The sequence below is a fragment of the Streptosporangium canum genome (assembly GCF_900113865.1).
GTDB lineage: Bacteria > Actinomycetota > Actinomycetes > Streptosporangiales > Streptosporangiaceae > Streptosporangium > Streptosporangium canum.
In genome coordinates, this window is record NZ_FOQY01000053.1 from 1 (window position 1) to 42,635 (window position 42,635).

A 42,635-nucleotide genomic window follows, 5' to 3' on the forward strand; every position below is an offset into this window, starting at 1 on the left:
CTAAGTGGTCCCGCCCGTAAGTTCTTCGGGGGTCAGCGTCCAAGGTAGAGGCCGCAGGCACAGTCGAGGGCTTCTTGAGGGCTGCCGGCGATGAGGCCGGTGGGCAGGATCTGGTTGTCGTATTTGCCGCTGCTGGCGAGGTAGAGCCCGAATCCCCAAATGGAAGCCGAGCCGCTGTAGCGCAACCGAAGGAGAGGCAGCCGGTCGCCGTCGGTCAGTTCGCCTTCGACATAGGCAAACTGACCGTGGTAGCGGATATGCAGGCTGGACAGCTCAGGCCAGTGGTCGCGGGCGTGCTGGCGCAGCCGCTGAGCAAGCGAGGTCTTGGTCGAGTCCGGGATCGCGGGCATGAGAGATATCTTGCCGTCCCCGGCGTGTCGATCACGGCGGGGCGGGCGGATCGGGCAGGGTCGCAGGGGTCCCCAAGATCTCCCCGAGAGTCCCCCAGTGCCTCTTCCCCGTGCCCGCCAGATCGTTCTGGCCGCGTCCGAGCGGCGTCGGCTCAAGAAGCTGGCCTACTCCCGCACCGCCCCCTACCAGCAGGTCGTCCGTATCCGGATCGTGCTGGACGCCGCGCACGGCTACGCCAACGCGCGTATCGCCCTCCGGCGGCAGGTCCATATCGACACCGTCCGGACCTGGCGGGGCCGCTATGCCGACCAGGGGATGGACGGACTGAAGGACCGGCCCCGATCGGGTCGGCCACCCCGCTTCAGCCCTGCTCAGCGGGCCGAGGTCAAAGCGCTGGCCTGCCAGCTACCGGCCGAGACCGGGGTGCCGCTGTCGCGGTGGAGCAGCGGCGACCTGGCGGCCGAGGTGACCGGCCGGGGCATCATCACGGCGATCTCGGCGTCGACCGTTCGCCGGATCCTGGCCGCCGCCGCGCTCAAACCCTGGCAGTACCAGTCGTGGGTGTTCATCCGCGACCCAGATTTCGCGATCAAGGCCGGCCGGGTGCTGGACCTCTACCAACGGGTCTGGGACGGCCGGCCGCTCGGCGGCGACGAGTACGTGATCTCCTGCGACGAGAAGACCTCGATCCAGGCGCGCTGCCGCTGCCACCCGACCCTGCCACCGGGATCGGCCCGCATGATGCGGGTCAACCACGAGTACGACCGCGGCGGATCGTTGGCCTACCTGGCCGCCTACGACGTCCACCGCTCCCGCGTGTTCGGGCACTGCGCGCCCACGACCGGCATCCTGCCGTTCATGACCCTGGTCGAACAGGTCATGACCCAAGAGCCCTACGCCTCGGCCAGCAGGGTGTTCTGGGTGGTCGACAACGGCTCCAGCCACCGCGGCAAGGCCGCCTGCGACCGGCTGGCCGCGCGCTTCCCCAACGCCGTGATGGTGCACACCCCGGTGCACGCCTCGTGGCTGAACCAGATAGAGATCTTCTTCTCCATCGTGCAGCGCAAGGTCGTCACACCCAACGACTTCACCAGCCTTGACCAGGTCAAAGACCGGCTCACCGCCTTCGAGCGTCGTTACAACGAGACCGCCCGGCCCTTCGAATGGGAGTTCACCCCGGCCGATCTCGAGGACCTGGTGGCCCGGATCGAGCGGCACGAACAGAAAGAGTGCTCCCAGCAGCCTCCCGGCCACAGCCACCAGCCTGCCGCACTGCCAACAGCCGCGTGAACCCCCGAAGAACTTACGGGCGGGACCACTAAGTGGCCCAGCGGCGACCTATTCGGATGGTCACGTGCCGCTCGTCCTACTTGGAGGGACCATGGCGCTAAGCCGCCGCGCCCGTGAAATGGCTGCGGAGATCAGGGGACACGACTGGAAAGACGCTCCATACCGGATGGATCGTGCCGGTCATCAGCGTCGCCACGACACCAGTAAACGCAGCGAGAAGGAACTCACCGCGAACGAGACCGAAAGCGTCCGTACAAACGTGGCGTGGGTGGCCGCACAGTGCCTCGGCTACGAGGACCCGAACTTCGACGTGGTCGAGTTCATGCGAGCTTGCGGCGTCGAAAGACTTTCGACCTCCTCTCTGCAGTACGGCGTACGCCGACTGGCCGATGGATCCTTCGACGAACCAGGAAGCGTCAACTGGTAGCAGGCCACAGGAACCTCGCACTGGCCGAATTACCTTCCGGCAGAGCAAACGATCATCGCTTGATCGGAGGGGTAGGGCACCTAATCCGTCTCTATCTCGCGCACCGGTAGTGGGTCAGAGCCAAGGTAGAGCCACTCTTCTACATTGCTGAAGGGGTATTCATCGCAGAAGGCCAGCCACTGGAAACCGCGTGCCCTCGCTATGGGCGCTACCTCACGAAACAGGTCGTGGTAGTAGCCAAGATCGATAGGTAAGTCGTTGAGATCGAAGCCAACCAAATCGATCACCACACTTCTGAGCTTTTCGTACTCCTCACACGGCCTCAGATCGACGATCAAAGAGGCTTTCACCTCTGTGACGTACAGATGAGGGCCGCCATAGCCTTCGAACTCGCCCGTGACATACCTCATCGCATGGCTCCGAGATGTGGTCCAAGAGCGGATTCCATCGAGGCTGTCGACACCCGGCTCGGGATGGGCGCGATACAAGGTGATCAAGAAGTCTCCGAGAGATCGAGAGCGTTCATGTCGACTGCTAGAGCATAGACGTGAGATCTCCGGCGCTACTTCGCCCGACAGGACGTCGGACTTCGGGCAATGTGCCTGATCATCACGACTTGCATGCCGGCGCGCTCAAGAGGCGACATCCCTCGCCCGGGCCGCCGGGCGAGGGGCAGTCTGATCTTGGACGGTGCCCAGGTAAGGCTGGCCGATACAAATCGGCTGTGGGTAGTTGGTCGATGGCGTCGTCCGTAATGCCTGCGGCGCTAGTCACATCGAGTGATTGGTGCCGGCGTCGCTGACCGCACGTCCGCCGATCTCTCCCGTAACGTGCTGGGGATTCAGTGACGAGCCGCCGTTGAGGTCTTACCCGCTCGCCGTCCTCGGTTGGTTGCGCGTTGGGCCGCCAGGCTTCACCATGCCGGGTCGTGACCATCAGCTCCGGCGCGTGCGCTCCCGCGAGGCCGTGGGGTGGGCTCTCCAGTAGCGTCGTCCCACGGCCGCGCCGCCCGGTTCGGGCCTGCGCCGGGCGGTTGCCGTGATTGGAGTGCGGGGTTCGCAACCACGGCCGGAGGAGCGATCATAGGTCGGCTCAGGCCGCTCCGTGTAGCTCGGCAAGCAGGGCACGCAGGCTGTCCTCGCCGTGACGGACTGCGGCAGTGAGGGCATCCAGGTGGGCTGCTGGGAGGTAGCCGGCGCCGAACCCCGAGGCGGTGAGCACGCCGGCGACTTCCTGTTCCTGCTGCGAGGTCATGCGGGAGCGCATCCCGTGGTGCCCCATGACCTCTCGGGCAGCGTAGGCGTCCGTGCAGGCCACGCCGACGACAGTGGACCGCAGGTCGGAGTCATATGCCGTGGGTCGGTCGGCGGTCAGGTCGAGCATGGTCAGGGTGAGCCGAGTCCGGAACGCTGTGGTCATCGGGTCGGGGTCGGTGATCAGCGCGAGAGTTTCCCGTCCCGCATGGTCCAGTTCGTCCTGTGGTGTCGGCGTGGTCGGAGGACGGCAGTAGACGCGCAGGATGGCGGCGACGGCGTTCTCCCATGGCTCTGTGGGAACGCTGGAGTCGATCATGGTGGCGGCCTGCTGCGGGAGGCCCTGTTCCATCAGCGACATGATCGTGAGCTGGCGGCCGTCGAGAAGCCGCTGACCGACGCCGCGGTGCGCGGCCATGGATTCGGCTGCCTCGGTCCAACGGCCGACGCTCGCGAGGGCTCTGGCACCGTCGATCAGCAGGGCGACCCACAGCTCCGTACAGATCTTGCGGTGGTCTGCGACGGTCCGGATCAACGGAGACAGGTCGACGTCGTGATCGCGGATGACGGTGGCGCCGCGCTGCTCGGCGGCCCGGTACAACTGCTGCAGCACCGCGAAGGCAGTGCCACCTTCACCTTCACGGATCAGGAGCCGGGCGATGTTCACCAGCGGCATCAGCGACATCACGGCGATGTCCTGGTCGAGGCTCCCGGCTTCGGCGAAGACCTTGTGCTGCCGCCAGCACAGTTCGGTTGCCAGGTCGGGCATGCCGCTGTCGGAGGCGATGAGCGCGGAGAAGTTGAGGACACCGCAGGCGCGGGCCACCCGCTTGGAGTGGTCCGCCGCGCCGGGTGTTTCGGCGGTCAGCGCGGTGAGCTCTGCAATGCGCTTGTCCAGTGGAAGCCCGGGGGGTTTGGGTCGGCAGACCAGCGGGATACGGGCGGCGATCGCAGGGTTCATCACGCTGCTCCCCTTCCTACGGCCAGTCGATGACGAGTCGGCTGTTGGTCTTGTCGATGACGAAGCGTGAGTCAGCGGCCTTCAGCAGGTCGCGGTTGGCGGCCGTGGCCATGCGGAAGCCGGGGGCCGGGGCGTCGTTGCCGTAGTAGCGGTCCCATTCCTGGATCGCGGCGGCGACCTGCTCGGCTAGGTCGGCGGCGCGCGGGCCGTGACCGATGACGCCGATCTCCCAGAACCGGCCCACGGTGTCTTCACCCTCGCGGACGGTCAGATAGGCCAGGCTGTCGCCGTCGAGCGCCGCCATCGAACCCCACCCGAAATGCGGGGTGAACCCGGGCCGCCGGCCAGGTACCCGAGATAGGCCGTTGGGCAGGACGCACGCCAACCACAGATAGACCCACTCCCAGGGTGAACCCTGCCGGAGCTTCACGCCCGTGTAGACCTGGTAGGAGGGCTCGTCCAGGACGGTCCGCATCGCCTCCCGGTCCACGAGCTGCTCACTGTAGGTTTCCAGCCGGACATTGCCCTCCCCGGCCATGGGGACCACCGTACGGACGTCGTCACACACGCCTTTACGCAGCGGGACGAACGTGGCCATCTCGCAGGAGACGGTCTTCCAGGTCTCGCCGTCGCCGTCGCGCTCGAAGGCGAAGGAGCGGGAGATACTGCCGCGGATCCGCATCGGGATGACGAGACGGCCGTCCGGGGCCAGTTGATTCAGGACGGGGAGGGGGATGTCACCGGCGCCCACGGTGAACTGGATCCGATCGAACGGGGCATGCTCGGGCAGACCGGCCGCGCCATCGGCCAGCAGCGCGGTCACGTTCGACGCGCCAGCAGCGGCCAGATGCTTCGCGGCGGTGCTGACGAGGTCAGTGTCGACGTCCACCGTCCACACGCGGCCGACGGGGGCGACGAGCCGCCCGAGGAGAGCGGCGTTATAGCCGGTAGCCGCCCCGGCCTCCAGGACCTTGTGGCCGGGCTCTGCGCCCAGTTGCTCCAGTTGGGTGGCGACGATCGACGGCGCGGAGATGCAGGAGATCATCTCGCCGTCTCGGTCGTTCTTCACCGACACGGCGTCATCGACGTAGGCGGCGACGACCTCGACGTCGGGGATGAACCGGTGGCGCTCGACGTCCCGGAAGGCGTCGATGATCGCGGGAGTGCGCAGGTGGCTGGAGCCGATGAACTTGTCCACCATGGCGTTGCGCAGCTCGGCGGGGTCGGTCGTGGTGATGGTGCTCTCCATCCTCTTGAAAATAAGGGTTACGGGTGCGGACTGACTGCTGGACACGGTGGCTGGGTCGCCGTCTCCGAAGGCGACGTTCCAGCCCAACCAGGCCGCGGCAGCCTGCTCGGCCACGGGTGTGGCCGCGCGGTTAAAAGCGAAGATCGCGTGGTGGGCGAGGACCGCGCGCAGCCCTCGCCGGAGTTGCCCACTGGTCGCGAGCCGGGCCAGGCGGCGGCCGGCGTCCTCGAACGCGGCGACGCGGTCAGGCCAGCCGGGTTCGGTGGTGTCCCGCTTGGCGGCGTCGGCGTGCACGAGGCGCCGCATGGCAGTGATCGCAGACGCCTGGTAGGCCGCCTGCGGTGGGTCGATTGCCGGGCGGAGGTTGCCGAATGTCGCCCACACGTCGCTGATCTCGAACGGGTCGAGGCCCGCCGCGCGGTTCATGGTGGAGAGCAGCAGGATGCACCGCTCACGGGCGTACGGGCTGCCGGTCTCGGCCAAGGCCGCAGGGCTGTCGGCGCACCACACCTCGTGGGCGATGGCCATACCCTGCTCGCCGCCGAAGGTTTCGATCTCCGGTTCGTAGATGCCGCCAACCCAACCGGCCACGACCTCGTCGGCGACGAGCTGATCGAGCAGGTCGGCAGCGGGCCTCTCGGTGCGAAGCCGGAGATTGCCTTCCTTGCGCAGGAAGTGGAAACGCCAGCCGGACAGCGCGGCCGCGAGTGCGGTCGCAGCCTTCGGGGTCGCTCCGGCATCGCCGGGAAAGCGGATGGTGGCGTGCCACCACTTCGGTTCGTCGGGCAGCGGTAGGTTCTCGTCGTTCCAGTCCATGTCCTCGGTTCGCTCCTGCTCGGTTGTGGTGACGGGTTAGTTGATCAACAGGGCGCGGGTCCAGCCAGTCACGTTGGAGCCCTTCAGCGCCATGACCGCCCCGGCTCGGCCTTCCATGAACCCGGGCTTGGACAGTGTGGGGATCCCCGCTTCTAACCTCTGGCGGGTCTGCCGGATGGGCTCGGCGAACCGGTCGGGGGTACGGCTGTCGGCGGCGAGGGCGGTCGTGACGGTCAGCAGCCCGGCCCAGCCGTGGCAGAGGGACGCATCGGTGACCCGGCTCAGGCGGGCCGGGTCGGTGAGGGCGGCGATGGCGAGTTCTTCGGCCTTCTGCCTACGGGTGTCGTCGCCGAGCGCGCAGGCTGCCAGTTGCAGCGTGCGGGCGATACCAAGGTCCCCGTAGCACCAGGAGGGGCGCAGGGGCGGCGCCTGCAACGCCTCAGCGGCGAGCGGGTCCAGGGTGATCCAGTAGAAGGAGCCGAACTTCTCCAGCCAGGCCGTGAACGTCTTGATGGCGCCTATCTGGCCTTCCACCAGGACGCCGCGGCAGGTGGCGAGAGATAGCAGCGCCAACGGGCCGGCGATGCCGTGGGCTACCCCGTTGTTCGCGTGGCCACCGGTGATCTCCTCATGCGTGGGGCTGTCCGGCGACCACCACCCGGGCAGGACCTGGGCATCGGCTTCGGCCGGGACCGCCAGCGTCACCAGGTAGGCCAGCACCTCCTGCAGCAGCGGCGGCGGCGAGCCTGCTCGGGCAAGCAGCACCACCCCCAGCCCGGTGAGCCCTCGGATGAGATCGAATTCTGCCAGTGCCGGGAGCCGGGTCGCCTTTCGCCGACAGCGGGCCGCGGCGAGCCGAGCGGTCACGACCCGGTCGACGGCCGCCTGAACGGTCTGGTCGGTGCGCCCGGCACGGCCAAGCACGAACTCCAGGGCCGGGGCGCCGTGGAACAGAGAAGCGTTGGAGCCGGTGCTGACGCCACCGGTGACCGCCTCGGCCAGCAGGGGCCGCGCTGCGGCAAGGTTGCCGCGCTCGATGTGCAGCAACGCTATCCCCAGCGCGCCCTCGGCCAGGGCCTGCGTCGTGGGCGGGCTCATCGGCCCGCCCTTACCGCGACGACGATGCTGTGGGCCCGCCCGCCGATCCATCCATCCATGTCCGGCGGTGGCGCCTCGTAGAGCACCGCGATAGGAGAGCCGCACAGGTGCGTACGGAGCACGTCCAGGTCCATCTCCCCGGTGAGGTCCAGCAGCAGGCGCTGATCGTCCATGGCCAGGAGCACACGGTCAGGCACACCCGCCCGGCCGCGCCAGGCGTGCAGCTGCGCGGCCCACTCCTCCAGGGATGCCGCACGGCCGGGCAGGGCGCGGGCCCGAAGCTGCCAGCGGGCGGCAACGACGATGCTGCGCCGATAGTGCAGCCCCGGCGTGAACGGCAGCGTCCACGCCGCACCCCAGTCGAACCAGGTCACCTGCGGAGTCGCGGCACGGCTGATCTCGGCCAGGAACCGGGCCAGCGGCGGGGTGAAGTTGTTCCACATGAAGTTGAGCGCGGTCGGCGCGAGCAGCTCCAGGCGCTCCCCGGTGGCGGCCACCGCGAGGTAGAGGTGGCTACCGCGCAGACCTACGACCAGATCAGAGGGGACGAAAACCGTGGCGTCGCTGCCCCGGTGCTCTCCGACGCTGACCAGCTTCGGCAGGACTTGCGGGGTGCGCGTGAGCAGGTCGGCCTCGACGCGGGAGGGATGGAACGACAACTGAGCCAGTTCCGCCACAGGGTCAACCGTGGGAAGGGCCACTTGCCCGGCGGCCTGCGGGAATAGGTGCCCGAATCGTCCCGTCATCGTGCCTGCCGCCCTGGAGACGGTGTGAACGCGGACGCGGAAGTCGCCTCGGTCGAGCGCTGGGAGGGAATGGGCTTGGACCTGTGCGCACACCTCGAAGTGCGGTGCCAGGGCGGTGGGTTCGCCTGCGGCCGCCTCCAACTCCTCGATGAGCGGCTCGGACAGGATCACCGTCCGGTGGCGTTCGACGGCGGCGGTCCCTGCGAGATCCAACAGCAGCCGGTCGCGTCGCGACATCGGTCGTGGCGGCTCGGACACCGAGCCGAACCCGTCAGGCAGGCCCAACCCGTTGTCCGGGTCAACGAGCTGCTCCAGGCCGACCTCGGCGTCTTCACCCCATCGGGCGGCGAACTGCTCGGTGTAGCGCCGCCACGCCCGAGTGCCGGTTGGGTTGGCCGCGAGCCTGGCCAGCACGGTTGCTACGGTTTCCATCTCGACCGCGACGGCCTCCGGTAGTCGAACCTTGGCGTTCAGCCGTAGGTCCACGTACGCCTCCCGATCGCGGGCGTCCAAGGCGACGGCAGGCAGGACGGCTGCCGGGTCAACGATCGTGGCGGGGGCACGCAGTGCCGACAGCAGCAGCCGAAGCCGCAGCAGCTCCGCGAGGAACGCCGCCTGGTGGTGTTCCTCCACCTGCGGGAACTCTGCGGCGAGTTTGCCCGTGAGCGCCGCATACCGGATGGGTGACTTGGCCGCTTGGAGAACGAGCGTCAGCGCAGGCGTCAGTGCGAGGGAGAACTCCGACGCGCCCTCGGACGGCACGAAGACGCGGCCGCCGCGCACGTACACCAGGTTGTTGACGCACACCTCGACGGCTGCCATCGACGTGCCGTCGGCCTCCTGGGTGTTGATCACCTTGTCCAGCGCCCGGGGGTCGGCTCGGGTGACGATCTCGTGCTCATCCCCGACAAGCACGGCGGATGTCTCGCCGAAGTCGACCAGGCAGACGCCGGCGAACAGGCCGAACGGCGTGGACCGGTGCTCATACCTGATGGCGTACCGGGCGACCGCGAGTGCGGCGCGACGCGCCCGGCGAGCGTTCGACAACCGCCCATCCAGAACTGCCTCCACCTGGCGGGCCAGGTCCAGGCTGGCACTGGAGACCGCGCGCCGGAACGTGTCATCGGCCCAGATCGGGCCGAGCCAGGAACGCCACTGCTCGGGGGACGCGGCGGGCCCCGGCCACTGCGGCAGGGCAGGGGCGGAAAGGTTCACCGCCGCGCGCAGCATCCCGGCGCCCGTGCACCGGTACAGGGTCCGCCGCGACCGCGTCATCACTCACGCTCCGTTCTGGGGAAGAAGGGGGCGCGGGCCCGTACGGACCCGCGCCCCGCGGACTACGAGGTCGTGCAGGCGCTCGGGCAGGAGGTTCCGCAGTTGTCGCCGGTGCTGCACATCAGCACCGTGTCGGCCGCCGGGGTGTTCTCGATGAATTCGATGTTGAGGGCGAACGGGTCGAACGTCTCTCCCGTGTCGACCGTGGCGGTCTCCTCCGGGGTCAGAGTGCTCATGTCTCTACTCCTTGTCCTGTTTCGGGTTCCTGACGTGGGGTGTCCACGCCAGCCGGGCAGGGGCATAGTCAGCCCGCTTCCGCCTGGTTCACGTACGGGTCGGCCTCGTACCATTCGCCGCGGCTGGTGTGGTCAAGGTGGTGCTTGCGCACCAGGGCGGCGTACATCTGGATGACGTCGCGGTAGGCCCGGCCTCGGCTGGTTTGCTCGTGCCCGCGCCTGTCGGCGGGACGGAGCACGAAGAACTCGCCGCCCTCCGACGCCAGTTCGTACCGGCCGCAGCACGAGGTGTGTCTGACCCGGAGGATGGCGCCATGTGACGTGTACGGCTCCCACTCGGGGGTGGGGCCCTCCTGCTTGACCGCCTGCGGCTGGCGGGTTCTCGTCATCCTCGTCTGCTCTCTCCACGGGGCGTGCGGCCCGCTGGGGGAGGAAGGCGGACAACCTGCACTCCTCGACAGGGTGCCCGCCTTCCCCCGCCTGGCCGGCCCGCTGGCGAGCCTGCGCGCTCGCCACGTGGGAAGGGTCCGGCCAGGATCTGGAGCCCGCCGCCCACGACGGCCTCCCGGGGTACATCGTGGGCGGCGGGTCGTAGGCGGCGCGGGGCAGCATGGGCGCTAGGTAGGGGCATGGGCCCGCGCCGGAGTACGTGGACGGCCGCACGTTGTGAGCCTGCTCGGCTGTCTACGCCAAGACGAGGAGGAGCAACACGGCCACCCGGCGACCGCCAGGAACGCGTCACTGTACGTGAACACGATGCGCTCCCGCCTGGTGTGGTCTGGGGCCCCGAGGTCTTCCGGGCCGGCGGGGTGCTGCCAGGTCCGGTGATCGTCTTGGGGCCGCCTCTGGCAGATCCTCACGGCCACCCGGAACGGGTGTAGTGGGTGGCCGGTCCGCGGTCATGGCGCGCGGGGAGGTCCGCCAGAGATCAAGTTCAGCTTCCTGCATGCGCTGCCACAGCTCGGTGGCGCTGCGCCCCATGACGGTGCGACATAGCCGCGGGTCGGAGCACTCCCACGCCTGCAGGACCCGCCAGTACGGGCGCCACAGGACAAGCCAGCGGGGCGCCCGCGCCTGTATCAGTTTGGCGACCTCGATGGCGCCGGGGTCATACCGGGGCTGCATCGAGCACTTCACGAAGGTGGACGGGGAGGCGACAGCCCGCGCGATAGCCGCTGCGTTCTCTTGGACGACCTCGGTTACCCCAGGAATCGCCCCCTTCAGCTTGCCGGCGGCTGCACGGTCGGCCTCGAAGCCGTCCTTTTCGGAGCCTGCGAGCGCGGCGTACGTGCGCTCTACCGCTGGCACGTCCGGGTTGAATTCGCTGCCGGGCGGTGGTGCGACGAAGGTGTCAATCATCATGGGGTCCTTGGCGAGTTGGTTCGAGCTGGCCATGGGGAACGGCGCGGGCCAGAGTCACGACTGGTCGGCCGGCGGAAGAGCCAGTGGTACGGAGGGCTCCCCGCACGACCAGCAGCCGCGCCCCAATCGCGTTCAGCTGTTCCCGCCGCCGAGTCGCGACGGGCTTCTCGCCCAGGTGGTGCGTAGTGGGCAGAACCACCCCGTAGGCGCCGGACATGAGAAGGACGTCCAGCAGGCCGGCGAAGGCCGGGTCGTCCGACGATGCGGCCCCTCGATCGGTGAAGATGCCGCAAAGCTGCAGTTCGTGCTGCTCGCAGTATTGGGCGAGGGCTACCGTCAGGGCGGCGTGCCGCTCGGGCGTCGAACGATGCAGCCGCAGGTACCCGTAGACGATCGGGCCGTCCACATCGTGTTGTTCGGTGAGTGTCCACAAGGTAGCCGTCCTTACCGTGGCCGGGGCTTACGGCCCGCTCTTTGAGCATGGCCAGCCCCGACCCCGCTGGATACGACCCGCTGTCGCACTTGCGTTGCACTTCCGTAGGCCCTCGGTACCTCTACGTGCTTCCATGGCCGTGGAAGGGAGCAGCGACGTGACGACCGTGCATGAGTGGACCGGTCTCGAAGCGCGTGCACTTCGCCGAGCCCTGCGGATGAGCGTGCGGGTGTTCGCGCAGCACCTCGGCGTGGCTCCCCGCACCGTGGCGAAGTGGGACCAGCTCGGTACCACTACTCGGCCACGTCCGGACACCCAAGCCATCCTGGACACCGCACTCGCCCGCGCGAATTCGGCGACTCACCTGCGGTTCGAGACGCTGCTCTTGGAACTCGGCCAGGACGTGGACCAAGGGCTGAGAGTCACCCGGATGGGACCACGGGCCTGGGACTACGAGACCTGGACAGACGACCTTGACCGGGCTGTGGTCGCTCTTAGCCGCCAGAGCTTCAGCTACGCCACCGACCTACTGAAGCGATGGCTCACCCGCTACGACCCGCACGCGTTGGACGACAAGGGTCTTTACCTGTTCGCACGATCGACGACGCTGTTCGGCGACCTCCAGCGCGACCAAGGAGCAGTCGCCGGCCCATTGTCCGCTCGCCGCTCCTACCTCAACGCCCGATCGATCTATGGACAGCTCGACATCCCCCGTCGTATCGCGCAGCTCGACCTTTCGTTGGCGGTGGTCGCCGAGATGGGGGGCCGGTTGGACGAGGCCGCCAAGGAATATGAGGCGCTGGCGGTGGACGACCGGCTCTCACCACGCGACAGGGCGCGAGCCCGGCTGTGGGTGGGGACCGCCCTGAGCAAGAACGACAAGAATGACTACGCCGCCCGCCTGATGACGACCGCCATCCGCGAGTTCGAGAACCTCGGCGAACCCGAGGACTGGTCCGTCGCGCACCAGAAACTCGCTCTGGCCCACCGTGGCGCAGGGAACCTCTCGGAGGCGCTACGCCTGATCGACCTCGCCCGCGCCACCGCAGTCACCGATGCGCCCATGCAGCGGGTCCGGCTGGAGACGGCTTACGGGCACGTCCTGCTTTCGGATCGGGCCACCGTGGATGATGGGGTGGTGATCCTCGACCGTGCCGCACGCGAGGCCGCGCAGCACGGGCTCGCGCACCAACTGCGCAGCATCGAGGGCATCCAGCGGACCATCCAGGGGGAGATCCGCCTCCCTCTGCCACGGCGACCAGGGAGCAACCGAGTGAGCGTCAAGCAGCAGGTCATCACCGACGAGCAGTGGCAGCACGCCCACACCATCTGGGACTACCACCAGATGCACCACGACCTGAGCCGGTGTGACGTGGCCATTGGCCTGGGCAGCCACGATCTGGGGGTGGCACGCGCGGCGGTCGACCTGCACCGCGCCGGCTGGTTCCCGCTGCTCGTCTTCTCCGGTGCCACCAGCCCCACCACCGCGGCGCGCTTCCCCCGAGGCGAGGCCGTCCACTACCGCGAGCACGCGCTTGACCTCGGCATGTCCGACGAGGCGATTCTGCTGGAGCCGAATGCCATCAACACCGGCCAGAACATCGCACTGTCCCGCCAGGTGCTGGCCGATGCAGGTATTCGGCCTGGTTCGGTGCTCCTGATCTCCAAGCCGTACATGGAGCGCCGGGCCTACGCCACGGCACGAAAGGTATGGCCCGAGGTCGAGGTGGTGTGCGCCTCCGAGCCGCTTGAGCTGGACGACTACGTTAGCTCGATCGGCGATCCGAAGTTGGTCATCGACATGCTCGTCGGCGACCTCCAGCGCGTGATCGAGTACCCCAAGCTCGGCTACGCCATCGAGCAGCCCGTCCCAGGAGAGGTCCATGACGCCTACCAGGCTCTTCTCCGCGCCGGATTCGACAGCAGGCTCCTTACGCCCTGACCTGCCGTACGGCGAGGTGTGCGCCATCCACCAGCCCAACCTCTTCCCCCGGCTGGTGACGCTGGCCAAGCTGTTCGCCGCCGACTACTGGATCGTCCTGGACGATGTGCAGTTCGCACGCAGGGACTACCAGCACCGTGCGCGCCTCGCCTCGCTCGACGGCTCGTGGCAGCCGCAGTGGCTCTCCATTTCCACCTATCTGCCATACGGCCGCTTCACTTCCATCCGCGGAGCGCGTCTGGCCGATCCCTCCCGCTGCCGGCGCCGTGTCGTTCAGCTCCTCGCCGACCACTACCGGCGCAGTGCCTACTGGCCGTCGTTCAAGAGGGGGCTCGAACCCGTACTCGCCGCGTTCGAGAGTACGGATCGACTGGCGGACGTGACGGAGCTGTCCACGCGCCTGCTGCTGGAGGAGGTCGGGTGGCAGGGGCAGATCCTGCACAGCAGCGATCTGCTCGCACCTGGTGAACGTTCGCAGCGCCTGGCCGACCTGGCATGGCTGACAGGCGCCACGACCTACCTGTGCGGGACCGGGGGCATGCGATACCTGGACCCGGCCGCTTTCCGGGTCCACTCGATCGAGGTTCTCCCGTTCCAGGCCCGCGGATCGGGCATATGGGCATCCGCCCGGGAGGTGAGCGCGGTACACGCCCTGATGCTCGTCGGGTCGGGTGCTCTGGGGCAGGAACTGGAGGCTTTGCGCGGACGGGTTCTTGAGGACGATTCCCGATCTAGTGTCTAGCCCTGCTGGGCTTTGGAGATCGGTTCGCCCTCCTCACCATGCCGGCTCATGGCACTCCGGTTCCTCGGCAAGGATCCCGACAGCCCCCAGGTTGCCATCCACTCCGCGAACAACCCGCCGCACAAGTTGTGCTGACAGGGGCGAAAAATCCCGAACGCGGTGATCCTTCCCGAAATTTCGGGATCAGCTTGTCAGAGGCGACTTGCGCACGGCTTGGAACCTGCCGGTTCACTCCTCCGGCGACAGGCCGTGGCACTTCCCCCTGGTTGGTGGACACGCTGATGCTGGATCTTGCTCGATCCGGAGGAAGCGAGAAGACCGTCGATGGCGTTGAAGGACTACTTGGAGGAGTTCAAGGCCGATGCCGTGGCCTTGTACGAGTCCACCCCCGGCGCGACCTGCAAAGGCATCGCCGCCGATCTCGGCGTGAGCCGGGGCGGCCTGCGTGCGTGGGTACTGCTCGCACGTGCCCGCCGAGGTGAGGAGCCGGTCAGGCCGCCGACCAGTTCGGACAGCGGGCGCGCCCGGCAACCCTCCAGGGCGAGCGATGAGATCGCGGAGCGGATCGCTCAGCTGGAAGAGCGCGTGCGTGAGCTGGAGGCCAGCGAGAAGAAGCTCACTACAGAACGCGACATTCTCCGTAAAGCGGCCAAATATTTCGCCGGGGAGACGCACTGGTGAGGACCCGTTAATTAACTACTGCCCGAGTTGATGTTGGTTTCGTAGGCGGTGATCTCGTTTTGGAGGGCCTCGATCGAGCGGGGCGGGTAGGTCCGGCGGCGGGGCTGGGCGAGGATTGCGGCCAGGTCGGGGGAGGCGAAGCCCAGCAGGGGCCTGGTCCGGTGGGCGTGGTAGCTGAGGGTGTTGCGGTCTCGGCCGAGTAGCCGGGCGGCCAGGGTGAGCGTGACGGTGTTGCGGTGGCTTAGCACCGCGGCCAGGACGCGGTGCTGGTGGTCGAGGAACCCGAACCCGGGGTTGTATCCGCGCCGGTTGATGCCCTTGCGTTTCTCACGTTCGGCCTCGGCCAGGGTCTGACGCCAGGGTTCGAGTTCGGTCACGAGTCGGTCGAACTGGTCGCGGGACATGCCGGTCAGGGCGGGATGGGTGAGCAGGTAAGTGCCCTCAGCCGGGATCGGGGGCGCCTTCGCCTGTTGCGGCTCGGCTGGTGGCGCCGTGCTGGGATCGTAGGGCGCGATCGTGTAGTTCCACTCGCCGTGGAAGTCGTCACGCTGGACGCGCTGCAGGAGTACCTGGCGCTGCTCCTTGGTGAGGGTGCGGCCGGTGGGGTAGTCGCCCTCGTCCAGGACGGCGCTGACGGTCAGGCCGGGAACCGACGCAGGCCCGCTCCGAATCTGGCGCCGACCCTCCCATCGCTAAGGAGGGTAGGCATTGGCCCGTTCACGGGTGGCCAACATGTTGTCACACACGATCTTGGTCAGCGGGTGGTCGACTCCTAGGACACGTTCACATACGGCGAAAGTCTCCTCGTACAGTGCGATGGCCCGGCCCACATCCCCGGCGGCCCGGTAGGCGTTGGCGAGGTTGTTACAGGAGTTCAAGGTAGAGGGGTGGTCCCCGCCCAGCACTCGCTCGCGACCCGTCCGGGCTTGGTCGAACAGCGGGATAGCCCGAGCCTGATCTCCAGCAGTCTGGTAGGCGCCAGCGAGGTTGTTGCGGCAGGTCAAGGTCTGGGGATGGTCGACGCCCAGTGTCCGCTCGAAGTCGGCCAGAACCTGCTCATACAGAGGGATGGCCCGGGCCGGATCCCCCACCTCCAGATACATGTAGGCGAGATTGTTACGGGTGGTCAGAAGGTCGGGATGGTTTCCGTCCAGCATCCGACCCTCAGCGGCCAAGGCTTGCTCCATCAGCGGGATAGCCTTACTCACATCCCCCGCCGCACGATAGGCGGTGGCGAGGTTGACCCGGGAGGACGAGGTGTGGGGGTGCTCGTCGCCTAACACACGTTCCCGATCGGCCAACGTCCGCTCCAGCAGCGGGATGGCCCGGCCAAAGTCCTCCTCCATATCCCGGTAGGCGCCAGCCAGGTTGCCGCGCGATTGCAGGGTGTCCGGGTGATCGTCGCCCAGCACTCGTTCTCGATCGGCCAGTGTCCGCTCCAGCAGCGGGATGACCTGATCCATGTCCCCGGCCGCGTGGTATGTGAGAGCGAGATTGTTTCGGCAGTTCAAGGTGTCGGGGTGGTCCTCGCCCAACGCCCGTTGATAGATAGGGAGGGCCTGCTCGAACAATGTGATCGCCTGATCCAGGTCTCCCGCATCCTTGTGGGCGAGGGCGAGGTTGCTGCGGGAAGTCAACGTGTCAGGGTGGTCGCCGCCCAGCACCCGCTCCTGATCGGCCAAGGCCCGCTGATACAGCGGGATCGCCCGATCCAGATCTCCCGCGTCGGCGTAGGCGAGGGCGAGGTTGTTGCGAGAGGTCAGGATGTCAGGATGGTCGGCGCGCAACACCCGCTGCCTATCGGCCAGGTTCTGCTCGAACAGATGGATCGCCCTGCCCAGATCCCCCGCATCTTGATATGCGTAGGCGAGGTTGTTACGACAGCCCAAAGTGCGGGGATGGTCGCCGCCCAGCACCCGCTGAAAGGCGCCCAGATTCCGCTCGTGCAGCGATACGGCCCGCGTCACATCCCCCGCGGCCCGGCAGACGTTGGCGAGACTGTCACGGGAGGCCAGAGTGTGAAGATGATCGCCGCCCAGCAACCGCTCCCGGTCGGTGAGGGTCTGCTCATGCAGCGGGATCGCGCGTCCCGGATCGGCGAGGTTCTCAAGATAGGTCCCACACCAAGCGCGTAAAGAGAGCAGCTCCTCCGAAGGTTCACCCCAGCCACACGTCACTGTGTAGAGGGCGGAGGTCTGCTCGACCAGCATGTCGACGGCGGCACGCGCCGCCCAGGTCGCGGCGCCATCTGGGATCTGGCCGTTGAAGCGGTGCAGCAGACCTACGGCGCCCTCCAGCACCTCCCCCAGATGACTCCCGGCCTCCCCCCTGGAGACGTCGACGTGATGCTGGGCGCGTTCGCGCAGCACCCGGTTGGTCAGACGGTGCATGAGTACCGTGGCGCCGTCCTCGCTGAAGCTGATCAGCGAGGTGTCGGCCAGATCGGCCAGCAACTGGTCGATGCCCTCGGCGGCGGGGCCGGGGTCGGGGTCGGTGGTGCCATACAGGACCGTCCGCGGAACACCGGCCTCCGACAGCACCGCCAGCAGTTCCAGCATGTCCCGCGCGGTGGGGACGGCCTGTTCGATCTGGTCGACGGACAACAGGATCGCCGCAGCGGTTCCGTGCGGATACTCATCATGAGCCTGCGACGGCAGGTACCGGTCCAGGGGATAGCCGCGCAGTAGCCGCACGTAGGCGGGATAGTTCATGCGCCGCCGGTCGATGTAGGCGCCGGCCTGCCCGACCGCCAGCGGAAGACACCCCAGCTCGTCGACTACCTCTTCGGCGCCGGGGCCGGTGAGGCGGGTGCGCTGGTGCAGGAAGGACACCGCTTGATCGGGGGTGAAAACGCCAACGCCGATCTCGTCATACAGGGTGTGGAAAGCGCGGTTGCGGGTGGTGATCAGGACGCGGGCGGCACCGGTTGCCGGACACCAGCGCCGCACCTGATCCACCGCCGTGGCGTTGTCGAACACCAGCAAGGCCGGATGATCGGCGGCCGCCAGCCAATCCCGTGCCCTGACTGCGGAAGCGAAGGCGTCCTCTTCGGGGACGGCGACCTCCAGCCGGCGGGCCAGAGCGGCCAGGCCCGTGACGATGTGATCCTCGCTCTCGGCGGTGATCCAGGCGATGACCGGCCACCTGGCCCGCTGGCAGGCCCAGGTATAAGAGGCGGCCAGCAGGCTCTTTCCCACCCCCGGGGTGCCAGTGACCGCGTCGATCACGGCCGCGCCGTGCCCGTCCACCCGCTCATGCAACCGTGCCAGCAGGCCGGCGCGTTCTTGGAAGGCGCGCGGCCGCTGCGGGACGTCACCCTCGACGATCTGCCTGATCGGCGAGGCAGGAAGCGGGGGCAGGTTGAAGATGAACTGATCACGACCGGCCTGATACACCCGGCTGTCCCCGGAGGCCTCAGCCTCCATCCGGATCGACTCGCCGCGACCTTGGCCCGCCTCGTTGTTCCCTGCCGATGCTGACGCGCTCATCACTCGTTGATGGTCTGGTTGCCGCCGGCCTGATACACCCGCCCCGACCCGGACGCTTCCGCGCTCATCCGCACGTTCCGCGCGTTGTCCCCGGTGGAGACGATCCCGCTGTTATCCCCGCTGATGACCACCGACCGCTCACCCGGGCCTTGGCCTTGATCTTCACTCTCGCCGACGGCCGAGGCGGCCGAGGCGGCTGAGGTGGCAGCCGGGGCAGAGCGGGTGAGCAGGTGTGTCACCCACGTCAGGACGGCTGAGAACGCCACCGCGACCAGGATCCACCACCACGCCCACTGGCCGTCGCTCAGGATCTGGTTGACAGCCACGCCGACCGCAACCGGCAATACCGCCGCACCCGCTGGCAACAACACCCGGAACGCACCGGAACCCATTCGCGCCATAGCGCCATCATCGCCACAAACCTGCGCCTCGTTCACTGGAACCGCCCACAGCCCGATCTCAATCCCGCAACCGTTCACCTGTACCACGCCGAGACCTGAAGCCGACCTCCAGAAAGGACAGGGCGCCGGGCCATCTCCGGTAGCCACGCCGGAAGGAATGCTCATCAGATCGGCATCTTCCGAACGCCAGGCCTTGGCGAATGTCACAACCACGACACCCATCTCCACCAGCGATAACGCATGGACCGCAGAGACAAAAGGGGAGACGGCAAGGGCGGGACGCGTACACCAGCCAAGGAGACCAGATCGTGGTGGACACACCTGGCAAGCGGCGTGGCGGGCACGAGCGGCGTCACCAGCCGTCGGACCCAGAAGCCTGATGCCACACCGTCGGTGTCCGGGCTACGGGGGAAACTCACAGAGGATTTCGACGCCGTGCAGATGACGCTGACGGGGCGAGGCGATCGCCACACCGACAAGACCCGCAAGCGCACCCCCAAGCCGTACCAGCTCCGGGGGCTGCTGTACTGCGGTGTCTGCGACCGCAGAATGCAGGGCCAATGGGTCAACGACGCGGCCTACTACCGTTGCCGCTTCCCCGAGGAGTACGCCCTGGCCAACCACCTCATGCATCCCCGCAACGTCTACCTACGAGAGGACCGCGTCGTTCCGCGACTGGACCGCTGGCTCGGCCGGCTGTTCGCGCCCCACAACGTTGATCAGACTCTCGACGTCTTGGCGGCCGCACAGGACGTGACACCGCCCGAGGCCCAAGCACTCGCTGTGGCACGCCGCCAGATCACCGAGTGCGACCGCAAGCTCGCCCAGCATCGGGCTGCCCTTGAGGCGGGCGCCGACCCGGCGCTCGTCGCCGGATGGATCCAGGAAGAGCTTGTCGGCAAGACCGCGGCCGAGCAACGCCTCGGCCGCGCGCACGTACTGCCTCAGAGGCGGATGGGGCGTGATGAGCTGGCGGAGATCACGCACAGGCTTGGAGACATGGTGCGAGTTCTCTCGAATGCCGACTCGATCCGGAAGGCCAAGATCTACGCGAACATCGGACTGCGGCTGGTCTACCACCCGTCAAAACAGAAAGTCCTGGTCACTTCGTTAAGTGACCAGGACCCTATGGGATACCAGTTTGTGTCCGAGGGGGGACTTGAACCCCCATGCCCCGCAAAGGGCACTAGCACCTCAAGCTAGCGCGTCTGCCTATTCCGCCACCCGGACTTGGTGCCTGCACGCGGGACCGTCATCCCGCGTCGGCGGACTCAGGTTAGCAAACTCTTGGGCTCGCGTCATATCGGTAAGCGGCCCGCCCTTGGGGGGATGTCCGCAGGCGTCCGGCGGCGGCAGGATGGAGGCGCAAGCCGTACCAAACCGAAGGAGTCGACATGACCGCGCTCAATGGCGAGGACGAGGTCGCCGGGCTGTGCCGTGACCTGATCCGGATCGACTCGACCAACGCGGGCGACAACTCCGGCCCCGGCGAGCGGGCCGCCGCCGAGTACGTGGCCGGCAAGCTGGCGGAGGTCGGGTTGGAGCCGCAGATCCTGGAATCGGACAGCCGCCGGGCGAACGTGATCGCCCGCATCGAGGGGGAGGACTCCTCCCGCGACGCGCTGCTGCTCCACGGCCACCTCGACGTCGTCCCGTTCGACGCCGGCGACTGGACCCACCACCCGCTCGGCGGGGAGATCGCCGACGGGTGCGTCTGGGGGCGCGGCGCGGTCGACATGAAGAACATGGACGCGATGATCCTCGCGGTCGTCCGGCAGCGGCTCAGCGAGGGGCGCCGCCCGCCGCGGGACGTGGTGCTGGCGTTCACCGCCGACGAGGAGGCCGGCGGCACCTACGGCGCGCAGTGGCTGGCCGACAAGCACAAGGACCTGTTCGACGGGTGCACCGAGGCGATCGGGGAGGTCGGCGGGTTCAGCGTCTCCATCGACGAGGCCCGCAGGCTCTATCTCATCGAGGCGGCCGAGAAGGGCATCGCCTGGATGCGGCTGACCGCCGGCGGCCGGGCCGGGCACGGCTCCATGCTCAACGGTGAGAACGCGATCACCGAGCTGGCCGAGGCGGTCGGCCGCATCGGGCGCTACGACTGGCCGGTACGGCTCACGCAGACGGTCAGGACCTTCCTCACCGAGACCTCCAAGGCGCTGGAGCTCGAACTCGACCTGGACGACGCCGAGGCGACCGTGGCCAAGCTCGGGCCGCTGGCCCGGATGATCGGCGCCACGCTGCGCAACACCGCCAACCCCACCATGCTGCAGGGCGGCTACAAGGCCAACGTGATCCCGCAGACCGCTACCGCGCACGTGGACGGCCGCTTCCTGCCCGGATACGAGGACGAGTTCTTCCAGACGATCGACGAGCTGCTCGGACCCAACGTGACCAGGGAGTTCGTCTACCACGACATCGCCCTCGAGACCGGTTTCGACGGGCCGCTGGTGCGGGCGATGGCCGACGCGCTGCTCGCCGAGGACCCGGGCGCGCTCGCCGTGCCGTACACCCTGTCGGGCGGCACGGACCTGAAGGCATTCAGCCGGCTGGGCATGCGCGGTTTCGGGTTCGCGCCGCTGAAGCTCCCGGCGGACTTGGACTTCTCTGGAATGTTCCATGGGGTGGACGAGCGGGTGCCGGTGGATTCGCTCCGGTTCGGGGTCCGGGTGCTTGACCGCTTCCTGGACGGTTGCTGAGACATTCCATGGAAACCCATTGCTCTGACTCGCCGTAGTGTTAACGTAACTCTCCGTTGAGGGGTTGGGCCATGCGACAAGCGGCCCACCCGGGAGCTTTGGGGAGGTCACGTGGCACGGATGCCGCAGGGGCAGTGGAGGGCGTCCTCGCCCGCTGTCCAGCGCGTGCCCGTGGCCGTTCCCGCCGACGACGCGATCTTCGCCTGGGCTGACCGGATGGCGCGGTTCGCGGCCGGCACCCGGCAGATCGTCAGGCGGGTCTTCGCGATCGGCGGCCTGCTGGCCGCCGGTTGGTTGCTCGCAGTCGTCTTCGGGCTCCTTGGCGCCGCTCCGGCGGCCGCGGACACCACCGCGGCGACGGGAGTGGCGCATTCCGACGCCCCCGACTCAGCCGCTTCCGGATCGGCCCTTCAGGCCGGTGTCTTCCCCACGGACAGCGGTGGGCTGTCGGCGACAGGAAACGCCGAAGCCATGGCCGGGCGAGGTGTGGACGGGCTCACCAGCCAGTCGAAGCCGACCTCCCCGGCACCCGCCACCGTCGACCACAGCTCTGGCGCCGACGGGTTCGTGCCTCAGAGCAGCGGTGGCCCCGGCCTCTCCGGGCCGGGTGTGGGGGACGTCTCGCGGTTCGTCTACGACCCGCGGTTGACGGCGCGGCGCGCCCCGCTGGCGTGCGTGCTCCCCCCCGTTGTCCGCACAGCGGCGGACGACCCTTCCTTCTCCCCTGACTGACTCCGCCCCCTGGACCGGCCTCGTTCCCCAAGTGGGACCCGCCGGTCGCGGAGCGTCTCCCAGTCCCGTCTTCAGGGCCTTGGTCCCCATCTCCAGGGGAGCCGCCCGTCCATGACGGTGAGCAATCTCCCATCCCTCGTGACGGCCGTCGGGGCTTCCGCTGTGCGGGCTCTCGTCAGGACCTCGCATGGCCTCGCACGCCGGCCACGAGATGTCAGGTATCCCCCCAAGAACCGCAAGGAGCATCAATCATGCGTACGTGGGTTAAGAGCACAACCCCCGCGGCACTGCTCACGCTGGGTGTCATGACCCTCGGCAGCGGTACGGCGTTCGCGGACACCTCCGGCGACAACTCCATCGGCGGCGGCAACCAGGTCAACATCCCGATCTCCCTGCCGATCGACATCAGCGGCAACGCCGTCGGCGTCGTCGGCGACGCGTCCGCGGCCTCCAAGGGCGGCGCCTCCGTCGAGAACACCGGCGGCAACGGCATCCCCGGCCAGACCTCCGGCCGGGGCAGCGTCCTGGGCGGCAACCAGGTCAACGCCCCGATCACCGCGCCGATCAACGCCTGCGGCAACGCGCTGTCCCTGTTCGGCAGCTCCGAGGCGGGCTGCAAGGGCGGCGCGTCGGTCGGGCACGGCGGCGGCCGGGGCGGGGCGGGCGGCAACCGCACCAGCGGTGACCACAGCGTCCTGGGCGGCAACCAGGTCGTGGCGCCGATCACCGCGCCGATCAACGCCTGCGGCAACTCGGTCGCGGTCTTCGGTGCCGCCGACGCGGGCTGCAAGGGCGGCGCGTCGGTCAGGAACGGCGGCGGCCGGGGCGGGGCGGGCGGCAACCGCACCAGCGGTGACCACAGCGTCCTGGGCGGCAACCAGGTGGTGGCGCCGATCACCGCGCCGATCAACATCTGCGGCAACTCGGTCGCGATCCTCGGCAAGGCGTTCTCCGGCTGCAGGGGCGGCGCCGAGGTGACCGACGGCGGCCGGCCCGGTAAGCCGGGCAAGCCCGGCTACCTGGGAGGGCACGGCGGGCACGGCGGCTGGCGTCCCGGCTCGACCGGCAACGACACCGACGGCCGCTTCGGCGCCGGCAGCGGCAACCAGGTGATCGCCCCGATCGCCGCGCCGATCAACGTCTGCGGCAACGCGGTCGGCAACGGCGCGGCGGGCTGCGAGGGCGGCGCGTCGGTCAAGAACGGCGGCGGTGGCGGGGCGGGTGGCAACCGTACGTCGGGCAGGTCCGGTGTGCTGGCCGGCAACCAGGTGGTGGCGCCGATCACCGCGCCGATCAACGTCTGCGGCAACGCCGTGGCCGTCCTCGGCAAGGCCTTCGCCGGGTGCAAGGGCGGCGCGTCGGTCGGGCACGGCGGCGGCCGGGGCGGGGCGGGCGGCAACCGCACCAGCGGCGACCACAGCGTCCTGGGCGGCAACCAGGTGGTGGCGCCGATCACCGCGCCGATCAACATCTGCGGCAACGCCGTCGCCGTCCTGGGCGACGCCGCGGCGGGCTGCCTGGGCGGCTCCCACGTCGGCACGCCGGCCGGCGGGCACCGCGGCCACGACTACGGCCACTGGGCCCAGCGGGTCGGCGCCCACAAGAGCAGCGGCCTGGTGCCCGCGCTCCCCGTCGCCCCCGCCAAGCCGGGGCAGCGCGCGCACGGCTCCGACCTCCCGCAGTTCCCCCTCGTCGGTGAGGCGCGGGACGCGGCCGGCCTGCCCGGCACTCCGGCGACCGCCCGGAGCACGGGGCGGAAGGCCGACTCGCCGCTGGCCCCCGCGACCGACCTGGTCTCCTCGACCCCGCTCGGCGGCGCCCTCCCCGTGGGCGACCTCGGCCTGATGAGCGCCGCCCAGCCCGCCGGGGTGACCGGGATGAACCCCGGCTCGCTGGCGGCCCTGCTGGCCGGTGTCATGGCCGCCGCCTCCGCGACGCTTTTCGCGACCACCCGCCGCGTCCGCTTCGGCAGGAAGTAAGCGAGAAGTAAGACAGCAGTAACTCTTCAGCCATGTCCCCTCAGATCCACTGGGGGAGGCGCATAGACGCTTCGCCTGTGGCGAGGGATGGTGTCGCGGCCCAGGGCCGTGTTCTCCCTCGTCCTGCGAGGCAGAGAAGCTTTGCCCGTTCCGGGGGCGCGGCCCGGGACGGGCAAAGCCATGTCCGGGCACAGCGGCTGTGACCGGTGTCACGGAGCCCTGCACAGAGTCACATCGTCCTGGTCACACGTATGATCTTGCGACGCAGCCGGACGTCCCGGCGGCCGTCGGGATACAGTCGCAGGCGGTCGAGTTCCCAGTCGCCGTATTCTGCGTGTTCGGTCAGAATCTGCCGGGCGGCGTCCCTGGAGGTGCCACGCGGAAGATGGAGAACCAAGTAGGAGTAGTCGAGCACAGCGATTAGTCTCCGAGGGTGGGCTGGGGGACGTCGGCACTCATAGGGCTTTATTGTGCGTCCTTGCGGCTTTCCTTGGGAGTGTGCCCGATCCAGATCGGGTAACCCGAGGGGAAGAAAACGGGGAAACCAATGCGAACAGCGAGGTAGGAAGCAGCGTGCCAGCCAAGAACGGCAACGCCGGCGGAACCCGCCTGGTGATCGTCGAGTCGCCTTCCAAGGCGAAGACCATCGCTGGGTACCTCGGCCGCGGCTACGTCGTGGAGTCCAGCATCGGGCATATTCGCGATCTCCCCGAGAAGGCCGACGACATCCCCGAGAAGTTCAAGGGTGAGTCGTGGGCCCGCCTGGGCGTCAACGTGGATAGCGAGTTCGAGCCGCTCTATGTCGTCAACCACGACAAGAAGGCGCAGGTGAGCAAGCTCAAGCAGCTGCTCAAGGACGCCGACGAGCTCTACCTCGCCACTGACGAGGACCGGGAGGGCGAGGCGATCGCCTGGCACCTGCGCGAGGTGCTCAACCCCAAGGTGCCGGTTCACCGCATGGTGTTCCACGAGATCACCCCGCGGGCGATCCAGGAGGCGGTGGCCAACCCGCGTGCCCTGAACCTGCGGCTGGTCGACGCCCAGGAGACCCGGCGCATCCTCGACCGCCTCTACGGCTACGAGGTCAGCCCGGTCCTGTGGAAGAAGGTCAAGCCCCGCCTGTCCGCCGGTCGCGTGCAGTCCGTGGCGACCCGGCTGGTCGTGGAGCGCGAGCGCGAGCGCCTGGCGTTCACCAGCGCGAGTTACTGGGACCTGCAGGCGCTGTTCGACACCGGTCGCGACGAGGCGCCGCGCGAGTTCACCGCCACGCTGACCGGCGTGGGCGGCAAGCGCGTCGCCCAGGGGCGTGACTTCGCGAGCAACGGCAGGCTCAAGAGCGCCGACGTGGTCCACTTGGACGAGCAGGCCGCGCGGGCCCTGGCCGGGCGGCTGAGCGGCACGGCCTACAAGGTCAACTCGGTCGAGCGCAAGCCGTACACCCGCAAGCCGTACGCGCCGTTCCGGACGACCACGCTGCAGCAGGAGGCCAGCCGGAAGCTGGGCTTCTCCGCGAAGTCGACCATGCAGGTCGCCCAGCGCCTGTACGAGAACGGCTTCATCACCTACATGCGTACCGACAGCATCACGCTGTCGGAGACCGCCGTCGCCGCCGCGCGCAGCCAGGCCATCAAGCTGTACGGCGCGGCGTACGTGCCCGACAAGCCGCGCGCCTACGCCAGCAAGGTGAAGAACGCGCAGGAGGCGCACGAGGCGATCCGCCCCTCGGGTGAGGAGTTCCGCACGCCGGGCGAGACCGGGCTGAGCGGCGACATGTTCCGGCTGTACGAGCTGATCTGGCAGCGGACCGTCGCCTCGCAGATGAAGGACGCGGTCGGGGAGTCGGTCACCGTCAAGGTGGGCGGCGTCTCCAGCTCCGGCGAGCAGGTCGAGTTCGGCGCGACCGGCCGGACCATCACCTTCCACGGCTTCCTCAAGGCTTACGTCGAGGGTGCGGACGACCCGGCCACCGACCGTGACGACTCCGAGAAGCGCCTGCCGAACCTGGACGAGGGCGACCGTCTCACCGCGGCCGAGCTCAATGTGCTGTCGCACGCCACCAAGCCGCCCGCGCGCTATACCGAGGCCTCGCTCATCAAGGAGCTGGAGGACCGGGAGATCGGCCGTCCCTCGACCTACGCGTCGATCATCGGAACGATCCTGGACCGCGGTTACGTGTTCAAGAAGGGCACGGCCCTGGTGCCGTCCTTCCTGGCGTTCGCGGTGGTCAACCTGCTGGAGCAGCACTTCGGCCACCTCGTCGACTACGACTTCACGGCCGACATGGAGAAGGTCCTCGACGACATCGCCAACGACCGGGCGGAGCGGGTGCCCGAGCTGCGCCGCTTCTACTTCGGCGAGGAGGGCGACGAGGGCCTGAAGGAGATGGTGACCGATCTCGGTGAGATCGACGCCAAGGAGATCAGCTCCTTCTCGATCCGGGGCACCGACATCATGATCCGGGTGGGCCGTTACGGCCCCTACCTGGACCGTGAGGGCGCCCGGGTGAACGTGCCCGAGGACCTGGCGCCCGACGAGCTCACGGCCGAGCGGGCCGAGGAGCTGTTCTCGCGCCCCACGGGCGACCGGGAGCTGGGCAGGGACCCGGTCACCGGTCACATGATCGTGGCCAAGGACGGCCGTTACGGCCCCTACGTGACCGAGATCCTCCCCGAGGAGCCGCCGCCGGCCGAGGGGAAGAAGAAGACGAAGAAGGCCGACGCGCCCAAGCCGCGCACGGGGTCGCTGCTGAAGTCGATGTCCCTGGACACCGTCACCGTCGAGGACGCGCTGAAGCTGCTGTCACTGCCCAGGAAGCTCGGCGAGATCGACGGCCAGGAGGTCACGGCGCAGAACGGCAAGTTCGGTCCCTACATCAAGAAGGGCACCGACTCGCGCTCGCTGGCGTCGGAGGAGGAGATGTTCACCGTCACGCTGGAGCAGGCCAAGGAGCTGTTCGCGCAGCCCAAGGCCCGGGGCAGGCGTGCCGCCGCCGCGCCTCCGCTGCGTGAGCTCGGCGAGGATCCCGTCTCCAAGAAGCCGATCGTGGTCAAGGAGGGCCGCTTCGGCCCGTACGTGACCGACGGCGAGACCAACGCCTCCCTGCGCAAGGGCGACGAGGTCGAGCAGATCACCACCGAGCGCGCCGCCGAGCTCCTCGCCGACCGCCGCGCCCGCGGCCCGGCGCCCAAGCGGCCCACCCGCCCGAAGGCGAAGGCGAAGGCCTGAGGGCGCTGAGGGCCTCCTGAGTCGCTGAGAGCCTCCTCAGGGACCGGCAGGTCCGGGGGAACGCATCCGCCGTCCCGGGCGTTCTTCGGAACGCGCCGGGTACGGCGGGCGGGCCGGCGTGGGAGAGGTGGCGGTGACGGTCGTGGGTTTCGTGTCGCTGATCGTGGGGGTCGTGGCGCTGGTCCACTACTACCTCTGGCGCCGCCTGATCCGTGCCACCACGGCCAGGGGCCGGACCCGCCGGGTGCTGACCTGGATCCTGGCCGGTCTCGCCGTGCTCGTCCCGGTGACGCTCGTCGGCTCCCGGAGCGAGTGGGGGCACTTCCTGGCCTGGCCGGGGTTCTTCTGGATCGCGGTGATGTTCTACCTGACGGTCTTCCTGGTGCTGCTGGAGATCCCGCGCGCGCTGGCCCTGCTGGTGCTGAGCCGTTCCGGCCGTCGTCGCGCCGACGCCCGCCTGTCCCGGAGGACGGCCGGCCGCCGCCGGGCACACGCCGTCCCGGGCGCCGGGCCGGTGCCTCCGCTCCCCGCACCCGGCCGGGCCGCCCTGCCGTCCGAATCCGGAGCGGCCCCGCTCTCCGAGCCACCCTTGATCGCCTCGCCGTTCGAGCCCGCGCCGGTGCCCGGCGACGCCGCTTCCGGGGACGCCCCCTCCCGGGGCGCCACCCGGCTGTCCGTCGAGGATCCGCCCGCCGCCCTCACCCCTCCGGCGCCGGCGGCGACCGGTCCCGGGGATGGAGCCGGCAGCCCGGCCGGAGCCGGACCGGAGACGATCGGCCGCAGGCTCTTCATCGCCCGCACGGCCGCCGCCGTCGCCGGGGTGGGGGCGCTGGCCACGGTCGGCAACGGCGTCAGGACCGCCCTCGGCGACCCGGTGATCGAGTCGGTCCGGGTCGCGCTGCCCAAGCTGGATCCGCGTCTCAGCGGCCTGCGGCTCGCCGTCGTCAGCGACATCCACCTCGGCCCGCTCACCGGTACGGCGCACGCCGAGCGCATCGTCCGCATGGTCAACTCGCTGGAGGCCGACGTGGTCGCCATCGTCGGCGACCTGGTCGACGGCACGGTGGCCCAGCTCGGCACGGTGGCCAGGCCGTTGAGGAGTCTCGAATCCCGCTACGGCACCTACTTCGTCACCGGCAACCACGAGTACTACACCGCCAACGGTCCCGGGGAGTGGATCGAGGAGCTCCGCCACCTCGGTGTCCGCCCGCTCCAGAACGAGCGCGTCGAGATCGCCCACGGGGGCGCCGTGCTGGACCTCGCGGGGGTCAACGACGTCGCGGGCGACCCCGCGGGCGACGGCCCCGACTTCGAGCGGGCACTTGGCGGCCGCGACCGCTCCCGGTCCACGGTCCTCCTCGCCCACCAGCCGGTCCAGGCGTACCAGGCCGCCGCGCACGGCGTCGACCTGCAGCTCTCCGGCCACACCCACGGCGGCCAGATGGTCCCCTTCAACCTGGTCGTCCCGCTGCAGCAGCCGGTCGTCTCCGGTCTCGGCGAGGTGGACGGCACCCGGGTCTACGTCACCCGGGGCGCCGGTTTCTGGGGGCCGCCCGTCCGGGTCGGGGCTCCCCCCGAGATCACCCTTCTGGAGCTTCGCGGCGAGAGGCCGTAGAAGACGCGGGCGACGGGGACCTCTTCTCGCGGGTGCCGCCCGCCGGGGATTTTCGCGGGTGCCGCCTGCGCAGGACAGGCCGCACGTATTACCCTCATGCGATGAGCGCCGGGCATATCCGTCGGGCTCATGTTTTCCCCAGCCCAGCGAGCACCTGGATACGCTGACACCATGACCACCCCTGGCCGGAACACCGCGCGCCGCAAGCCTCCCAACGTGCTGGCCAACGCTCCGTTCCGCAAGCTGTGGACGGCCATGTCGCTGTGCAGCCTCGGAGACTGGCTGAACATCATCGCGTTGACCGCGCTTGCCGGAAACCTCACCAGCGGAGCCGGATACAAGGCTCAGAGCCTGGCCATCGGCGGCGTCTTCGTCGCGAAGATGCTCCCGGCCATCCTGCTGGGCCCTCTCGCGGGCGCGTTCGCCGACCGGTTCGACCGCCGGCTGACCATGTTCTTCTCCGACCTGCTGCGCTTCGCGCTGGTCCTGTCGATCCCGCTGATCGGCAGCTACCAGTGGGTGATCATCGCCACATTCCTGGTCGAGTGCGTCAACCTCTTCTGGGTCCCCGCCAAGGACGCCACAGTGCCGAACCTGGTGCCCAAGGAGCGGCTGGAGGAGGCCAACCAGCTCAACCTCCTGGTCACGTACGGCACCGCCCCGGTCGCCGCGCTCCTGTTCGCCGTGCTGTCGATGGCCGACGACGCCCTGGGCAGGTTCGTCCCGTACTTCGCCGACCGTGACACCTACCTGGCGCTGTTCATCAACGCCATCGCGTACCTGGTGTCGGCCTTCATCATCTTCACGCTCAAGGACATCTCGAAGCCCGGCGCGACGGCCACCGCGATCTCCACGCCGTCGGTGCTGCGGCAGATCGTCGACGGCTGGCGCTTCGTCGGCGGCAACCGGCTGATCCGGGGCCTGGTCATCGGCATGCTCGGCGCGTTCGCCGCCGGCGGCACGGTGGTCGGGGTGGCCAAGATCTACGTGGTGGCGTTGCAGGGCGGCGACGCGGCCTACGGCGTGGTGTTCGGCGCGGTCTTCGTCGGCATGGCCTCCGGCATGTTCTTCGGGCCCAGGCTGCTGCGGGAGCTGTCCCGGCGGCGGTTGTTCGGGCTGTCGATCGTCGTGGCCGGGGTGGTGCTCGCCGCGATCGCGCTCATCCACAACCTGGTGATCGTCGCCCTGCTCACCGTGGCGCTGGGGGCGTGCGCCGGGATCGCCTGGATCATCGGCTACACCATGATCGGGCTGGAGGTGGAGGACAGCCTGCGCGGCCGTACGTTCTCCTTCCTGCAGTCGCTCGCCCGGGTCACCCTGCTGCTGGTGGTCGCGGTCGCGCCGGCGCTGGCGGGCCTGTTCGGCAGGCACGAGGTCAGGCTCGGCGGGGAGACGGTCTACCGGTTCGACGGCTCCAACCTGGTGCTGCTGATCGGCGCGCTGCTCGCGGTGATCGTCGGTCTCCTCGCGCTGCGGCACATGGACGACCGCAAAGGCGTGTCGATCGTCTCCGACCTGGTCGCGGCGGTGCGCGGCGAGCGGTTCGCGCCCGAGGAGGCCGAGCAGCCGCGCGGGATGTTCATCGCGTTCGAGGGCGGTGAGGGCTCGGGCAAGACCACGCAGTCCAGGTTGCTCGCGATCTGGCTCCGGGACCAGGGCTTCGACGTCGTGCAGACCCGGGAGCCGGGCTCGACCAAGGTGGGCATGCGGCTGCGCGCCATCCTGCTGGACGCCGTCCACCAGGGGCTGTCGGCGCGGTCGGAGGCGCTGCTGTACGCGGCCGACCGGGCCGAGCATGTGGAGAAGGTCATCCGCCCGGCGCTCTACCGGGGGTCGATGGTGATCTCCGACCGTTACGTGGACTCCTCGCTCGCCTACCAGGGGGCCGGCCGGGCCCTGGAGCCCGGCGACGTGGCCAGGATCAACACCTGGGCCACCGGCGGGCTGGTCCCGGACCTGACCGTGCTCATCGACACCCCGCCGTCGGTCGGCCTGACCCGGCTGGGCGGGGCCGCCGACCGGATCGAGTCCGAGCCGCTGGAGTTCCACGAGCGGGTGCGCCGCGAGTTCCGCTCGCTGGCCGCCGCGGCCCCGGAACGCTACCTGGTCGTCGACGGGACCCTCGCCCAGGACCAGATCTCCCTGCTCATCCATGACCGGGTCCGCGAGGTGCTGCCCGACCCGGTGCCGCAGGAGTCGGAGGACGCCACCGGGACCATCCCCGTCATCCGCGACTGACACCGGCGGTAGGTTGAGGGCGTGGGAGTCTTCGATGACCTTGTGGGGCAGGAGCGGGCGGCGGTGGCGCTCCGCCGGGCCGCCGACGGGGCCGCCGAGATGCTGGCCGGAGGCTCCGGCACGGGGATGACCCACGCCTGGCTGTTCACCGGGCCGCCCGGGTCCGGCCGGGAGGCGGCGGCACGGGCGTTCGCCGCCGCGCTGTTCTGCCCCGACCAGGGGTGCGGCCACTGCGACATGTGCCATCAGGTGGCGATCGGCTCCCACCCGGACCTGGAGGTCGTCCGCACCGAGGGTCTCTCCTACGGCATCAAGGAGACCCGTCAGCTCATCCTCCGGGCGGCCGGGGCACCGACGCTGGGACGCTGGAGGGTCGTCCTGTTCGAGGGCGCCGACCGGATGCCGGAGCGCGCCTCCAACGCGCTGCTGAAGGCGATCGAGGAGCCGCCGCCCAAGACGGTCTGGCTGCTCTGCACGCCGTCGCCCGCGGACCTGGTCATCACCATCCGGTCGCGCTGCCGGGTGGTCACCCTGGTCACTCCGCCCACGGCGGCGGTCGCCCACGCGCTGGTGACCCGCGACAACATCCCGCCGGACATGGCGGAGTTCGTCGCGCGGGCCACCCAGGGCCATCTGGAGCGGGCCCGGCGGCTGGCCCTGGACCCGGAGATGCGCGCACGCCGCGAGGCGGTGCTCTCCATCCCCCGGTCGCTCACCGGGGTCGGGGAGTGCGTCATCGCCGCGGAGCGGCTGGTGGACACCGCCAAGAAGGAGGCCGACGCGGTCTCCTCGGCGCTGGACGAGGGGGAGACCAACGAGCTCCGCAAGATCTACGGCGAGGGCTCCTCGGGGAAGGGGCTGAACAAGGGCCTGATCCGGGGCGGGGCAGGGGCGATCAAGGATCTGGAGAAACTCCAGAAGTCCCGGGCCACCCGGACCCAGCGTGACGTCATCGACGCGGCGCTGCTCGACCTGGTGGCGTTCTACCGCGACGTGCTGGCCATGCAGTTCGGCGCGCCCGTGGAGCTGGCCAACGAGGACCGCCGGGCCGACCTGGAGAGCCTGACCCGTTCCTCCACTCCGGAGGACACGCTGCGCAGGATCGACGCGATCATGCGCTGCCGCGAGCGGCTGGCCGCCAACGTCAATCCGCAGATGGCCGTCGAGGCGATGACCATCTCGCTGCACCGGCCCCAGCTCTGACCTGACCGGCGGTCCGGTCGGCGTTCCCGGGCAGCCTGGATGTGGTTTCCGCGTCTCCTGGTCATGCGGGCCGAGACCATCTGGTCATGCGGGCCTGGAACATCGCATCCGGGGAGACCGGAGCCCGCTGAGACGGCCGGTCCGTCGACGGGGACGCCCCGGGTGGGGCAGCTCATCGTCCGGCGGAGGCGGAGTCCGGGGTGATCGGCTCGGGCTGTCACCGGGCGCTCACCGGTTCCCCGGAGGCCGGTGACGCGCGGGAATCTGCTGGCGAGGTGATGAGGGCTGTCATGTCCCAGCGGCCCTCATCCGCCTTTTTCTCCGTGAATGGAACCAATCGCGGCTAATGCCACTCAAAGGATGAGTGTGGATCGTTAGAATTCCCAGCGAATTTCCATGCATTCGTTATAAATCTATCGGACAGTGTCCTGCTTTACGGGGATGAGCAGGAAGACCGGGGGACTTTTGAGGAGCATCGAAGCACGTCAAGAGGTGACGGCGCCGGGGGTCAGGCGAGCTGTCACCAGCCGGGTGGACAACCACGACGTGCTGAGGATCGAGTGGCCGGAGCCGGTGGACGGGGAGATCGTCCTACGGCACGTGGAGACAGGAGAGGAACGCGGGGGCACCGACCTCGCCGGGCTGCGGCCGGGCGTCTGGACGGTGTCGCACCGGGACGAGCCCCTCGCCACCGACGATCCGGGATTCTCGCTGGACGGGCTGCTCGCCTACGCCGAGACGCCCCGCGACCGGGAGATCCGGGCGTTCCGGACCTCCCTCGGCACTCTCGCCCTGACCGTCCGCGACGTCGAACCGTACGTCGAGGTGACCGCCCTCGTCTCCGACGACGGCGTGATCGAGATCAACGGCGTGATCGCGTACGGCGAGCCGATCGAGGGCTCGGCCAGTCTCGTGGCCGTGGCCAGGAAGGGCCCGGAGCCGGTGAGCGGTCCGGCGCTCTTCCGGGGGCGCCGGTTCGAAGGTGTTCTCCAGATCGAGCCGATGGCCCGGACGCAGACGCGGCGGCGGGCCTTCTGGGACCTCCACGCCGAGGTCGCCGGGGTACGGCTGCCGCTGGCGGCCCGCCTAGACGACATCACCGACAAGAAGACCAAAGTACGTTTCCCCGCCCAGCGCGTGGGACAGGTGAGGGTCCGGCCGTACTACACCGACACCGACAGCCTCGCCGTCGCGCTCACCGTCGAGGAGGAGACCTCATGAAGATCTCCTTCCTGATCCTCAACGCCTACGGCATGGGGGGGACGATCCGGGCCACCTTCGACCTCGCCACCGAGATGTCCGAGCGGCACGACGTCGAGGTGATCAGCGTCTTCCAGCACACCGACCTGCCCTTCCTGCCGCTGGGATCCAAGGTCAGGCTGCGGTCGCTGGTGGACCTGCGGGAGGGGGCCAGGGTCCGCTGGCCGTACACGAAGAAGGCCGAGCGGCTGGGCGAGCAGCCGAGCGCGCTGATCCACCCCGAGGAGCGCGCCTACGCCTCCTTCAGCGCGTGGAGCGACGACGTGCTCAGGCGCGAGCTGCGGCGGCTCCGCACCGACGTGCTGATCACCACCCGCGCCGGGCTGAACATCATGGCCGCCCGGTTCGCCCGCAGGCGGATCGTCACGATCGCCCAGGAGCACCTGCACTTCGAGGCCCACCAGCCCGGCATCTTCGAGGAGATCCGGCAGTGGTACCCGAAGCTGGACGCGATCGTCACCCTCACCGAGGCCGACGAGCAGGATTACCGGACCATGCTCGACGGGGCGCGGACGCGGGTCTACACCATCGGCAACGGGCTGGCCGGAGGGCCGCGTCCCCGCTCCAGGCAGGAGAACCGGATCGTGCTGGCCGCCGGGCGGCTGGTGCCGGTCAAGGGGTACGACCGGCTGCTGAAGGCGTTCGCCCAGGTGGTCCGGGAGCGCCCGGACTGGAAGCTGCGGATCTACGGCGAGGGCCGGATCAGCGACAAGCTGGTCAAACTGGCCGTGAAGCTGCGCCTGCACAACAACGTCACGTTCATGGGCCCGACCGGCGACATCGAGGGCGAGCTGGCCAAGGCCTCCATCCACGCGGTCAGCTCCCGGTTCGAGGGCTTCGGCATGACCATCATCGAGGCGTTCGCGTGCGGGGTGCCGGTGGTCAGCTTCGACTGTCCCCGAGGGCCTCGCGAGATCATCACCTCCGGCCATGACGGGGTGCTGGTCCCGCCCGACGACGTGGACGCCCTGGCCGGGGGGCTGCTCAAGATGATCGACGACGAGGAGGGCCGTCATCGGATGGCGGCCAACGCCCTGGAGACGGCCGGGCGCTACGACATCTCCATGATCGTGGAACGGTGGGAGAAGTCCTTCGCCGAGCTCGTGCGCTGAGCGGGCCCCATCCGCCGGGCCGGACCGTACGCGCCTGGCCGTACGCCTGGCCGTAGGCCGGACCGTACGCCTGGCCGTCCGCCTCGTCGTAGGCCGGACCGTCCGCCTCGTCGTACGCCGTGCTGTACGGCGAGGCGGACCGCTGCGGTGTCCGGCCGGACGTGGATGAAACTCGTGGGCCGGGTGGAGCAGCGGGCGGCCCGGCCCGGCGTCTCTGTTACGTGACCATGTCATTGTCGGGGACCACCCCAGATCCCGAAATCGAGATGCTCTCCCATGGAGAGCCCCTGGCCAGGGACCGCGTCGACGTCGCGGCGCTGTTCGCCGACCACCACCTCGGGCTGGTGCGGCTGGCGCTGCTCATGGTGGGGGACCAGGCCACGGCCGAGGATGTGGTGCAGGAGGCGTTCACCCGCACGCACGCGGGACGACGCCGCCTGCGCGACCCCGAGCGCGCGCTGGCCTACATCCGCTCGGCCGTGCTCAACGGCTCCCGTTCCGTGCTGCGGCGCCGGGCGGTGGCGTTCCGGCGGGCCGTGCCGTACGAGCCGCCCGTCTGGTCCGCCGAGCACGCCGCACTGCTCGGCGAGGAGCGCCGCGAGGTGCTGGTGGCGCTGCGCGCGCTGCCGAGGCGGCAGCGCGAGGCGCTGACGCTCCGCTACTACCTCGACCTGTCCGACCTGGAGATCGCCGAGACCATGGGGATCGGTGCCGGCACGGCGCGGTCCACCATCGCGCGCGGGCTGGCCGCCCTCGCCCGCAAGCTTGGGGAGGAATCATGAACGCCACCGAGAACCGCCTGCGCGAGGCCCTGGCGGCCGCCGCCGTGACCGCCGTCGACGTCCGCCCGCTGACCGTCCCGTCCCGCCGCCGGTCGCGGGTCCCGATGCTGCTCGTCGCCGCCGCCGTCACGGCCGTCGCCGTCGGAGCCGGGTCCGTGTGGGCGGAGCGGGCGGATCCCCGGACGACCACCGCCGTCCAGGCATCGCCGACGCCAGAGCCCCAGTTGGAGATCTCGGTCTTCCTGTGCAAGAAGAATGACCCGTTCCCGCAGTGCAAGGGCCAGAAAGTCGACAGGACGAAGATCGCCGAGGCGCTGTGGAGCCGGCCGGACGTGGAGTGGATCGGCTTCCAGAACGCGGAGGAGGCGTACAAGCGCTTCAAGGAGCAGAACAAGTCCGACACAACGCTGCTCTCCAAGATCAGGGTCGAGGACATGCCCGAGTCGTTCCGGATCCTTCCGGAGCAGGGGGCCGACTGGAAAAAGATCACTGCGGCCGCCAAGGGGCTGCCCGGCGTCTCCAACGTGGTCGATCAGAGTTGCCTGTTGCGCAAGCAGACATGCTGAAGCAGCGGACCGGCGGGGATGCGCGTTCATAGGGGACGACGGTGAAATCCCGCGGCCGGTGGAGCGGATTTCCCAGCTGCCCGCTCCACCGGCCATCCCCCGATGCCCGGCTCGTCCCGCGCCCCGGGCCGGCCCTGGCCGTAGCCCACAAGGACGGTCTCGGCGCGTAAGGTGGCGTGGTGGGCGCTTAGCCGTACCCCCAGCAGCTTTGGAGCCACATGAGCATGATCATGGCCGTGAGCTTCACCCGTTACGGCCGGCTGTACTACCTCGATCCGGGCGAGCACACCCCCAAGGTCGGCGACAAGGTGCTCGTGCCCACCGACGCGGGGCCGGAGGTGGCCGAGTGCGTGTGGGCGCCGCAGTGGACGAGCGAGGAGGTCGGCGGCCTGCCGCTGTGCGCGGGAATCGCGGATGAGGAGCACCTGGCCCGCGACGAGGGCAACAAGCGGCGGCGCGCGGAGGCGCGCAGCGTCTCCAAACGCCTGATCAAGCGGCACGAGCTGCCCATGAAGGTCGTCGGAGTCGACTATCTCGACTCCGACAACGTCTACACCGTCTACTTCTCGGCGCCCCACCGCGTCGACTTCCGCGCCCTCGTCCGCGACCTGGCCCGCAACCTGCGCGCCCGGGTGGAGCTGCGCCAGATCGGCCCCCGCGACGAGGCCCGCCTGCAGGGCAGCATCGGCCCCTGCGGCCGCGACCTGTGCTGCGCCACCTTCCTCAAGGACTTCGAGCCGGTCTCCGTGCGCATGGCCAAGGACCAGGACCTGCCGGTCAACCCGCTGCGCATCGCGGGGGCGTGCGGGCGGTTGATGTGCTGCCTCAAATACGAGCACCCGCTCTACGTCAACGCGAACAACAAGATGCCCCGCGTCGGCCTCAAGGTCGACACCCCCGAGGGCCCGGGGACCGTCGTGGGGCGCAACGTCCCCTCGGACTCGGTGACGGTCCGGCTGGACGAGGGCGGGCGGCGCTGCGCCTGCCCCTCCGCCTCGGTCTGCTCCCCGCGCAAGCAGCACGACACGATGTACGGCGAGGCGGCGACGGCCGCCGACGCCCCCGGGGAGGAGTAGACGGCGCAGCCGGCGGGCGCGATCCCGATCCTGGTCCTAGTCCTGGTCGTGTGCCGCACGCGGCTCAGTCTGCGGGCACGATCCCGGTCGTGTCTCGCAGCGCGGGGCTCAGCCTGTGGCCGCGGTCCCGGTCGGGTGCCGCAGGTCGCTCAGCGGGCGGATGCCGTTCCGGCCGGGTGCCGCAGCAGCGTACGCAGGATCTCCTCCGCATGGGTCCACAGCAGCGCGCCGCCGGCGTCGGGCACGAGATGGCGGCGCGCGGACGGGATGCGGCCGGCCAGGGTGGCGCCGTGATCGGGGGAGTGGACCGTGCTGGTGTCCTGCCCGCCGTACCAGAGGTCGACCGGCACGGTGATGCCCGCGGGATCGAACGGCCAGCGCCCCATGGCCAGAACGGTGTCCCGGGCGTATCCGGCCGGGCCCTGGGAGAACGCCTCATCCATGGCACGGCGGAAGGCCCGCTCGAACGAGGGCTGCAGGTAGACCTCGCGGTCGAGGCCGGGGCTCCCGGCGATGATCATTTCCCACAGCGCATCGGGGCTGCCGAATCCGGCGAAGGACGCCTCGGCGCGGGCCGGGTCGGCCGCCACGGAGTCGACCAGGAAGCGCACCTCCGGCTCCAGGGCGTCGGCGAACTCCGGCGCGGCCAGCTCGTCCCCGCCGGAGACGATCGCCACCCCCACCGCGACACCCGCCGCCGCGCAGGCGAGGGCGTAGGGCGCCCCCTGGGAGAACCCGACGACCGTCAGGCCCTTCAGGCCGCGCGCCGCGGCGAGGTGGCGGATGTCATCCGCCCAGCCGTCCAGCGTCCGGCCGGGCGCGGGGTCGGAGGCCCCCAGCCCCGGGCGGTCCACCGAGACGAGACGGACCCCGAGAGCGTCGACGACGTCCGTGCCGAACCCCAGCCACCGGCTCGTGGCCGCCCCTGGGCACAGCAGCACCGGGCTGCCGTCCTGCGGCCCCCACTCCGCCCAGCCCAGCAGCCGGCCGTCGGGAAGCCCGCTCGCTCCGAGCCGGACCGGATCTTCAACGTTCACCTGCATGACCGGAATTGTCGCTGGCGGGCGCTGAGAACGCACGCCGTTTTCCGCCGGTGGCGGACCGTCCTGGTGGTTCGCGAGGCTGATCGTGAAATATCTCCGCGTCAGGAACGGAATGCGGCAACGGGCAGGCGAACATGGGAGTACGGGCATGGCGATGATCCGGATCGGTGACACGGAGTTCGGCTGTGACGAGGCCGGCAGCGGGCCGGTGGTCGTCCTGGTGCACGCGGGCTGCGCGGACAGGCGGATGTGGGATCAGAGGTTCCCCGAGTTGTTCCCCGGGTTAGGGGTCCCCGGCCGGGAGGTGTCCCGGGGTCTGTTCGGAGGTGTCCCGGGGGCGGGAGGTCGCGTGGGTTCGGAGGGCCGCCGGCACTTCTCGGAAAGCTCCCGCCACATCCCCGGCGACCTCTCCGGCTCCCCCTCTGCGATCTCTCCGCCCAGGGCGGCGGGGTGGGTGGGATGGCGGGTCGATCGATCAGTCCGCCGTGGATCAGCGGACTCGTCCTCGGTGAGGAATTCGGGGAGGCGGGCGTAGGATTCCCACGAAATGCGACCTGCCGCCGTCCCCCCGAAAGGCACAGCGTGAGATTCCGCCGTACGGTCGCCGCCCTCGCGGCGCTGGTCCTCTCCGCGACGGCCTGCACCGGTGTCGACCGGGCGGAGAGCGCGCTCGACTGGTCGAGCTGCGGTGACGGGTTCGAATGCGCCAAGCTGGGCGTGCCGCTCGACCACGACATGCCCGGCGGCGAGCGGATCCAGATCAGCGTGATCCGGCTCCCCGCCTCGGGAGACCGGATCGGTTCGATCCTCGTCAACCCGGGTGGCCCCGGCGGCTCCGGGATCGAATACGCGCGCAGCGCGCGCTCGGTGCTGAGCGAGGCCGTGCGGGCCCGTTTCGACGTGGTGGGGTTCGACCCGCGCGGGGTCGGCGAGTCCTCGCCCGTCCGCTGCCTGTCGTCGAGCGATCTGGACGCCTATCTCACCCTCGACGGCTCTCCCGACTCGCCCGCCGAGGTCGCCGCGCTGGAGGAGGGCTCGCGGCGGTTCGCCGCCGGATGCCAGTCCCGCTCGGGCAAGCTGCTGCCGCACGTCGGCACGGCCGACGCGGCACGGGACATGGACCTGCTCCGCGCGGCCCTCGGGGACAAGGGGCTCACCTACCTCGGCAAGTCGTACGGCACGCAGCTCGGCGCGGTCTACGCCGACCTCTTCCCCGGCCGTGTCCGCGCCCTCGTCCTGGACGGCGCGGTGGACTCCTCACTCTCCCCGCTGGAGCTGAACGCCACCCAGGCCCACGGCTTCGAGGTCGCTCTCGACGCGTTCCTCGAAGACTGCTTCACCGCCGCGGACTGCCCCTTCGAAGGCCCGGTGAAGCCGGCCCGTGAGGAGCTCGCGGCCCTGCTCGGCAGGACGGACCAGGAGCCCCTGGCCAACAAGAGCGGCGACGGCCGCCGGATCGGCGAGCCGTGGGTCACTCTTGGCCTGATCACCCCCCTCTACGACCGGCAGGCGTGGCCGGTCCTCCGTCAGGCGCTCAACGAGGCGTTGAAGGGTGACGGGACCACGCTCCTGCGTATGGCCGACCTGCTGATCGACCGCCGCGAGGGCGGCACGTACTCCAACCAGACGGAAGCCAACATGGCCGTCAACTGCGTCGACGGTCGCTTCCCCGCCACCTCCGCCGCCTTCGCCGAGGCCGCCCGCGACTCCGTCGGTGACGCGCCGCTGTTCGGCCCCTCTGTCATGTGGTCGTCGCTGCCCTGCGCCTACTGGCCGGCCAAGGCGACGTCCCAGGAGAAGATCGACGCCCCCGGCGCCGCCCCCATCATGGTCGTCGGCACCGAACGCGACCCGGCCACGCCGTACGGGTGGTCCGAGGCCCTTGCCGACCAGCTCTCCTCCGGGGTGCTGGTCGGTTTCGACGGCGACGGGCACACCGCGTACCTGACCGGCTCGGCATGCGTGGACCGCCTGGTCGACGACTACTTGATCAACCTGGCCGTGCCCAAGGACGGAGTTCACTGCCCCAAGATCGGTTGATTCGGGGGCGCAGAAAGCCTCCGGGAGCCTGTAGACTGCCGTAGGCCGTGCGAAACATGCGCGGCACGCCGCCTTAGCTCAGTCGGCCAGAGCACTTCACTCGTAATGAAGGGGTCTGGGGTTCGATTCCCCAAGGCGGCTCCAGGTCAGAGGCCCTCACGAAGATCGTGGGGGCCTTCTGCGTGTCTAAGTGCGTGACTACGGCCAGGGCGGGACCGTCTACATGGCCATGTCGGCGGTAGGTGTATCCAGGCCACGCCTGGCGGTGGATTGTCGTCCTATGCGAGATTGATCTCGTGAATTCCGCAGATCGGCCTTCGTCGTGGTTCAACGCGCTGTCCAAGTCGCAACAGGTGACCGCGATCGTAATGGCGCTGATCGGCTCCATAGGTGGACTGGCCTGCATCTGGGTTGGGCCGTCAATGGATCCCGCACCGTTCTTCCTGATCCTTGCTTACGTACTTCTCAGCTTGATGATCCTCGGCGGCATTCCCCGTGTCCACCTATGGTTCGACGGGCGAGGCTTCCTGCTCTATCTGGGTGTCTTCGCCGTGCTCAAAGGGGCGTCAGGAGAACTTGAGACCCCCGCCATCCGCGTGAGTGTCCTCGTCGTAGGGGTACTGCTGCTGACTTACCTGATCGTCCGCGCCGTACGCATCGAACGGGGGAAGCGGCAGACAGACCATGCCGAGCCGCAACTTCCCTGATAGTCCTACGGCGAGATCTCAACTGGTGTAGAGGCCCTTGCCGTACAGGCGCTGCGGCGTGGTTCCGATCATGATTTGAAGATCCGGTCCATGATTGCGGCTCCCCCTTGGATGACCGGCCGGATCTGCTTCCGGTAGACCAGCTCTGTCACGGCCGTACTGCTGTGCCCGACCAACCGGGAGATCTCCTCCAGGGGAACCCCGTTGTCCGAGAGCAGCGAGACGAAGCTGTGTCGCAGCTCACGCGGCGCCCACTTCCCGGCGTCCAAGCCGGTGTTCCTGACGGCCTGGCGGAAGCCGCGCCGGACGTTGGCAGCATCCAGCCGGGTGCCGACGGTGGAGGCGAAGACCAAGCCGTGATTCTCCCAGTGATTCCCTGCGGCTTCGCGCTCCTTGTCCTGTTGTTCACGCTGCCATCGCAGTGCGTCTACGCAGGAGCGACGCCGGAAGGACACGTCCTGCCCGTCGTCGGCTCCACCGTGAAGGTCAGCGGGGGCAAGGTGGCAGCAGTCGATCATCTGTGGATTGCGGGAGCCGACTCGAATCGGTTCAGGGAATAGTGGGGTGGTGGATCTTTCCCGTGTGGAGCGCCAGCGCCTGGTCGCGGTCACCGCGGCCCTGTTCACCCATGGATCCGATGATCCAAAGCTGGTCGATGTCTGGCTCCATCTGGAGTCGGTGACCGTCATAGTGCGTGTCGCAGCTGATTGGACGCTGCGGATCGCACCGGACGAGCCCCAGGAGAGTTACACGATGCCGGAGCTCGGCAGCCGTGTCGACGTCGTCCCGGCTTCTGAGGAGGTTCCGTTCGTGCGTCACGTCGGTGAACGGCTTGTGCAGGTGATCGAGCGATTCGACGCCGAGGCTTTCAACCAGTGCATGGAGGCGGAGTTCGTCTTCGACACGGGAAGTGTGGTCGCCTGGAGCTTCGGAGGAGATCTTCACCTGGCCAGAGGCGGTCCGTGTCGTCGCGGCCCTGCTCCAGGCGATGGAGATTTCGCATAGTGAGTGCTGACTGAGAGGCCGCGCCGTCGCTTGTGGGGAAGGCCGTACAGCAGTGCGGTACAGCGACACCGTCTTACGCGATCACATCTCACCGCATTGCATCTACCGCCTGACCAGGGCGTGAGTGCTCCGACCTGGCGCTCGCCGTTGACTCGTAATGTAGGGGTCTGGGGTTCGATTCCCCAAGGCGGCTCCAGCTCAGAGGCCCCTCGTGTGATCACGGAGGCTTCTGCGTGTCTAAATGAGTGACTGCGAGTCTCGGCCGGGACTGAAAACCCTTGGTCTTCGGGGTCGATCATGGGACATCATTTCCCCCCATGGCGACACCTTCGGTTCAGATACGGCGAGCTACCCCTGACGACATCGTGATCTTGGCACAGTTGAATCGCTTCGTGCATGATCTCCATGTCGATGCAAGACCGGATACCTTCCATCTGGTCCACGCCGCTGACGAATTGGCGCCGCATTTTGCCGCGTTCCTGGCGCGGGAAGGGGCCATGGCTTACATCGCGGAGTCATCGGAGAACGGCCCAGTTGGGTACATCACGGCGGCCATCCAGAACCGCTCTGCCGATGCCCTCATGCATCCGCAAAGGTTC

The 42,635-nt window shown here is 69.0% G+C and carries 35 protein-coding genes, 2 tRNA genes and 3 pseudogenes; 23 read left to right on the forward strand and 17 right to left on the reverse strand.

From position 1 onward, the window contains the following. Positions 1–32 precede the first annotated feature (32 nt). Positions 33–350, reverse strand: coding sequence for a hypothetical protein (locus BM085_RS40110; RefSeq protein ID WP_093887160.1), 318 nt, complete (start codon positions 348–350; stop codon positions 33–35). A 97-nt stretch (positions 351–447) separates the two neighbouring features. On the opposite strand from BM085_RS40110, the gene BM085_RS40115 reads away from it, so the two are divergent. Continuing rightward, a complete protein-coding gene (locus tag BM085_RS40115; RefSeq protein WP_218158696.1) occupies positions 448–1,641 on the forward strand; it encodes an IS630 family transposase in 1,194 nt (397 codons plus the stop codon). A 91-nt stretch (positions 1,642–1,732) separates the two neighbouring features. Then, positions 1,733–2,068: a hypothetical protein gene (locus tag BM085_RS43980; RefSeq protein ID WP_143121299.1), complete on the forward strand. Its 336-nt coding sequence runs from the start codon at positions 1,733–1,735 to the stop codon at positions 2,066–2,068. 80 nt (positions 2,069–2,148) lie between these two features. On the opposite strand, the gene BM085_RS40120 is transcribed toward BM085_RS43980, so the two are convergent. The 8 genes from BM085_RS40120 to BM085_RS40155 form a co-directional block, all read right to left on the reverse strand. Beyond that, positions 2,149–2,478, reverse strand: coding sequence for a hypothetical protein (locus BM085_RS40120; protein ID WP_093891997.1), 330 nt, complete (start codon positions 2,476–2,478; stop codon positions 2,149–2,151). 682 nt (positions 2,479–3,160) lie between these two features. After that, a complete protein-coding gene (locus tag BM085_RS40125) occupies positions 3,161–4,282 on the reverse strand; it encodes a hypothetical protein (RefSeq protein WP_093891998.1) in 1,122 nt (373 codons plus the stop codon). Between the two features lie 16 nt (positions 4,283–4,298). Then, positions 4,299–6,347, reverse strand: coding sequence for a methyltransferase, FxLD system (gene fxlM / locus BM085_RS40130; protein WP_093891999.1), 2,049 nt, complete (start codon positions 6,345–6,347; stop codon positions 4,299–4,301). Between the two features lie 36 nt (positions 6,348–6,383). Continuing rightward, positions 6,384–7,445, reverse strand: a complete 1,062-nt coding sequence (locus BM085_RS40135) for a lanthionine synthetase C family protein (protein ID WP_093892000.1) — start codon at positions 7,443–7,445, stop codon at positions 6,384–6,386. After that, entirely contained in the window at positions 7,442–9,466 is a 2,025-nt protein-coding gene (locus tag BM085_RS40140) for a lantibiotic dehydratase family protein (RefSeq protein WP_218158969.1), read from the reverse strand. Before BM085_RS40140 ends, BM085_RS40135 begins: the two co-directional genes overlap by 4 nt. Before the next feature lie 62 nt (positions 9,467–9,528). Then, complete coding sequence (locus BM085_RS43985) at positions 9,529–9,702, reverse strand: FxLD family lanthipeptide (RefSeq protein WP_143121300.1); 174 nt, start codon at positions 9,700–9,702, stop codon at positions 9,529–9,531. 68 nt (positions 9,703–9,770) lie between these two features. Further along, on the reverse strand, positions 9,771–10,091 hold the full coding sequence (locus tag BM085_RS40150) for a hypothetical protein (protein WP_093892002.1): 321 nt from the start codon (positions 10,089–10,091) through the stop codon (positions 9,771–9,773). Positions 10,092–11,053: 962 nt separating this feature from the next. Beyond that, entirely contained in the window at positions 11,054–11,497 is a 444-nt protein-coding gene (locus tag BM085_RS40155) for a recombinase family protein (protein WP_177245511.1), read from the reverse strand. Positions 11,498–11,654: 157 nt separating this feature from the next. Between BM085_RS40155 and BM085_RS46560 the strand changes: the two genes are divergently transcribed. The 3 genes and pseudogenes from BM085_RS46560 to BM085_RS47630 all read left to right on the forward strand — a co-directional run. After that, positions 11,655–13,439 carry an ElyC/SanA/YdcF family protein gene (locus BM085_RS46560; protein ID WP_245789976.1) on the forward strand — a complete coding sequence of 595 codons (1,785 nt, stop codon included), beginning with the start codon at positions 11,655–11,657 and terminating at the stop codon, positions 13,437–13,439. Beyond that, a complete protein-coding gene (locus tag BM085_RS40170) occupies positions 13,381–14,181 on the forward strand; it encodes a WbqC family protein (protein ID WP_093892003.1) in 801 nt (266 codons plus the stop codon). The genes BM085_RS46560 and BM085_RS40170 overlap by 59 nt, the downstream gene beginning before the upstream one ends. Before the next feature lie 324 nt (positions 14,182–14,505). Further along, positions 14,506–14,724 (forward strand): annotated as a pseudogene (locus BM085_RS47630) (transposase); the annotation flags it as partial. A 149-nt stretch (positions 14,725–14,873) separates the two neighbouring features. On the opposite strand, the pseudogene BM085_RS47635 reads toward BM085_RS47630, so the two are convergent. The 3 genes and pseudogenes from BM085_RS47635 to BM085_RS43990 form a co-directional block, all read right to left on the reverse strand. After that, positions 14,874–15,506 (reverse strand): annotated as a pseudogene (locus BM085_RS47635) (ISAzo13-like element transposase-related protein); the annotation flags it as partial. Positions 15,507–15,554: 48 nt separating this feature from the next. Further along, positions 15,555–18,350, reverse strand: a complete 2,796-nt coding sequence (locus BM085_RS40185) for a tetratricopeptide repeat protein (protein WP_093892005.1) — start codon at positions 18,348–18,350, stop codon at positions 15,555–15,557. Then, a complete protein-coding gene (locus tag BM085_RS43990) occupies positions 18,350–18,973 on the reverse strand; it encodes a hypothetical protein (protein WP_143121301.1) in 624 nt (207 codons plus the stop codon). The genes BM085_RS40185 and BM085_RS43990 overlap by 1 nt, the downstream gene beginning before the upstream one ends. Positions 18,974–19,192: 219 nt before the next feature. Between BM085_RS43990 and BM085_RS47640 the strand changes: the two are divergent. Beyond that, a pseudogene (locus BM085_RS47640) lies at positions 19,193–19,354 on the forward strand (recombinase zinc ribbon domain-containing protein); the annotation flags it as partial. 45 nt (positions 19,355–19,399) lie between these two features. On the opposite strand, the gene BM085_RS40195 reads toward BM085_RS47640, so the two are convergent. Continuing rightward, positions 19,400–19,831 carry a hypothetical protein gene (locus BM085_RS40195; protein WP_143121302.1) on the reverse strand — a complete coding sequence of 144 codons (432 nt, stop codon included), beginning with the start codon at positions 19,829–19,831 and terminating at the stop codon, positions 19,400–19,402. Positions 19,832–19,895: 64 nt separating this feature from the next. Further along, positions 19,896–19,981 (reverse strand) — tRNA-Leu (locus tag BM085_RS40200). 164 nt (positions 19,982–20,145) lie between these two features. Between BM085_RS40200 and BM085_RS40205 the strand changes: the two genes are divergently transcribed. From BM085_RS40205 to BM085_RS46570, 3 genes are all read left to right on the forward strand, one after another. Next, on the forward strand, positions 20,146–21,453 hold the full coding sequence (locus BM085_RS40205; protein ID WP_093892008.1) for a M20/M25/M40 family metallo-hydrolase: 1,308 nt from the start codon (positions 20,146–20,148) through the stop codon (positions 21,451–21,453). Positions 21,454–21,573: 120 nt separating this feature from the next. Next, on the forward strand, positions 21,574–22,185 hold the full coding sequence (locus tag BM085_RS40210; RefSeq protein ID WP_245789981.1) for a hypothetical protein: 612 nt from the start codon (positions 21,574–21,576) through the stop codon (positions 22,183–22,185). A 251-nt stretch (positions 22,186–22,436) separates the two neighbouring features. Beyond that, positions 22,437–24,164 (forward strand): chaplin family protein, encoded by a 1,728-nt coding sequence (locus tag BM085_RS46570; RefSeq protein ID WP_093892010.1) that lies wholly within the window; start codon positions 22,437–22,439, stop codon positions 24,162–24,164. A gap of 229 nt (positions 24,165–24,393) precedes the next feature. Here BM085_RS46570 and BM085_RS40220 read toward each other — a convergent pair whose 3' ends face one another. Then, complete coding sequence (locus BM085_RS40220) at positions 24,394–24,579, reverse strand: DUF5703 family protein (RefSeq protein ID WP_012895568.1); 186 nt, start codon at positions 24,577–24,579, stop codon at positions 24,394–24,396. Between the two features lie 158 nt (positions 24,580–24,737). Between BM085_RS40220 and topA the strand changes: the two genes are divergently transcribed. The 9 genes from topA (at position 24,738) to BM085_RS40265 (ending at position 37,241) form a co-directional block, all read left to right on the forward strand. Beyond that, positions 24,738–27,389 carry a type I DNA topoisomerase gene (gene topA / locus BM085_RS40225; protein ID WP_093892011.1) on the forward strand — a complete coding sequence of 884 codons (2,652 nt, stop codon included), beginning with the start codon at positions 24,738–24,740 and terminating at the stop codon, positions 27,387–27,389. A 133-nt stretch (positions 27,390–27,522) separates the two neighbouring features. Continuing rightward, positions 27,523–29,004: a metallophosphoesterase gene (locus BM085_RS40230; RefSeq protein WP_093892025.1), complete on the forward strand. Its 1,482-nt coding sequence runs from the start codon at positions 27,523–27,525 to the stop codon at positions 29,002–29,004. Between the two features lie 171 nt (positions 29,005–29,175). Next, a complete protein-coding gene (gene tmk, locus BM085_RS40235) occupies positions 29,176–31,242 on the forward strand; it encodes a dTMP kinase (RefSeq protein WP_093892012.1) in 2,067 nt (688 codons plus the stop codon). Positions 31,243–31,263: 21 nt separating this feature from the next. Then, positions 31,264–32,445 carry a DNA polymerase III subunit delta' gene (locus BM085_RS40240; RefSeq protein WP_093892013.1) on the forward strand — a complete coding sequence of 394 codons (1,182 nt, stop codon included), beginning with the start codon at positions 31,264–31,266 and terminating at the stop codon, positions 32,443–32,445. Positions 32,446–32,976: 531 nt separating this feature from the next. Next, on the forward strand, positions 32,977–33,666 hold the full coding sequence (locus BM085_RS40245) for a hypothetical protein (protein ID WP_143121303.1): 690 nt from the start codon (positions 32,977–32,979) through the stop codon (positions 33,664–33,666). Further along, entirely contained in the window at positions 33,663–34,817 is a 1,155-nt protein-coding gene (locus BM085_RS40250) for a glycosyltransferase family 4 protein (protein ID WP_093892015.1), read from the forward strand. The genes BM085_RS40245 and BM085_RS40250 overlap by 4 nt, the downstream gene beginning before the upstream one ends. A gap of 266 nt (positions 34,818–35,083) precedes the next feature. Further along, a complete protein-coding gene (locus tag BM085_RS40255) occupies positions 35,084–35,599 on the forward strand; it encodes a SigE family RNA polymerase sigma factor (RefSeq protein WP_245789978.1) in 516 nt (171 codons plus the stop codon). Beyond that, a complete protein-coding gene (locus tag BM085_RS40260) occupies positions 35,596–36,165 on the forward strand; it encodes a permease-like cell division protein FtsX (protein ID WP_093892016.1) in 570 nt (189 codons plus the stop codon). The genes BM085_RS40255 and BM085_RS40260 overlap by 4 nt, the downstream gene beginning before the upstream one ends. A gap of 224 nt (positions 36,166–36,389) precedes the next feature. Then, positions 36,390–37,241 (forward strand): PSP1 domain-containing protein, encoded by an 852-nt coding sequence (locus BM085_RS40265; protein WP_093892027.1) that lies wholly within the window; start codon positions 36,390–36,392, stop codon positions 37,239–37,241. Positions 37,242–37,390: 149 nt separating this feature from the next. Here BM085_RS40265 and BM085_RS40270 read toward each other — a convergent pair whose 3' ends face one another. Then, on the reverse strand, positions 37,391–38,284 hold the full coding sequence (locus BM085_RS40270) for an alpha/beta fold hydrolase (RefSeq protein ID WP_093892017.1): 894 nt from the start codon (positions 38,282–38,284) through the stop codon (positions 37,391–37,393). Positions 38,285–38,866: 582 nt separating this feature from the next. Between BM085_RS40270 and BM085_RS40280 the strand changes: the two genes are divergently transcribed. The 3 genes from BM085_RS40280 to BM085_RS40290 all read left to right on the forward strand — a co-directional run bounded on the left by BM085_RS40280 (position 38,867) and on the right by BM085_RS40290 (position 41,031). After that, a complete protein-coding gene (locus tag BM085_RS40280) occupies positions 38,867–40,324 on the forward strand; it encodes an alpha/beta hydrolase (protein ID WP_093892019.1) in 1,458 nt (485 codons plus the stop codon). A 67-nt stretch (positions 40,325–40,391) separates the two neighbouring features. Next, a tRNA-Thr gene (locus tag BM085_RS40285) sits at positions 40,392–40,468 on the forward strand. A gap of 152 nt (positions 40,469–40,620) precedes the next feature. Beyond that, on the forward strand, positions 40,621–41,031 hold the full coding sequence (locus BM085_RS40290; protein WP_093892020.1) for a hypothetical protein: 411 nt from the start codon (positions 40,621–40,623) through the stop codon (positions 41,029–41,031). A gap of 68 nt (positions 41,032–41,099) precedes the next feature. On the opposite strand, the gene BM085_RS47100 is transcribed toward BM085_RS40290, so the two are convergent. Beyond that, the gene (locus BM085_RS47100) at positions 41,100–41,549 is read right to left on the reverse strand and encodes a tyrosine-type recombinase/integrase (RefSeq protein ID WP_093892021.1); all 450 of its coding nucleotides are present in this window, start codon (positions 41,547–41,549) and stop codon (positions 41,100–41,102) included. A 49-nt stretch (positions 41,550–41,598) separates the two neighbouring features. Here BM085_RS47100 and BM085_RS40300 point away from each other — a divergent pair, with 49 nt between their 5' ends. Both BM085_RS40300 and BM085_RS44000 read left to right on the forward strand, forming a co-directional pair. Continuing rightward, positions 41,599–42,036, forward strand: a complete 438-nt coding sequence (locus BM085_RS40300; protein WP_245789980.1) for a hypothetical protein — start codon at positions 41,599–41,601, stop codon at positions 42,034–42,036. Positions 42,037–42,353: 317 nt separating this feature from the next. Next, positions 42,354–42,635: GNAT family N-acetyltransferase (locus BM085_RS44000; protein WP_143121304.1), on the forward strand; the 282-nt coding region annotated here is incomplete at its 3' end.

What these genes read in the sequence shown, in the direction of transcription:
- BM085_RS40110 (WP_093887160.1), bottom strand. Translation starts at nt 350, where the DNA reads ATGCCCGCGATCCCGGACTCGACCAAGACCTCGCTTGCTCAGCGGCTG.
- BM085_RS43980 (WP_143121299.1), top strand. Translation starts at nt 1,733, where the DNA reads ATGGCGCTAAGCCGCCGCGCCCGTGAAATGGCTGCGGAGATCAGGGGA.
- BM085_RS40120 (WP_093891997.1), bottom strand. Translation starts at nt 2,478, where the DNA reads ATGAGGTATGTCACGGGCGAGTTCGAAGGCTATGGCGGCCCTCATCTG.
- BM085_RS40125 (WP_093891998.1), bottom strand. Translation starts at nt 4,282, where the DNA reads ATGAACCCTGCGATCGCCGCCCGTATCCCGCTGGTCTGCCGACCCAAA.
- fxlM (WP_093891999.1), bottom strand. Translation starts at nt 6,347, where the DNA reads ATGGACTGGAACGACGAGAACCTACCGCTGCCCGACGAACCGAAGTGG.
- BM085_RS40135 (WP_093892000.1), bottom strand. Translation starts at nt 7,445, where the DNA reads ATGAGCCCGCCCACGACGCAGGCCCTGGCCGAGGGCGCGCTGGGGATA.
- BM085_RS40140 (WP_218158969.1), bottom strand. Translation starts at nt 9,466, where the DNA reads ATGACGCGGTCGCGGCGGACCCTGTACCGGTGCACGGGCGCCGGGATG.
- BM085_RS43985 (WP_143121300.1), bottom strand. Translation starts at nt 9,702, where the DNA reads ATGAGCACTCTGACCCCGGAGGAGACCGCCACGGTCGACACGGGAGAG.
- BM085_RS40150 (WP_093892002.1), bottom strand. Translation starts at nt 10,091, where the DNA reads ATGACGAGAACCCGCCAGCCGCAGGCGGTCAAGCAGGAGGGCCCCACC.
- BM085_RS40170 (WP_093892003.1), top strand. Translation starts at nt 13,381, where the DNA reads ATGACGCCTACCAGGCTCTTCTCCGCGCCGGATTCGACAGCAGGCTCC.
- BM085_RS40185 (WP_093892005.1), bottom strand. Translation starts at nt 18,350, where the DNA reads ATGAGCGCGTCAGCATCGGCAGGGAACAACGAGGCGGGCCAAGGTCGC.
- BM085_RS43990 (WP_143121301.1), bottom strand. Translation starts at nt 18,973, where the DNA reads ATGGGTGTCGTGGTTGTGACATTCGCCAAGGCCTGGCGTTCGGAAGAT.
- BM085_RS40205 (WP_093892008.1), top strand. Translation starts at nt 20,146, where the DNA reads ATGACCGCGCTCAATGGCGAGGACGAGGTCGCCGGGCTGTGCCGTGAC.
- BM085_RS40210 (WP_245789981.1), top strand. Translation starts at nt 21,574, where the DNA reads ATGCCGCAGGGGCAGTGGAGGGCGTCCTCGCCCGCTGTCCAGCGCGTG.
- BM085_RS46570 (WP_093892010.1), top strand. Translation starts at nt 22,437, where the DNA reads ATGCGTACGTGGGTTAAGAGCACAACCCCCGCGGCACTGCTCACGCTG.
- tmk (WP_093892012.1), top strand. Translation starts at nt 29,176, where the DNA reads ATGACCACCCCTGGCCGGAACACCGCGCGCCGCAAGCCTCCCAACGTG.
- BM085_RS40250 (WP_093892015.1), top strand. Translation starts at nt 33,663, where the DNA reads ATGAAGATCTCCTTCCTGATCCTCAACGCCTACGGCATGGGGGGGACG.
- BM085_RS40255 (WP_245789978.1), top strand. Translation starts at nt 35,084, where the DNA reads ATGCTCTCCCATGGAGAGCCCCTGGCCAGGGACCGCGTCGACGTCGCG.
- BM085_RS40260 (WP_093892016.1), top strand. Translation starts at nt 35,596, where the DNA reads ATGAACGCCACCGAGAACCGCCTGCGCGAGGCCCTGGCGGCCGCCGCC.
- BM085_RS40265 (WP_093892027.1), top strand. Translation starts at nt 36,390, where the DNA reads ATGATCATGGCCGTGAGCTTCACCCGTTACGGCCGGCTGTACTACCTC.
- BM085_RS40270 (WP_093892017.1), bottom strand. Translation starts at nt 38,284, where the DNA reads ATGCAGGTGAACGTTGAAGATCCGGTCCGGCTCGGAGCGAGCGGGCTT.
- BM085_RS47100 (WP_093892021.1), bottom strand. Translation starts at nt 41,549, where the DNA reads ATGATCGACTGCTGCCACCTTGCCCCCGCTGACCTTCACGGTGGAGCC.